The 55,651-nt window shown below is 69.5% G+C and carries 52 protein-coding genes, 2 tRNA genes and 1 riboswitch (2 of these 55 cut by a window edge); of the genes, 43 read left to right on the top strand and 11 right to left on the bottom strand.

Features of this window, described 5'->3' with window-relative positions; translation table 11 throughout:
* The 3 genes from ACG01O_RS20170 to ACG01O_RS20160 form a co-directional block, all read left to right on the top strand.
* Positions 1-254, top strand: the 3' end of a protein-coding gene (locus ACG01O_RS20170; RefSeq protein ID WP_394387204.1) for a phasin family protein. Its footprint begins 298 nt before the window's first position; 254 of the gene's 552 nt are visible here — the last part of the coding sequence; its start codon lies beyond the left edge, outside the window; it ends in the stop codon at positions 252-254.
* A gap of 126 nt (positions 255-380) precedes the next feature.
* On the top strand, positions 381-1,310 hold the full coding sequence (locus tag ACG01O_RS20165; RefSeq protein WP_394387203.1) for a YihY/virulence factor BrkB family protein: 930 nt from the start codon (positions 381-383) through the stop codon (positions 1,308-1,310).
* Complete coding sequence (locus ACG01O_RS20160) at positions 1,307-2,137, top strand: alpha/beta hydrolase (RefSeq protein ID WP_394387202.1); 831 nt, start codon at positions 1,307-1,309, stop codon at positions 2,135-2,137. Before ACG01O_RS20165 ends, ACG01O_RS20160 begins: the two co-directional genes overlap by 4 nt.
* Here ACG01O_RS20160 and ACG01O_RS20155 read toward each other — a convergent pair.
* The 3 genes from ACG01O_RS20155 to ACG01O_RS20145 all read right to left on the bottom strand — a co-directional run bounded on the left by ACG01O_RS20155 (position 2,115) and on the right by ACG01O_RS20145 (position 4,283).
* Entirely contained in the window at positions 2,115-2,750 is a 636-nt protein-coding gene (locus ACG01O_RS20155) for an LON peptidase substrate-binding domain-containing protein (RefSeq protein WP_394387201.1), read from the bottom strand. The two genes, ACG01O_RS20160 and ACG01O_RS20155, sit on opposite strands and share 23 nt — an antisense overlap.
* Before the next feature lie 115 nt (positions 2,751-2,865).
* A complete protein-coding gene (locus ACG01O_RS20150; protein WP_394387200.1) occupies positions 2,866-3,798 on the bottom strand; it encodes a patatin-like phospholipase family protein in 933 nt (310 codons plus the stop codon).
* Between the two features lie 59 nt (positions 3,799-3,857).
* On the bottom strand, positions 3,858-4,283 hold the full coding sequence (locus ACG01O_RS20145) for an Lrp/AsnC family transcriptional regulator (RefSeq protein ID WP_394387199.1): 426 nt from the start codon (positions 4,281-4,283) through the stop codon (positions 3,858-3,860).
* Between the two features lie 126 nt (positions 4,284-4,409).
* Between ACG01O_RS20145 and ACG01O_RS20140 the strand changes: the two genes are divergently transcribed.
* The 17 genes from ACG01O_RS20140 (at position 4,410) to ACG01O_RS20060 (ending at position 19,486) form a co-directional block, all read left to right on the top strand.
* Complete coding sequence (locus ACG01O_RS20140) at positions 4,410-5,447, top strand: ornithine cyclodeaminase (RefSeq protein WP_394387198.1); 1,038 nt, start codon at positions 4,410-4,412, stop codon at positions 5,445-5,447.
* Between the two features lie 306 nt (positions 5,448-5,753).
* Entirely contained in the window at positions 5,754-6,326 is a 573-nt protein-coding gene (locus ACG01O_RS20135; protein ID WP_394387197.1) for an outer membrane beta-barrel protein, read from the top strand.
* A gap of 171 nt (positions 6,327-6,497) precedes the next feature.
* A complete protein-coding gene (locus ACG01O_RS20130; protein ID WP_394387196.1) occupies positions 6,498-7,079 on the top strand; it encodes an outer membrane beta-barrel protein in 582 nt (193 codons plus the stop codon).
* 62 nt (positions 7,080-7,141) lie between these two features.
* Positions 7,142-8,065, top strand: a complete 924-nt coding sequence (gene ybiB / locus ACG01O_RS20125; RefSeq protein ID WP_394387195.1) for a DNA-binding protein YbiB — start codon at positions 7,142-7,144, stop codon at positions 8,063-8,065.
* A gap of 118 nt (positions 8,066-8,183) precedes the next feature.
* Entirely contained in the window at positions 8,184-8,951 is a 768-nt protein-coding gene (locus ACG01O_RS20120; RefSeq protein WP_394387194.1) for a sulfite exporter TauE/SafE family protein, read from the top strand.
* An 11-nt stretch (positions 8,952-8,962) separates the two neighbouring features.
* Positions 8,963-10,678: a nitrite/sulfite reductase gene (locus tag ACG01O_RS20115; RefSeq protein WP_394387193.1), complete on the top strand. Its 1,716-nt coding sequence runs from the start codon at positions 8,963-8,965 to the stop codon at positions 10,676-10,678.
* Positions 10,679-10,763: 85 nt separating this feature from the next.
* Entirely contained in the window at positions 10,764-11,258 is a 495-nt protein-coding gene (locus tag ACG01O_RS20110) for a DUF934 domain-containing protein (RefSeq protein WP_394387192.1), read from the top strand.
* Entirely contained in the window at positions 11,255-12,019 is a 765-nt protein-coding gene (locus tag ACG01O_RS20105) for a phosphoadenylyl-sulfate reductase (protein WP_394387191.1), read from the top strand. Before ACG01O_RS20110 ends, ACG01O_RS20105 begins: the two co-directional genes overlap by 4 nt.
* On the top strand, positions 12,016-12,981 hold the full coding sequence (cysD, locus tag ACG01O_RS20100; RefSeq protein ID WP_394387190.1) for a sulfate adenylyltransferase subunit CysD: 966 nt from the start codon (positions 12,016-12,018) through the stop codon (positions 12,979-12,981). The genes ACG01O_RS20105 and cysD overlap by 4 nt, the downstream gene beginning before the upstream one ends.
* Positions 12,981-14,267 carry a sulfate adenylyltransferase subunit 1 gene (locus ACG01O_RS20095; RefSeq protein ID WP_394387189.1) on the top strand — a complete coding sequence of 429 codons (1,287 nt, stop codon included), beginning with the start codon at positions 12,981-12,983 and terminating at the stop codon, positions 14,265-14,267. Before cysD ends, ACG01O_RS20095 begins: the two co-directional genes overlap by 1 nt.
* Positions 14,267-15,061 carry a uroporphyrinogen-III C-methyltransferase gene (gene cobA, locus ACG01O_RS20090; RefSeq protein ID WP_394387188.1) on the top strand — a complete coding sequence of 265 codons (795 nt, stop codon included), beginning with the start codon at positions 14,267-14,269 and terminating at the stop codon, positions 15,059-15,061. The genes ACG01O_RS20095 and cobA overlap by 1 nt, the downstream gene beginning before the upstream one ends.
* Positions 15,058-15,381 (top strand): ferredoxin FdxA, encoded by a 324-nt coding sequence (fdxA, locus tag ACG01O_RS20085; RefSeq protein WP_394387187.1) that lies wholly within the window; start codon positions 15,058-15,060, stop codon positions 15,379-15,381. The genes cobA and fdxA overlap by 4 nt, the downstream gene beginning before the upstream one ends.
* Positions 15,382-15,396: 15 nt before the next feature.
* Positions 15,397-16,434 (top strand): NAD(P)/FAD-dependent oxidoreductase, encoded by a 1,038-nt coding sequence (locus tag ACG01O_RS20080; protein WP_394387186.1) that lies wholly within the window; start codon positions 15,397-15,399, stop codon positions 16,432-16,434.
* A 97-nt stretch (positions 16,435-16,531) separates the two neighbouring features.
* A riboswitch (TPP riboswitch) is annotated at positions 16,532-16,637 on the top strand.
* 69 nt (positions 16,638-16,706) lie between these two features.
* Positions 16,707-18,827: a TonB-dependent siderophore receptor gene (locus ACG01O_RS20075; protein ID WP_394387185.1), complete on the top strand. Its 2,121-nt coding sequence runs from the start codon at positions 16,707-16,709 to the stop codon at positions 18,825-18,827.
* 36 nt (positions 18,828-18,863) lie between these two features.
* Positions 18,864-18,939: transfer RNA gene (locus ACG01O_RS20070), tRNA-Asn, on the top strand.
* Between the two features lie 67 nt (positions 18,940-19,006).
* Positions 19,007-19,082, top strand: a tRNA-Asn gene (locus tag ACG01O_RS20065).
* A gap of 62 nt (positions 19,083-19,144) precedes the next feature.
* Positions 19,145-19,486 (top strand): zinc ribbon domain-containing protein YjdM, encoded by a 342-nt coding sequence (locus ACG01O_RS20060; protein WP_394387184.1) that lies wholly within the window; start codon positions 19,145-19,147, stop codon positions 19,484-19,486.
* Between the two features lie 144 nt (positions 19,487-19,630).
* Here ACG01O_RS20060 and ACG01O_RS20055 read toward each other — a convergent pair whose 3' ends face one another.
* A complete protein-coding gene (locus tag ACG01O_RS20055) occupies positions 19,631-22,852 on the bottom strand; it encodes a di-heme oxidoredictase family protein (RefSeq protein WP_394387183.1) in 3,222 nt (1,073 codons plus the stop codon).
* A 256-nt stretch (positions 22,853-23,108) separates the two neighbouring features.
* Between ACG01O_RS20055 and ACG01O_RS20050 the strand changes: the two genes are divergently transcribed.
* From ACG01O_RS20050 to ACG01O_RS20035, 4 genes are read left to right on the top strand one after another with little or no spacing between them, the layout of a single operon-like run.
* Positions 23,109-24,317: an MlaE family ABC transporter permease gene (locus ACG01O_RS20050; RefSeq protein WP_394387182.1), complete on the top strand. Its 1,209-nt coding sequence runs from the start codon at positions 23,109-23,111 to the stop codon at positions 24,315-24,317.
* Positions 24,314-25,162, top strand: a complete 849-nt coding sequence (locus tag ACG01O_RS20045) for an ABC transporter ATP-binding protein (protein ID WP_394387181.1) — start codon at positions 24,314-24,316, stop codon at positions 25,160-25,162. Before ACG01O_RS20050 ends, ACG01O_RS20045 begins: the two co-directional genes overlap by 4 nt.
* A 17-nt stretch (positions 25,163-25,179) precedes the next feature.
* The gene (locus tag ACG01O_RS20040) at positions 25,180-26,163 is read left to right on the top strand and encodes an MlaD family protein (protein WP_394387180.1); all 984 of its coding nucleotides are present in this window, start codon (positions 25,180-25,182) and stop codon (positions 26,161-26,163) included.
* Entirely contained in the window at positions 26,160-26,765 is a 606-nt protein-coding gene (locus tag ACG01O_RS20035; protein WP_394387179.1) for an ABC-type transport auxiliary lipoprotein family protein, read from the top strand. The genes ACG01O_RS20040 and ACG01O_RS20035 overlap by 4 nt, the downstream gene beginning before the upstream one ends.
* A gap of 51 nt (positions 26,766-26,816) precedes the next feature.
* On the opposite strand, the gene ACG01O_RS20030 is transcribed toward ACG01O_RS20035, so the two are convergent.
* Positions 26,817-27,902: a dipeptidase gene (locus ACG01O_RS20030; RefSeq protein WP_394387178.1), complete on the bottom strand. Its 1,086-nt coding sequence runs from the start codon at positions 27,900-27,902 to the stop codon at positions 26,817-26,819.
* 134 nt (positions 27,903-28,036) lie between these two features.
* On the opposite strand from ACG01O_RS20030, the gene ACG01O_RS20025 reads away from it, so the two are divergent.
* Genes ACG01O_RS20025 through ACG01O_RS20010 form a run of 4 tightly spaced genes read left to right on the top strand, consistent with a single transcriptional unit; the run spans position 28,037 to position 33,085 of the window.
* On the top strand, positions 28,037-28,999 hold the full coding sequence (locus ACG01O_RS20025) for a sugar kinase (protein WP_394387177.1): 963 nt from the start codon (positions 28,037-28,039) through the stop codon (positions 28,997-28,999).
* Positions 29,000-29,002: 3 nt separating this feature from the next.
* The gene (locus ACG01O_RS20020) at positions 29,003-30,346 is read left to right on the top strand and encodes a pectate lyase family protein (RefSeq protein ID WP_394387176.1); all 1,344 of its coding nucleotides are present in this window, start codon (positions 29,003-29,005) and stop codon (positions 30,344-30,346) included.
* Positions 30,343-31,971 carry a family 43 glycosylhydrolase gene (locus tag ACG01O_RS20015; RefSeq protein ID WP_394387175.1) on the top strand — a complete coding sequence of 543 codons (1,629 nt, stop codon included), beginning with the start codon at positions 30,343-30,345 and terminating at the stop codon, positions 31,969-31,971. Before ACG01O_RS20020 ends, ACG01O_RS20015 begins: the two co-directional genes overlap by 4 nt.
* Before the next feature lie 19 nt (positions 31,972-31,990).
* Positions 31,991-33,085, top strand: a complete 1,095-nt coding sequence (locus tag ACG01O_RS20010; protein WP_394387174.1) for a dienelactone hydrolase family protein — start codon at positions 31,991-31,993, stop codon at positions 33,083-33,085.
* A 33-nt stretch (positions 33,086-33,118) separates the two neighbouring features.
* Here the strand turns inward: ACG01O_RS20010 and ACG01O_RS20005 are convergent, their stop codons facing one another.
* The 4 genes from ACG01O_RS20005 to ACG01O_RS19990 all read right to left on the bottom strand — a co-directional run bounded on the left by ACG01O_RS20005 (position 33,119) and on the right by ACG01O_RS19990 (position 37,830).
* Positions 33,119-33,637, bottom strand: a complete 519-nt coding sequence (locus tag ACG01O_RS20005) for a YgjV family protein (protein WP_394387173.1) — start codon at positions 33,635-33,637, stop codon at positions 33,119-33,121.
* Positions 33,637-34,383 carry a rhamnogalacturonan acetylesterase gene (locus ACG01O_RS20000; protein ID WP_394387172.1) on the bottom strand — a complete coding sequence of 249 codons (747 nt, stop codon included), beginning with the start codon at positions 34,381-34,383 and terminating at the stop codon, positions 33,637-33,639. Before ACG01O_RS20000 ends, ACG01O_RS20005 begins: the two co-directional genes overlap by 1 nt.
* An 18-nt stretch (positions 34,384-34,401) precedes the next feature.
* Entirely contained in the window at positions 34,402-37,344 is a 2,943-nt protein-coding gene (locus tag ACG01O_RS19995) for a TonB-dependent receptor (protein ID WP_394387171.1), read from the bottom strand.
* Between the two features lie 153 nt (positions 37,345-37,497).
* On the bottom strand, positions 37,498-37,830 hold the full coding sequence (locus ACG01O_RS19990; RefSeq protein WP_394387170.1) for a cupin domain-containing protein: 333 nt from the start codon (positions 37,828-37,830) through the stop codon (positions 37,498-37,500).
* Between the two features lie 202 nt (positions 37,831-38,032).
* On the opposite strand from ACG01O_RS19990, the gene kduD reads away from it, so the two are divergent.
* The 13 genes from kduD (at position 38,033) to ACG01O_RS19925 (ending at position 51,253) form a co-directional block, all read left to right on the top strand.
* Positions 38,033-38,794 carry a 2-dehydro-3-deoxy-D-gluconate 5-dehydrogenase KduD gene (kduD, locus tag ACG01O_RS19985; protein ID WP_394387169.1) on the top strand — a complete coding sequence of 254 codons (762 nt, stop codon included), beginning with the start codon at positions 38,033-38,035 and terminating at the stop codon, positions 38,792-38,794.
* Between the two features lie 144 nt (positions 38,795-38,938).
* Positions 38,939-39,823, top strand: a complete 885-nt coding sequence (locus ACG01O_RS19980; protein WP_394387168.1) for a carbohydrate ABC transporter permease — start codon at positions 38,939-38,941, stop codon at positions 39,821-39,823.
* Complete coding sequence (locus tag ACG01O_RS19975) at positions 39,820-40,692, top strand: carbohydrate ABC transporter permease (protein WP_394387167.1); 873 nt, start codon at positions 39,820-39,822, stop codon at positions 40,690-40,692. The genes ACG01O_RS19980 and ACG01O_RS19975 overlap by 4 nt, the downstream gene beginning before the upstream one ends.
* Positions 40,693-40,696: 4 nt before the next feature.
* A complete protein-coding gene (locus ACG01O_RS19970) occupies positions 40,697-41,803 on the top strand; it encodes an ABC transporter ATP-binding protein (protein ID WP_394387166.1) in 1,107 nt (368 codons plus the stop codon).
* The gene (locus ACG01O_RS19965) at positions 41,800-43,086 is read left to right on the top strand and encodes an ABC transporter substrate-binding protein (protein WP_394387165.1); all 1,287 of its coding nucleotides are present in this window, start codon (positions 41,800-41,802) and stop codon (positions 43,084-43,086) included. Before ACG01O_RS19970 ends, ACG01O_RS19965 begins: the two co-directional genes overlap by 4 nt.
* Positions 43,086-44,246 carry an oligogalacturonate lyase family protein gene (locus tag ACG01O_RS19960; RefSeq protein WP_394387164.1) on the top strand — a complete coding sequence of 387 codons (1,161 nt, stop codon included), beginning with the start codon at positions 43,086-43,088 and terminating at the stop codon, positions 44,244-44,246. Before ACG01O_RS19965 ends, ACG01O_RS19960 begins: the two co-directional genes overlap by 1 nt.
* Entirely contained in the window at positions 44,243-45,352 is a 1,110-nt protein-coding gene (locus ACG01O_RS19955) for a pectinesterase family protein (RefSeq protein ID WP_394387163.1), read from the top strand. The genes ACG01O_RS19960 and ACG01O_RS19955 overlap by 4 nt, the downstream gene beginning before the upstream one ends.
* Entirely contained in the window at positions 45,349-46,620 is a 1,272-nt protein-coding gene (locus ACG01O_RS19950) for a pectate lyase family protein (protein WP_394387162.1), read from the top strand. Before ACG01O_RS19955 ends, ACG01O_RS19950 begins: the two co-directional genes overlap by 4 nt.
* Before the next feature lie 60 nt (positions 46,621-46,680).
* A complete protein-coding gene (gene kdgR / locus ACG01O_RS19945) occupies positions 46,681-47,487 on the top strand; it encodes a DNA-binding transcriptional regulator KdgR (protein ID WP_394387161.1) in 807 nt (268 codons plus the stop codon).
* Between the two features lie 120 nt (positions 47,488-47,607).
* Positions 47,608-48,627, top strand: coding sequence for an NADP-dependent oxidoreductase (locus ACG01O_RS19940; RefSeq protein ID WP_394387160.1), 1,020 nt, complete (start codon positions 47,608-47,610; stop codon positions 48,625-48,627).
* Positions 48,627-49,085 carry a GNAT family N-acetyltransferase gene (locus ACG01O_RS19935; protein WP_394387159.1) on the top strand — a complete coding sequence of 153 codons (459 nt, stop codon included), beginning with the start codon at positions 48,627-48,629 and terminating at the stop codon, positions 49,083-49,085. The genes ACG01O_RS19940 and ACG01O_RS19935 overlap by 1 nt, the downstream gene beginning before the upstream one ends.
* Positions 49,082-49,963 carry an SDR family oxidoreductase gene (locus tag ACG01O_RS19930; RefSeq protein ID WP_394387158.1) on the top strand — a complete coding sequence of 294 codons (882 nt, stop codon included), beginning with the start codon at positions 49,082-49,084 and terminating at the stop codon, positions 49,961-49,963. Before ACG01O_RS19935 ends, ACG01O_RS19930 begins: the two co-directional genes overlap by 4 nt.
* A 27-nt stretch (positions 49,964-49,990) precedes the next feature.
* Positions 49,991-51,253, top strand: coding sequence for a TIGR03862 family flavoprotein (locus tag ACG01O_RS19925; protein WP_394387157.1), 1,263 nt, complete (start codon positions 49,991-49,993; stop codon positions 51,251-51,253).
* Positions 51,254-51,277: 24 nt separating this feature from the next.
* Here the strand turns inward: ACG01O_RS19925 and ACG01O_RS19920 are convergent, their stop codons facing one another.
* Positions 51,278-52,450: a hypothetical protein gene (locus ACG01O_RS19920; RefSeq protein ID WP_394387156.1), complete on the bottom strand. Its 1,173-nt coding sequence runs from the start codon at positions 52,448-52,450 to the stop codon at positions 51,278-51,280.
* Complete coding sequence (locus tag ACG01O_RS19915) at positions 52,447-53,334, bottom strand: hypothetical protein (RefSeq protein WP_394387155.1); 888 nt, start codon at positions 53,332-53,334, stop codon at positions 52,447-52,449. Before ACG01O_RS19915 ends, ACG01O_RS19920 begins: the two co-directional genes overlap by 4 nt.
* 172 nt (positions 53,335-53,506) lie before the next feature.
* On the opposite strand from ACG01O_RS19915, the gene ACG01O_RS19910 reads away from it, so the two are divergent.
* Positions 53,507-54,274: a substrate-binding periplasmic protein gene (locus ACG01O_RS19910; RefSeq protein WP_394387154.1), complete on the top strand. Its 768-nt coding sequence runs from the start codon at positions 53,507-53,509 to the stop codon at positions 54,272-54,274.
* A gap of 122 nt (positions 54,275-54,396) precedes the next feature.
* Positions 54,397-55,651, top strand: the 5' portion of a protein-coding gene (locus tag ACG01O_RS19905) for a Tex family protein (protein ID WP_394387153.1). 1,037 nt of this gene lie beyond the right edge of the window; only the first 1,255 of its 2,292 coding nucleotides appear in the window; the start codon lies at positions 54,397-54,399; its stop codon lies off the right edge, out of view.

Here is a 55,651-nt window from a genome sequence, read left to right as displayed (position 1 = left end):
CCGAGTCGCAAATGGCTGACGCTCAGAAGGCCTTCGCCTCGGTGGTGGACAACGCCGCCAAGAACGCACCGGCCGGCACCGAAAACGCCGTCGCCCTGGTGAAGTCGGCCGTGGCCGCCGCCAACAACGCGTTCGAGTCGGTGCAAAAGGCTGCCAAGCAAGCCGTGGAAGTGGCCGAGTCCAACTTCCAAGCCGCCACCACGCAAGCCGTGAAGGCCACGCAAACGGCCAGCCGCGCCAAGCGCGCCGCCTGATCGCCGCGACCCCTCGCTGAAAAGCCCGACGCCCACGCGTCGGGCTTTTTTCTTTTGCCAGATCGGCACTGCAGGCAAGCTGACGTCCTACAGCCGCGGATGCGCACAGCCGCCAGCATGGCGCGCATGCGTTCTTCTCCACTCCGCCCCACCGGCGGCCACGCGGCCGCCTGGCCGGTGTTCCAGATGCTGCGCCTGACGGTGCAGGGATTCATCGACGACCACGCCGCGCGCATGGGTGCCGCTCTGGCGTACTACACGCTGTTCTCGTTGGCGCCGCTGCTGCTCATCGTCGTGTCGGTGGCCGGCCTCGTGTGGGGGCCAGACGCCGTGCGGGGCGAACTGTTTGGCGAGCTGCACAGCCTGCTGGGCAACGCCAGTGCCGCGGCGGTGGAGCAATGGGTGGCCGCGGTGGCCTGGCCTGCCGGCGGCTGGTGGAGCACGGCACTCGGCCTGGGCTTGATGCTGCTGGGCGCCACCACGCTGTTCGCCGAACTTCAGTCGGCGCTGGACGCCATCTGGCGCGTGCCCCACGCGCCGCCGGCCGGTCGCTGGGCGTGGCTGCGCGCGCGGCTGTTGAGCTTCGGGCTCATCCTGGGGCTGAGCTTCCTGCTGCTGGTGTCGCTGGTGCTGGACGCGGCGCTCGGCGCCGTGCAGACCTGGTGGAGTCCGTGGTTCGGCGGCTGGCTGCGGGTGGCCTCATTCGCCAACGTGCTGGTGGGCCAGGCGTTGGTGGTGGCGGTGTTCGCGCTCATCTTCAAGTGGATGCCGCGCGCCCACGTCGCCTGGCGGGATGTGGCGCTGGGCGCGCTCGTCACCACCGGCCTGTTCAACCTGGGGCGCGCGGGCATTGCTGCCTACTTGCAACACAGCGCCGTGACGTCGGGCTTCGGCGCGGCGGCCTCGGTGGTGGTGCTGCTGGTGTGGGTGTACTTCTCTGCGCAAATCCTGCTGCTGGGCGCGGAGTTCACCTGGGCGTACGCCCGCGTGCTGGGCTCCAGGCGGCCGGCGGCTGGGGCACACTCGCGCGTCCTCGCTCCAGCGGAACTGCCATGACCACCACCACCACGGCCGACGACGGCCGCCTGCTGCACCTGCGCCACTGGCCCTTGCCGGGCGAGCGGCGCGGGCAGGTGCTGCTGGTGCACGGCCTGGGCGAACACAGCGGCCGCTACCAAGCGGTGGCCGCCGCGCTGAACGCCGCCGGCTGGCAGGTGCACGGCTGGGACCACCGCGGCCACGGCGCCAGCGACGGCCCGCGCGGCGACATCCCCGAACCCCACGCCCTGCTGCGCGACACCGCCCGGGTGATCGACGCGGTGCGCGAGCCCGGCCGCTTCGTGCTGCTGGGCCACAGCCTGGGCGGGCTGGTGGCGGCCCGCTTCGCCGCCGAGGCGCTGCAAGACCGCCCCGCCGCCTGGAGCCGTCCGCTGGACGCCCTCGTGCTGTCGTCCCCCGCGCTGGACCCCGGCCTGAATGCCGGCCAGAAGCTGGCCCTAGCCCTGGCCAGCCGCTTGGCACCGGGCCTGGCGGTCAGCAACGGGCTCAAGCCGGACTGGATCTGCCGCGACCCGGCCGTGGTGCAGGCTTACGTGAACGACCCGCTGGTGCACGACCGCATCACCGCGCGGCTGACCCGTTTCATCGTGGACGCCGGCGCCGAGGTGCAAGCCGTGGCCGCCCGCTGGCAGTTGCCGACGCTGCTGATGTGGGCCGGCGCCGACCGCTGCGTGGCGCCCGCCGGCAGCCAGGCGCTGGCCGACGCCGCCGCCGCCACGGGGCAACTCACCGCCCGAGCCTGGCCCGGCTTGGCCCACGAAATCTTCAACGAACCCGAACGCGCCCAGGTGCTGGCGGCCCTCACGGCCTGGCTGAACCGCTGAGCGCCTCCAGGCGATCCACCACCAGCTCCAGTCGCAGCAACGGGCTGTCCAGCGCCATCAAACGCTGCCGATCGGCGGTGGGCATGGGCAGCAACTCCGCCCAGCGGTTGGCCAGCCAGCCGGCATCGCCCCAGCGCAGCGGCGGCTGCACCGGCAACTGCTCCGGTGCCACCTGCCGGCTCCAGCCGGCCAGCAGATCGCGCAACTGCTGCGCGGCCTGCCGCAAGTCGTCCGGCACGGGCACCTCGGCATCGTCGGGCAGCCGCTGCATCGCGCCCACCCAGAGCCCATGGCTCAGGCAGCGGCGCGATTGCAGTTGAAACCGCTGGCCGCCCTGGCAGCGAATCTCGATCAATCCGGCCTGAGCCGGCTGGAAGTGGACGATGTGCGCCAACGTGCCCACGTCATGAAACGCCTCGGCCTGAAAACCGGCACCGTCGCGGCGCCGCACTTCGTCGCCCTCGGTCAAGGCCACCACACCAAAGGGCTCGCCGCGCGCGTGGCAGCGCTGCACCAGGTCCAGGTAGCGGGGCTCAAAAATGCGCAGCGGCAGGTGGCCGCCGGGAAAAAGCACCGAGCGCAGCGGAAAGAGCGGGGTTTCGGCGCCGTCCATCACAGCCCGGATGAACCTGCCCGGCTGAGGCGTGGAGCGCGCGGCTCCATGCCGGCAGCATCGCCGCCGCCTCGGGAGCGCGGCCCAGGTTGGCCGGGGGCGAGGGGCTTCACGGTCAGCGCGTTTTCTCGGCGATGCGCTGGCGCAGCAGCGGCACGAGCGCCTGTGCGGCTTCGCGGCCGGCCTGCACGGCCCGGCGGCGGGCGGTGAAGTCGGCGCTGCCCACGCCGTCCAGGCGCGGGCGGATCACCACGTCAGCGTCGCGCAGCTCGAACATGTTGATGCTGCGGCCCATGATGGAGAAGGTCTGCATCAGCATGCGAAAGGCATCGCCCGGCGGGTCTTTCTCAGGCGGCGAGGTGATGTCCACCGCCACCACCAGCTGCGCCCCCATCTCGCGGGCGAAGCGCACCGGCACGGGCGACACCAGGCCGCCGTCCACGTACTCGCGCTGGCCGATCTTGACCGGCTGGAACACCGCCGGCACCGCGCTGGACGCCCGCACCGCCGTGCCGGTGTCGCCGCTGCGGAACAGGATGGACGAGCCGTCGGACAAATCGGTGGCCACGATGCCCAGCGGCAGGCTCATCTGCTCGATGGCCTTGCCGCCGGTCTTGTCACGGATGAACCGCGCCAGCGCTTCGCCACGAATCAGCCCCCGCAAGGGGAAGGACCAATCGGTGATGGCGCCTTCGTCCATGGTTTCCGCCAGTTGCTGCATCTCCTTGCCCGACTTGCCCGAGGCGTACAGCGACGCCACCAGGCTGCCGGCCGAGGTGCCGGCCACCAGGTCCACCTTGATGCCGGCTTCTTCCAGCACCTGGATGACGCCGATGTGGGCGAAGCCCCGCGCGGCACCGCCCCCCAGCGCCAGGCCGATGCGCGGTGGCTTGGGCGCGGGCTTGACGATCGGCGGCTCGGGCGGCGTGGGCACCACCAACGGGGGCTGGGCCGGCGGCTGCGTGGGCACCACCGAGCACGCGGTCAACAGGGCCAGCAAGGCCAACGTGGCCAGCCGCGCGGTGCGGCGAAAGGTCTGTGAAGTCATGGCAATCGTCAGGGAAGGCGGCGCGCACGATACCCGAGCGGCCCAGGCCTGGTGGGGCTTCAGCTCAGCTTGTAGCTCTGCAAATGGATGGAGGTTTCGGTGCTGGCGATGCCCTTGATCAGCCGCACCCGCTCCAGCACCTCGGCGAGCTCGTTCAGGTTGGGGCTGCGGATCTCGGCCAGCAGGTCCCAGCGGCCGTTGGTGTCGAACAGGCCGGTGATGCCGGGCTCGCCCAGCAGGATGGACACCACCTCGCGGGTGCGGTTGCCGTCCACCGTGATGCTCATCCACGCCGTGATTTCATCGGGCACCGAGTCGGGCCGCAGCCGCACCGTGTAGCCGGTGATGACGCCGGCGTCTTCCAGCTTGGCAATGCGGTTGGTGACCGTGCCGCGCGACACCTGCAGCTTGGCCGCCAGTTGCGCCACGCTGGCCCGGGCGTCCACGCGCAGCAGGGCCAGCAGTTGTTGATCCAGAGCGTCCATATGTGCAAAACGTCAATTTCAACTGCCATTTTGCCAATAGATGCTTCATTACGTGGCAGGAATTGCGCTTCTGTTTGGCACGCCGCCTCGGAAGAATGAGCTTCACCGATTCACAGGAGACAGCCCATGACCACCGTTCTGACCCCGCAAGACGTCGCCCACCTCGTGCAGCGCGTGGGATTGCCCGATTTAATGCGGCGCCTCGTGAGCTACCTGGAGGCCGACTACCTGCGTTGGCCCGAGTTCGACAAAACCCCCCGCGTGGCCGCGCATTCGGCCGACGGCGTGATCGAGCTGATGCCCATCGCTGACGCCAGCAGCTACAGCTTCAAGTACGTCAACGGCCACCCCAAAAACCATCGCTTCGGCTTGCCGACGGTCATGGCTTTCGGCGTGCTCGCAGATGTCTCGACCGGCACACCCACGCTGCTGTCCGAGCTGACCCTGACCACCGCCATGCGCACCGCCGCCACCTCCGTCATGGTGGCCAAGCGCCTGACCCGCCCCAACAGCCGCGTGATGGCTTTGATTGGCAACGGCGCGCAAAGCGAGTTCCAGGCCCTGGCCTTCCATCACCTGCTCGGCATTCGCGAACTGCGGCTGTACGACATCGACCCCGCCGCCACCGCCAAGCTGGTGGGCCACCTGCAGGGCACGCCTGGCCTGACGCTGACCGTCTGCGCCAGCACCGCCGAGGCGGTGAAGGGCGCCGACATCGTCACCACCGTCACCGCCGACAAGACCAACGCCACCATCCTGACGCCCGACATGATCGAGCCGGGCATGCACATCAACGGCGTGGGCGGCGACTGCCCCGGCAAGACCGAGCTGCACCCGGGCGTGCTGCAGCAGGCCCGCGTGGTGGTGGAGTACGAACCGCAGTCGCGCATCGAAGGCGATGTGCAACAGATGCCGGCCGACTTCCCCGTCACCGAGTTCTGGCGCGTGCTGGCCGGGCAAGCCGCCGGCCGCGAGACGGACGCGCAGGTCACCGTGTTCGACTCCGTCGGCTTTGCGCTGGAAGACTTCTCGGCCCTGCGCCTGCTGCGCGACGTGAGCCTTCAGCTCGGCCTGGGCGCGCCGCTGAACCTCATTCCGCAGATGGCCGACCCCAAAGACCTGTTCGGCCAGCTGCGCTTGAGCGGCCATCGCCAAGCGGCCTGAATGCGTGGCCTGAACACTTGGCCTGAACACGTGGCCTGACATCACGGCCACGCGCGTTCTTCAAGACCGGCCGCGACGGCCGAGGCCAGCCATCCGCCGCGACGGCGGGTGGCCCGCGCGTAACGTCCGCTGACATCGCTCACACACCCCGGGCGCCGTCCGTCGGGCGTGGGCGTTCCAGTCCTACAGAGCGGCTGCGGGCGCGCATCGACCATGAGCCGTGGCGACAGCGAAGTCGCCCATCGCCAAAGCCGCCCCTGCGGCCGTGGCGCTCCGATGAACGCAGCTTGAAGAAGGCAGTACCCGATGAAGAAAACCGCGATCACCCTGGCCGCCCTGTTCCTGGCCGTCGCCGCCAAGGCCCAAACGTCCAACCTCAGCACCGCAGCCCACAGCTACGGCCTGCTGTCCCTCGGCCAAGGTCACCTCAACACCCGTTGCGACGGCCTGCAGGCCTGCGACCGAAACGGCACCGGCGGCAAAGCCGTCGTGGGCTACGCCTATGGCAACGGCTTCTCGCTGGAGGGGGGCTATTCCCACTTCGGCAACTTCCACGCCTCTGAAGGCGGCGTGGGCTTGTCGGCACGCCCGGAGGCCCTGTCGTTGAGCGGCGCTTTCACGGCCAACCTGACGCCGGAGCTCGGCCTGGTCGGCCGTGCCGGCGTGGCGCGCGTGCGCACCAAGCTGCACGCCGAAGTCGGCACGCTGAGCGGCAGTGACAGCGAGAACAGCACCCAGCCCATCGTCGGCCTGGCCCTGAACTACGCGCTGACGCCCAACGCCCGGGTCGAGCTGGGCGTGGACGCGACCCGTGCGCAGTACCAGGGTGAGCGCAGCAACGTGCGCCTGGTGTCGCTGGGCGCACGCATGGCGTTCTGACGCGCTTCACTGCTCAACACCAGCCATCCGCAGGATGGCTTTTTGCACCCCTAAAGAAAAACCATTCGACCAGCAGAAGCCCACTGCTTGCAACGTTAGCATGCGCCAGCCCATCAAGGGCGCCGTTGGCCGACCACCAGACCGGCCCTTCCAAGTCACAGGAAATCTCTCATGAAGAAGAAAGCTATCGTTCTGGGCGCACTGGTTGCCGCGACCGCCGCTCAGGCCTCCGAGCCCGCCACCAGCCCGTTTTACGTCACAGCCGCTGCGGGCACGACCCGTCTGAACGCCGACTGCGCCGGCACCACGTCCTGTGACAACACCGGCGCCGGCGGCAAGCTGGTCTTCGGCTACAACCTCGGCAACGGCTTCAGCCTGGAAGGCAGCTACATCAACTTTGGCAAGGCGCACGCCAGCACGCCTCCCATCGCCGGCACGCCTGCCGGCACGATCACGTTGAAGCCCTCAGCCCTCGTGGTCGGTGGCGCCTACGCGCTGCCGTTGGGCGGCGACTGGGGCATGGCGGCTCGCCTCGGCGTGGCGCAGGTGAAAACTCGCACCAACTTCTCCTATGGTGTCCAGAACGGGGATGCAGCTGAGAGCGAAACCCGACTGGTGGCCGGCGTCAGCGTCAGCTATGCGCTCAACGGCAACGTCAAGCTCGAATTCGGTGTGGACACCAGCAAAGCCCAAATGCACGGGTTGAAGGGCAACGTGCGCCTCGTGTCGCTGGGCGCCTCCTTCGCGTTCTGATTCGACGCCCGCCCCGACCCAAGGCCGCGTCAAGCGGCCTTTGTCGTTTCTACACTCGCGCTATGAACTACGCCCCGCTGATCAAGGAACTTGGCCGTGGCGCCCGCGGCGCGCGCGACCTGAGCCGCGACCAGGCCGAGCAGCTGTTCGGCCAGATGCTCGACGGCCAGGTGCCCGACATGGAGCTGGGCGCCCTGCTGATTGCGCTGCGCGTGAAGGGGGAGTCGGCCGATGAGGTGGCCGGCTTTCTGGCCGCCCTGCAGGCCCGCACCGCCGCCATGACCGCCCCGGCTGGCCCGCGCACCGTGCTGTTGCCCAGCTTCAACGGCGCGCGCAAGCAGGCCAACCTGATGCCGCTGGTGGCCGGGCTGCTGGCCCGCCGGGGCATTCCGGTGCTGGTGTTCGGCCGGCACGATTTCGACAGCCGCGTCAGCCCCTTCGAGTTGCTGGACGCCTTGGGCTGGACCGCCAGCCGGAGCCTGGCCGCCGCGGAACAGGTGCTGGGCACCGAACGGCCGGCCGTGCTGCCTTTGCAATTGCTCAACCCGGGCTTGAACGCGCTGATGGCCCTGCGGCCCCGGATGGGCGTGCGCAACAGCGCGCACAGCCTGGCCAAGTTGCTCAACCCCTTCCCGACCGACCGCGCCGTGCGCGTGGTGGCTGTGACCCACCCGGAGTACCTGGACAGCATGGGCGCCGCCCTGCCCGGCCTGAGCCAGGGCGGTGGGCGGGCGCTGCTGATGCGCGCCAGCGAGGGCGAGGCCTACGCCCACCTGCGCCGCAAGGCCCACCTGATCGGCTTCCAGGACGGCGAAACCGCCCCCTTGCACCCGGCCGACACCGCCGACCTGGACTGGCCACTCTCCCCGGCCTGCGCCCCCGCCGAGAACGCCGCCCTGGTGCAAGCGCAGCTGAACGGCCAGGAGCCGGTACCGCCGCGCATCCTGGAGCAGGTCGCCGTCCTGCAAAAACTCGCCACAAACTGAGGTTGCTTATTCAGCCTGGGCATATAGGCCGAAAAATTAAATCGTTTTGCGGCGCCGCAACATTCCCTAGAGTCGCGCCCTCGGGTGGCATGGCGCCGCCAATTGGAGTTTTTGGGTGTTGGACAGCATTGCAATCGCGAGCGGCTTGGGTGTCGGCCTGATCGTCGGCATCACCGGCGTGGGCGGCGGGTCGCTGATGACGCCGCTGCTGCTGTCGGTGTTCAAGCTCAACCCGGCGGTGGCCATCGGCACCGACCTGTGGTTTGCCTCGCTCACCAAGATGAGCGGCTCCGTGGCCCACGCCCGGCACGGCCACGTGAACTGGCCCATCGTTCGCCGCATGCTGGCCGGCTCCATCCCGGCCTCCATCGCCACCATCGCCCTGATGCACCAAACCGGCATCACCAAGGGCTGGGCGTCGGCCCTGACGCTCTCATTGGGCATTGCGCTGCTGCTGACCGCGGTGGTGGTGGCTTTCAAAAAGAGCTGGCAGGCCCTGGGCCTGCGGCTGGAGCGCTGGATTCCTGAGAGCCGCAAGCCCGCGCTCACCGTGGCCAGCGGCCTGATCCTGGGCGTGCTGGTGTCGCTGTCGTCCATCGGCGCCGGCGCCATCGGCGCCACGCTCATCCTGTTGATCTACCCCCGGATGCAGGCGCGCGACATCGTCGGCACCGACATCGCCCACGCCGTGCCGCTCACGCTGGTGGCCGGCATCGGCCACGCGAGCCTGGGCAACGTGAACTGGGAACTGCTCGTGTCCCTGCTCATCGGCTCGCTGCCTGGCATCTGGCTGGGCGCCCAATTGACCCGCCGCCTGCCGGACGGCGTGGTGCGCAGCTTGCTGTGCGCCTCGCTGTTGATGGCCGGCTGGAAAGTGATTCACTGAGACCTACTTCGATGTACCAGTACACCGACTTCGACCGCCGCTTCGTCCGCGCCCGCGCAGCGCAATACCGCGACCAGTTGGAACGCCACCTGGCGGGCACGCTGGGCACCGACGAGTTCCGCGCCCTGCGACTGCAAAACGGCTGGTACATCCAGCGCCACGCCCCCATGCTGCGCGTGGCCGTGCCCTACGGCGAGCTAAACAGCCGCCAGCTGCGCCAACTGGCCCGCATTGCCCGCGAGTACGACCGCCAACCCGACGGCCCGTTCGCCGGCCAGGGCGGCTACGGTCACTTCACCACACGCCAGAACCTGCAATACAACTGGATTCCGCTGAAAGACAGCGCCACGGTCATGGACCTGCTGGCCGACGTCGACATGCACGGCATCCAGACCAGCGGCAACTGCATCCGCAACATCACGGCAGACGCGTTCGTGGGCATTGCGCCGGACGAAATCGTCGATGCCCGCCCCTACGCCGAGGTGCTGCGCCAGTGGAGCACGCTGCACCCCGAGTTCGCCCACCTGCCGCGCAAGTTCAAGATCGCCGTCAGCGGCGCCGCCGAGGACCGCGCCGCCATCGGCTGGCATGACATCGGCCTGCAGCTCAAGAAAAACGCGGCCGGCGAGGTCGGCTTCCAGGTGTTCGTGGGCGGCGGCATGGGCCGCACCCCCATCCCGGGCACCGAAATCAACGCCTTCGTGCCCTGGCAGCAGATCCTGGTCTACATCGAGGCCATCGTGCGGGTCTACAACCTCGCCGGCCGCCGCGACAACCTCTACAAGGCCCGCATCAAGATCCTCGTGAAGGCCGAAGGCCAGAAGTTCTTCGACGCGGTGAACGAAGAGTTCGCCCGCATCCTGGCCGACGACCCGGCTGGCCACGAGCAGATCATTCCGCAGGCCGAACTGGACCGCGTGGCCGCCTGCTTCGTCGACCCCGCTGGCGTGAAGCCCGAAGCTCCCGTGCAGTTGGACAGCAGCGACCCGGCCTTCGCGCGCTGGCTGCAACGCAACGTGCACGGCCACCGCGTCAGCGGCTACCGCGCCGTCACGCTGAGCCTCAAGCGCGTGGGCATCGCCCCGGGCGACACCAGCGCTGACGTGATGGACACCGCCGCCGCGCTGGCCGACCAGTTCAGCCACGGCGAGCTGCGCGTGTCGCACCGCCAAAACCTCGTGCTGCCCTGGGTGCGCGAGGCCGACCTGCCCGCGCTGTTCCAGGCCGCCCGCGCCGCCGGCTTCGCCACCGCCAACGCCGGCCTGCTGACCGACCAGATCGCCTGCCCCGGCGGCGACTTCTGCGCGCTGGCCAACGCCCGCTCGCTGCCGCTGGCCGCCCAGATTGCCGAGCGCTACCAAGACGCCGACGAACTGGAAGACCTCGGCGAAATCGACCTGCACATCAGCGGCTGCATCAACTCCTGCGGCCACCACCACAGCGGCCACATCGGCGTGCTGGGCGTCGACAAGGACGGCACCGAGTGGTACCAGCTGACGCTGGGCGGCGGTGACGGCACCCAGCTGGCCGGCGGCACCGTGGCCGGCAAGGTGATCGGCCCGAGCTTTGCGGCTGACGAGATTGCCGACGCGATCGACGCCGTCATTGAGACCTTCAAGCGCGAGCGCCAGGCGGGCGAGCACTTCATCGACGCCGTGAAGCGCCTGGGGCTGGAGCCGTTCAAGACCGCCGCGAATGCTGTTCGCGTTTCGACTGCGAAGGCCTAAGAAAGGAAGCCCCCACGCTCGCTTCGCTCACTGCTCCCCCCCGCGGGGGCGCCAGTGAGTTTGGGGCGGCCCGGCACTCACTGTCATGAAATTCATCAACGCCACCACCTGCCCCTGGAAACACGCCATCGGCGAAGACGGCCCCAAGCCCGATCCCGATCCGGCGCCGAACCGTCTGCTGAGCCTGGAGCAATGGCACGCCGTGCGCGCCCACTGGCCGCAAGACGTGCAAGTCGCACTCGAGTTCCCGAACGACGCCGACATCCACCAGCTCGCCCCCGACATGCACCGCATCGCGCTGATCGTGCTGGACTTCCCGAAGTGGACCGACGGCCGCGCCTACAGCCAGGCCCACCTGCTGCGCATCCGGCACAAGTTCACCGGCGCCATCCGTGCGCGGGGCGAAGTGCTGGTGGACATGATGCAGCTGCTGGCCCGCACCGGCTTCGACGAAGTGGTGCTGCGCGGCGACCAGTCGCAAGCGGCCGCCCAGAAGGCGCTGGACCTGTTCGCGCCGGTGGGCTTCTACCAGGGCGACGTGGCCGAAACCCGCCCGTGGTTCCAGCGGAGCGCCGCGTGAGCGCCGAAGCCAGCGCCCTGCCCTGGGCGAGCGCCCCGGCCGCCGGCAACGCCATCGGCCTGTACGCCCGCTGGACGCCGGCGCTGGACGCCAAGATCGAAGCCGCCGTCCAGGCGCTGCGTGACGCGAGCATCCAGCACGGCGCCGGCCTGCTGCAAAGCAGCAGCCTGGGCGTGGAAGACATGGTCATCACCGACCTGATCGCCCGCCACCGCCTGCCCATCGACATCGCCACGCTGGACACCGGCCGGCTGCACGCCGAAACGCTGGCGCTGATCCCGGCGGTGCAGGCCCGCTACAGCCGCGAGGTGGCCGTGTTCTCGCCCGTGGCCGAAGCCGTGATCACCTTCGTTCAACGCGAGGGTGACGACGCCATGTACAAGAGCCTGGACCTGCGCAAGGCCTGCTGCGGCGTGCGCAAGATGGAGCCGCTGGGCCGCATGCTGGCCGGCCGCTCCGCCTGGATCACCGGCCTGCGCCGCGAACAAAGCGGCGCGCGTGGCGAGGTTGCCGTGGATGAGGACGACGGCAGCGGCACGGGCCGCCGCAAGATCAGCCCGCTGGCCGACTGGACCTGGGCCGAGGTCTGGGCCTATGTTCAAAAATACGAGGTTCCCTACAACCCGCTGCATGACCAGTTCATGCCCTCGATCGGCTGCGCGCCCTGCACGCGCGCCATCGCGGTGGGAGAAGACTTTCGCGCGGGCCGCTGGTGGTGGGAAGACTCCACCAAGGAATGCGGCCTGCACGCCAAATCATGAATGCTGCTGTGAAACCCGAACCCATGATTGCTGACGTCGATCACGCGCACCTGGATGCGCTGGAAGAAGAAGCCATCTTCATCCTGCGCGAGGTGGCGGCGAGCTTCGAGCGCCCCGCCCTGCTGTTCTCCGGCGGCAAGGACTCCTGCGTCGTGCTGCGCCTGGCCGAGAAGGCCTTCAAGATGAAGAACGCCGCGCACCCGAGTGGCTACTCGGGCTCGCTGCCCTTCCCGCTGGTGCACATCGACACCGGGCACAACTTCCCCGAGGTCATCACCTTCCGGGACCAGCGCGTGGCCGACATGGGCGAGCGCCTGGTGGTGGGCCACCTTGAAGACTCCATGGCCCGCGGCACCATCCGCCTGAGCCACCCGCTGGAAAGCCGCAACGGCCACCAGACGGTGACGCTGCTGGAGACCATCGAAGAGCACAAGTTCGACGCGCTCATCGGCGGCGCCCGCCGCGACGAAGAGAAGGCCCGCGCCAAGGAGCGCATCTTCAGCCACCGCGACAGCTTCGGCCAATGGCAGCCCAAGGAGCAGCGGCCCGAGCTGTGGACGTTGTTCAACACCCGCATCCGCCCGGGCGAGCACTTCCGCTGCTTCCCGATCAGCAACTGGACGGAACTCGACGTGTGGCTCTACATCGCCCGCGAGAACATCCCGCTGCCGCCGATGTACTACGCCCATGACCGCCAGGTCATGCGCCGCAAGGGTCTGCTGGTGCCGCTGACCGACGTGACCCCGCCGCTCGAAGGGGAAACCGTAGAGACGGTGCAGGTGCGCTTCCGCACCGTGGGCGACATGACCTGCACCTGCCCGGTGGAGAGCCCCGCCGCCAACGCCACCGAGGTCGTGGCCGAGACGCTGACCGTCACGGTGAGTGAGCGCGGCGCGACGCGCATGGACGACCGCACATCGGAAGCCTCAATGGAAAAACGCAAGAAGGAAGGCTACTTCTGATGAAAGCCCTGAGATTCCTCACCGCCGGCTCCGTCGACGACGGCAAGAGCACGCTGATCGGCCGCCTGCTGTTCGACGGCCAGGCCATCCTGGCCGACCAACTCGACACGCTGGAGCGCCGCGCCGCCGGCCGCCCCATCGACCTGAGCCTGCTGACCGACGGCCTGGAGGCCGAGCGCGAGCAAGGCATCACCATCGACGTGGCCTACCGCTACTTCGCCACCAAAACGCGCAAGTTCATCATTGCCGACGCCCCCGGCCATGAGCAGTACACACGCAACATGGTCACGGCCGCCGCGGGTAGCGACGCCGCCGTCGTGCTGGTGGACATCACCAAGCTGGACCTGACCCAGGACGAAGTCGTGCTGCTGCCGCAGACGCGCCGCCACTCGCTGCTGGCCCAACTGCTGCGCGTGCCCAGCCTCGTGTTCGCGATCAACAAGATCGACGCGCTGGACGACCCGGGCGCAGGCTTCGCCAAGGTCAAGGCCGCACTCGACAAGTTCGCCGCCGCTGCCGGCCTGAACGTGGCCGCCACCGTGCCGGTCAGCGCGCTGCGCGGCGACAACGTGACGCAACCGCTGGACGCGCCCTGGTGGAACGGCGAAAGCCTGTTGCAGGTGCTGGAGCGCCTGCCCACGCTGAGCGAGCGCACCGATGCCCCGCTGAGCCAGCCGGTGCAGTACGTGCAGAAGGACGCCTACCAATCCAACGGCACCGGCGTGCAGCCGCGCGTGCTGTGGGGCCGCATCGCCCACGGCGGCGTGAAGGCGGGCGACACCATCGAGGTGCTGCCGTCGCGGCAAACGGCCGTCGTCGTTGAAGTGCGCCTGGCCGGCGAGACCGTCGCCAGCGCCCAAGCCGGTGACTCGGCCGGCCTGGTGCTGGACCGCCAGCTGGACGTGAGCCGTGGCGACTGGATCGTCACCCCCGGCTCTGCCACCGCCACCAAGACCTTCCCGGCCACGCTGGCCTGGCTGGACACCGAGGCCGCCAAGCCCGGCCGCAAGTACTGGGTGCGCCACGGCAACCGCTGGGTGCAGGCGCGCATCTCGGCGATCGACTCGGTGCTGGACATCCACACCCTGCAGCCGCAGGACGCGCATGAGCTGCCGGTCAACACCATCGGCCGCGTGCAGATGGAAGTGCAGCACGAATTGCCGGTGGAGCCCTTCAAGGACAACCGCGTCGGCGGCGCCTTGATCGTGGTCGACCCCGCCAGCCACCGCACCAGCGGCGCGCTGCTGGTGGACGTGCAACCCGCCACCACCGAAGAAGACTGGTGATGGCACGGGGCAAGGTCATCTTCGTCAGCGCTGGCCCCGGCGCCGCCGACCTGATCACGCTGCGCGGTGCCCGCGCGCTGGGTCAGGCCGACGTCGTGCTCGCCGACGCGCTGGCAGACCCGGCCCTGCAAGACCTCGCCCCCCAAGCCCGCTGGATGGAAGTGGGCAAGCGCGGCTTCGAGCATTCCGCCAAGCAAACCGAGATCAACGCGCTGCTGGTGAAAGCCGCGCAGGAGCATGCCCTCGTCGTGCGCCTGAAGGGCGGCGACGCCAGCGTCTTCGGCCGGCTGGAAGAAGAGTTGATCGCCCTGGCCGACGCCGGCATCGACAGCGAAGTGGTGCCCGGCGTGACCGCGGCGCTGGCGGCTGCGGCCCAGGCCCAGCGCCCGCTCACCCGGCGCGGCCGGGGTCGCTCGGTCAGCCTCACCACGGCCATGACGGAGCTGGGCGAGCTGCGCGCGGCCCGCTCGGCCGACACCGAAGTCTTTTACATGGCCGGCCGCCAACTGGCCGCGCTGGGCCGCCAACTGCTGGCCGCCGGCTGGCCGGGCGACACGCCCACGTTGGTGGTCAGTCGCGCGGGCTGTGCCGACGCCATCACCAGCGAGCACCCGCTGGCCGACCTGGCCGCCGCCGCCCTGCTGCACCGCGGCCGCCCGACCGTCGTCACGGTCGGGACAGGCGCCAGCCTTGTCGGCGGTCAGCATGCGGCCCGGCCGGCGTCCAATAAAATCATCGTTTCGCCTGAAATCTGCCCGACCCAGGCGCCCCTTACTGCCAAGAGCTGCCCATGACCCACGTCGTCACCGAATCCTGCATCCGCTGCAAGTACACCGATTGCGTCGATGTCTGCCCGGTGGACTGCTTCCGCGAAGGCCCGAACTTCCTCACCATCGACCCGGACGAGTGCATCGACTGCGCGGTCTGCATCCCCGAGTGCCCGGTCAATGCCATCGTGCCCGAGGAAGACGTGCCGGGCGACCAGATCCACATGATCAAGCTCAACGCCGAGCTGGCCAAGAAGTGGCCCAGCATCACCAAGCGCAAGCCCGCGCTGCCAGACGCCGAAGAGTGGAAGGACAAGACCGGCAAGCTGGGCGAACTGATCAAGTAAGCCCGCCGCCCAGCTGTGATCGAGACCGACGCCCTCGTCATTGGCGCGGGCCCGGTGGGCCTGTTCCAGGTGTTCGAACTCGGCCTGCTGGGCATTTCGGCCCAGGTCGTCGATGCGCTGCCCCATGTGGGCGGCCAGTGCATCGAGCTCTACGCCGACAAGCCGATCTACGACATCCCCGGCGTGCCCGTGTGCAGCGGGCGCGAACTGGTGGAGCGCTTGCAGCAGCAGGTGCGGCCCTTTGCGCCCACCTTGCACCTCGGCCAAGAGGTGTCGGCCCTGCAGCCACAGCCGGACGGACGCTGGCAGTTGCGCACCAGCACCGGTCAAGCGTTCCTGGCCAAGACGGTGTTCATCGCCGCGGGCGTGGGCGCATTCCAACCCAAGCGGCTGCGCCTGGAGGGGGCTGAGGCCCTGGAGGGCCGCCACATCCACCACCGGCTCGACAGCCTGCCAGCACACGGCCAGCGCGTGCTGGTGCTGGGCGGCGAAGCGCCGGCCGTCACTGCCGCCCTCGAACTGGCTGAAGCCGGCGCGGCCGCCCAGGTGACGCTGCTGCATCGCAAAGATGCGTTCAAAGCGCCGACCGAGTTGCTGGCGCGCCTGCAAGCCCTGCGCGATGCCGGCCGCATCCAGGTGGAAGTGGGACAGCCGCTCGCACTGCGCACCGCGGATGGCGGCCTGCAAGGCCTCGACATCCTCGACGCCGCCGGCCAGACCCGCCCCGTGGCGGCCGATCACCTGCTCGTGCGTCTGGGCCTGAGCCCGCGCCTGGGCGCGCTGGCCGACTGGGGCCTGGCGCTGGAGCGCAAGCTCGTGACGGTGGACACCGCACGCTTCGAGACCTCGCTGCCCGGCGTGTACGCCGTGGGCGACATCAACCACTACCCCGGCAAGCGCAAGCTGCTGGTGAGCGGCTTCCACGAGGCCACGCTGGCCGCATTTGCCGCCGCGGAACGCGTCTTCCCCGGCCAGCCCATTCACTTGCAGTACACGACGACCAGCCCGAAGCTGCACGAGCGGCTGGGCGTGAGCGCGCCGACGGGCGACTGAACCGCCGAGCCCGTCGCATCAGCGGTCCGAATCGCACGGCCCATGTCGCGCACGGTTTGCTTTTAAACTGCACGCCGCTGCTGGCCCTGTGCCGGCAGCTCTTCGCTAGGGGTGTTGCGCCGGCCACGGCTGAGCGCGACTGAGACAGTCCCTTTGAACCTGATTGAGGTAATCCTCGCGCAGGGAAGCAGCCGATCAGCAGGGCTCCATTCGCTTCGTCTCCGGGCCCGTCGCGTTCTCGTTTGCCGACCTGCCATCGCTTTGCATTTCCGATGGCACTCCTGACCCGTTCCCTCCTTGGCGCCGCTGCGGCGCTTTGTGTCGCCCAACTCGCGGCCGCCCAGTCACTGCCCGCCGTCAGCGTCAGCGGCAAGGCCACCGAAGCCGCGCCTGGCTTGGCTGGTTTCTCGGACCCACCCGCTCGCCTGCCGCTGCAAACGCTGAGCCTCAGCACCGACCGCTTGGCGGACCTGGGTGTGACGCAACTGGCGGGCATCACCAAGCTCGACGCCTCAGTGTCCGACAGCTACAACGCCACCGGCTACTGGAGCACGGTGAAGGTGCGCGGCTTCGAGCTGGACAACCGCTTCAACCTGCGCCGTGACGGCCTGCCCATCAGCGGCGAAACCGCGCTGTCGCTGGCCAACAAGGCGGCCGTGGAAGTGCTCAAGGGCGCCACCGGCATGCAGGCCGGCACCAGCGCGCCGGCGGGCCTGGTCAACTTCGTGGTCAAGCGGCCGCTGGCCGATGACGCCACCTCGCTGATGCTCGGCGCCATCCAGGGCGGCACGGTGCAAGCCAGCGTCGACCACTCGCAACGCCTGGGCGCACAACGCGAATTCGGCGTGCGCGTGAACCTGTCGGCGGCCCACCTGTCGCCCCTGCTGCGCGACAGCCGCGGCAACGCCCACACCGCCGCGCTGGCGACCGACTGGCGCCTGAGCCCCGACACGCTGGTGGAGGCCGAGGTGGAGTTCAACCACCAAAGCCAGCCCAGCCAGCAGGCCTTCAGCCTGACCGGCAGCCGCCTGCCGGACGCGCATCAGGTCGACCCGCGCATCAACCTCAACAACCAGCCCTGGAGCCAGCCGGTTGTGTTCGACAACACGCACGCCTCGCTGCGTGTGCAGCACAAGCTCAGCGCTGACTGGCAGGCCCAGGCCACGCTGGGGCTGCAACGCCTGCGCACCGACGACCGCCTGGCCTACGGCTACGGTTGCTCGGCCGCCGACGGCAACTACTACGCCGACCGCTTCTGCCCCGATGGCACCTACGACCTCTACGACTTCCGCAGCGAAGGCGAGCACCGCGACACCACCGCGCTGGACCTCTCGGCGCGAGGCCCGGTGCAACTGGCCGGCCTGCGGCACGACCTCACCGTGGGCGGACTGGCCAGCCAGTTCAAGAGCCGTTTTCGGCGCCAGGCCTACAACTACGCCGGCACCGGCAACATCCAGGGCACGGCCATCACGCCAGCAGCCCCGGACCTGACCGACGAGAACACCAACCGCGACGAACGCAGCCAAGAGCTCTACCTGCGTGACCGCGTGGCCCTGAGCGCCGACACCACCGCCTGGCTGGGCCTGCGCCACACGCAGCTGCACCGCGAAAGCGTGCGCACCGACGGCTCGCGCCGCACCGACTACGGCCAAGGCGTCACCACGCCGTGGCTGGCCTTGAGCCACGCCATCGCCGCCGATTGGCTGGTCTACGCCAGCTGGGGCCAGGGCGCCGAAAGCGAAGTCGCGCCCAACCGCTCCCGCTACCGCAACGCCGGCCAGGCCCTACCCACGCTCAAGAGCCGCCAGACCGAACTCGGCCTGAAGACCGGAACCCAGCGCGTGGAAGGCGCACTCACGGTGTTCGACATCCGCCGGCCGCTGTGGCGCGACGTGGGTGCCTGCGATGTGGCCCAAAGCTGCGAGCGCCGCGCTGACGGTCAGGCGCACCACACGGGCATCGAAGCCAGCGCCGACCTGAAGTGGAGCGGCGGAGGCCTGACCGCGAGCGCGATGCACCTGCGCGCGCGCCGCGAAGGCAGCGCCGATGCGTCCCTCAACGGCCTCACACCGCCCAACGTGCCGCGCAACACCGTGAAGGCTCAGCTCCGCCAGGACCTGCTGCCCGGCCTGCAAGCCCAAGCCGGCTTGACCTACGAAGGCGCGCGCTTCGCCACGCCGGACAACAGCGTGCGCGTGCCGGGCTGGGCCACGCTGGACGCGGGCGTTCGCTACCTGCAGACCATGGGCCAGCAGACCTGGATCTGGCGTGCCGCCGTCGACAACCTGGCCGACCGCCGCGCGTGGCGCGAGGCGCCCTGGCAGTACGAACACAGCTACCTCTACCCCCTCGCGCCGCGCACCGTGCGAGCAAGTGTTGAAGTTCGCTTGTGAAGCTCATAAAAATAGGTCTATAATCATTGGCTCTGTTCCTCGATAGCTCAGTCGGTAGAGCGCCGGACTGTTAATCCGTAGGTCCCTGGTTCGAGCCCAGGTCGGGGAGCCACAGAATCTCGTCGAAAGACGACAAGACGCACGCTGCAACCGCTTGGCGTGCCGACATAGAAGTCAATTCCTCGATAGCTCAGTCGGTAGAGCGCCGGACTGTTAATCCGTAGGTCCCTGGTTCGAGCCCAGGTCGGGGAGCCAAATCAAAAGCCTCGTTGCGCAAGCAGCGGGGCTTTTTTCTTCACCGCACGAAAGCCCACCGCATGAGCACCCTGCCCGCCTGCCCCCAGTGCCAGTCTGCGTACACCTACGAGGACGGCGCCCAGCTGATTTGCCCGGAGTGCGGGCACGAGTGGCAGGCGCAGGCTGCGGAAGCCACGGCTGAGGCCGAGCGCGTGATCAAGGACGCGGTGGGCAACGTGCTGCAAGACGGCGACACGGTCACGGTCATCAAGGACCTGAAGATCAAGGGCTCGTCGCTGGTGGTGAAGGTGGGCACCAAGGTCAAGAACATCCGCCTGACCGATGGCGACCACGACATCGACTGCAAGATCGACGGCATCGGGGCGATGGGGCTGAAGTCGGAGTTCGTGAAGAAGGCCTGAGCGCCCGATCAGCGGTTCACCCCGCACGCGTCGCGATGCGGGCACGCCAAGAAAAAACGCCGGGCATGCCCGGCGTTTGCACATCAGCGCATCAACGTTTCAGCGCATCAACGTATCAGCGCCAGGGGCTGGCTGCCCCGGCGGTCACAGCGACTTGAGGAAGGCCAGCAGCGCCTCGCGGTCGGTCTTGGGCAGGGCTTCAAAGCGCTGACGCGACTTCTCGGCTTCACCGCCGTGCCACATCACCGCTTCGGTGAGCGTGCGGGCGCGGCCGTCATGCAGGTAGCCGACCTTGGCGGCATTGCCCATCACCTTCTCCGTGTACCCAATGCCCCACAGCGGCGAGGTGCGCCACAGGCTGCCCGTGGCCTGACCTTCCACGTAGCCGTCCGCCAGGCCGGCGCCCATGTCGTGCAGCAGCAGGTCGGTGTAGGGCTTGATGGACTGGTTGCGCAGTTCCGCGAACAGGTGGCCCGGGCCGGTCTTGAAGTCGGTGGCGTGGCAGGCTGCGCAGCGCAGGGTCTGGAAGACCTTGGCGCCGGCACTCACCTGGGCCGGGTCGACACGGTGCTCATCCATCGGCGTCACCCCCTTGGGGAAGCCGCTGGCCAGGCTGCGCTGCGCGGGCACGCCCACCAGCGCCAGGTAGCGCGCCACTTGCTGCAGGTCGGCTTCCGAGATGCCCGGCTCCGCCTTGCCGGCCGAGCAAGCCGCCGGCCCGTTGTGGCAGGCGCGGCTGGGGTACACGGGCGAGGTGACGGCCATGTCCTGCAGCAACGCAGCCGCAGTTTGGTGGCGCAGCGAGGCCTTGCCGGCCTTCCAGCCAAAGCGGCCCAAGCGCACCGCACCGGTCTCGGGGTCGAACACGTAGTTGGGGATGCCCTTCACGCCGTCTTCGTCCGGCGTGGTGCGGGCGCGGGCCAGGATGTCCGCCTCGGCGATGGCTTCCAGCAAGCCGGTGCCGATCATGGGCTGCGCGGCGCGCAGCGACACGGCAGCAGGCACCGGGCCGTCAAACGCCAGCGTGGGCTTGCGCAACTCCACCACCGTGCCGTCGGCCAGCTTGGCGGTGCGGGTTTCAAAGCCCGCCACGCGCACGCCGGTGCCCCAGTCCTGCGGCGCACCGGTGGCCGAGAACGCGTTCATCTGCACCGCAGCGCCGTAGCGTGGGTGCGGCACCTGTTGGCCGTTGGCATCCAGCGCCGCGGCACGCACCGACATCGCATCCAGCCGCTGGTTCAGCGCCGTGGGTGCCGGGCTGCGGCCGTTGTTCACGTGGCAGCCGATGCAGGCGGACTGGTTGAATCGCGGCCCCTGCAGACCCACCGCGGCGGTGTAACGGTCGTTGCCGGGCTCGTTGTGGTCGCCCGTGGTGAAGTTGGTGTGCACCAGGCGCCGCCCTTCCACGAAGCGCTGCATGTTCTGCATGCCGATGTGGTTGTGCGGCTGCTGGAACATGTACAGCCCGTTGTCGGAGTAGTTGTAGGAGATGGAGCCCTCGCCGCCCGACAAGGTGGCCGTGGGCAGCGGTGCATTCATCAGGCGCGGCTGCACGCCGTACCAAGGGCGCAGGCCGGTGCCGACGACGTAGGTGACCTCGTTCGTGTAGTACCGGAACGCGCCGCTGTCGCCCACCGCGTCCATGGACGGCCGGTTGGAGAAGAACGAGCCCGTGAACTCGATCGCGTCGCCCAGCTTGAGCGCTCGTGACGGCACGTTGGTGCTGGTGGGCACCATCACGCCGTTGGCGTTGGCGGCGATGTCTTTGTGGCCGGGCATGTTGTCCAGCACGACGCTGCAGCCATCGTTGGCGCCACGAATGCCCGCGTAACCGGCCGCGGGCGTGAGCAGCGCGGTTTGCGGCGGCTTGGGCACCACGGGGCAGGCGGTCACGTCCGTGAAACCGGCGGTGTAGGTGCTGTTGTCCAGCAGCCGGCCGGGCGACATCCAGCCGTAGCCGGTCACGCCCGGGTCGTCAAAGCGGCGGAAGAAGGCGTGGCCACCGCCCCGCTGAGCCTGCTGGTAGTACTGGTTGATGACCAGGGTCGGCTTGGTCACGCCGGCCACCCGGCTGTTGTCGATGAACTCCACGCCCCAGGTGCGGTTCTTGAAGTAGTTGGGCACGAAGTTCAGGTGTGCGCCCGGGCCCTTGTCTTGCGGGTTGCCGGCGGCGTCGACCGTGTCGTTCGGGCCGAAGCCGATTTCGTTCCAGTCTTCCCCCCGCTCACGCGCGTGGCGCGAGCGGCCCACCATGCCAAAGCGGGTGACCAAGGTGCCATCGGGCAGCGTGAACTGCAGCGTTTCCAGCGGCTGGGCGGCGCTCGGCAACGGCTGCAGGCCGGCGCCGTTGGCCGGGAAACGGAAGGCGGAGGTGGCGGCGTCCGCCAGCGTGTTGTCGCTGCCCGGCGTCTTGAACTCCGCCTCGAACAGCGAATAGCCGTACTGCGTGGCCCGTGCCACGCCCTGCAGGCGCAGGTAGCGCGCGTTCATGCCGAGGTTGAAGAACTCCTCGGTGCCGCCGCGGCCGTTGCTGACGTTGCGCAGTTCGGTCCAGGTCTGGCCGTCGTCGGACACCCGCAGCGAGTAGGCCTTGCCGTACGAGTTCTCCCAGGTGAGCTTGAGGTAGCCCACGGCGGTTTTCTTGCCGAAGTCGAACTGGATCCAGGCACCGTCTTCAAACGCGCTGGCCCAGCGCGTGCCGGGCTTGCCGTCGATGGCCATGGCAGCCGAATTGGCGGGGTTCTCCAGCGCCGACGAGGTGGCGGCCACGGGCTGCACCGGCTGCCCGGGTTGCGTGAGCCCGCCCGGCACCGGTTGCGGCGCGGGGGTGGGCGCGGGCGCCGGGGCCACGCCGGTGAAGGCCTGGATCTCGAAGATGGAATAACCGTAGCCCGACGAGCGCTTGAGGCCCTTCATGCGCAGGTAGCGGCCCTGGCCGGACAGCCCCGTCCAGTCTTCGCTGCCGCCCTGGCTGGCGGTCACGGCCTTCAGCGTGCTCCAACTGACGCCGTCGGTCGACACCTGCAGTTCGTACTGCGTGGCGTGGGCGCGTTCCCAGTCGATGTGCACCCGCGTGAAGGCCACGGTCTTGCCGTAGTCCAGCGTCAGCCATTGATCGTCGGTGAAGCCGCTGCTCCAGCGCGTGGTGTCGTTGTGGTCGATGGCCTGGGCCGGGCCCAGATCGGGCCGCTCGGACGCGCTGGCCGTGGCCGCCACCGGCGTGAGGGCCGTCTCGGTGGCCGTGGCCGTGGCAGCCAGCGCCTTGACGAGGGTGGCCCCCTCGCCCGTGGCCGCCGTGGCTGCGGCCGAAGGGCCGGCATCGCCCGTGCCACCGCCGCAGGCGGCCAGCATCAGGCTCAAGGCCATGGGCAGCCCATGGGTGGAAAGGTGGTGTCGTGCCCGTCGTTGCATACGTCCCTCGTCGGCGGTGGCTTGTGATGTCGGATGCGGCCTTGAAAGCGCATTCACCCGCGAAGGCGCGATGCTGCCCAGGCGGGGCGGGGCGGTCTATCGATGTCACCGTTCGGGGGGCAACTCTTGCGCGCCGTTACAAGTTGGGGATGTGGCGCAGGCTGTGCGTCGCACCGCGACCGAACGGCCTTGGCAGCGCTATCGTTGGGCCATGAGCGAACCCGGCGCCCTGCCCCTGTCGCCCCCGCCGTCCACTTTGCCCCCGCCTGTGCCGCCCTGGGCCTCGGCGGCGGGCGACGCCGCCGCTGCGCCGCCGCTCGACACCCCGCCCCTGCTGGACCGCAGCGCGCCACGCGAATGCCGCGTGCTCGGGGACTGGACCGTGCTGTCGCTGCGCGAGCAGTACGGGGCGCTGCAAGCCGCGGTGGCCGACACCACCGCACAAGCCAGCGACACCCTGTGGGACTTGCGCGCCGTCGGCCGGCTGGACACCGCGGGCGCCCTCACCCTGTGGATGGGCTGGGGCCGCAAGCCGCCGCGCCGGCTGCTCTGGCTGCCCGAGCACGTGACGCTGTTCGCCCAGTTCATGCAGCCCGGCGCCCTGCCCCAGCGCCGGCCCCGCCTGGGCCCGGGCTTGGCCCTGGCGGGCGACCGGTTGCGGGGCTTTCTGAGCCACGCGCACGACCTGGTCGCCCTGCTGGGGCAGTTGCTGCTGGACGGCCTGCGCATGGCGCGCCAACCGGGCTTGATCGGCTGGCGGGAAATCTCGGCCAACGTGTTTCGCGCCGGGGCGCAGGCGCTGCCCATCACGGCGCTGGTGGGCTTTCTGGTGGGGCTGACTTTGTCGTACCTGATGTCGCGCCAACTGCGCGCCTACGGGGCCGACATCTTCATCACCAACATCCTGGGCCTGGCCGTGCTGCGCGAGCTGGGGCCGCTGCTGGCGGCCATCATCGTGGCTGGCCGTTCGGGCTCGGCCATGACGGCGCAAATCGGCGTCATGCGGGTCACGCAGGAGCTGGATGCGCTGTCGGTCATGGGCATCTCGCACACCGTGCGGCTGGTGGCGCCCAAGGTGGCCGCGCTGGCGGTGGCGCTGCCGCTGGTGGCGCTGTGGACGAGCGCACTGATGCTGCTGGGCGGCATGGCGGCGGCACACAGCCAGTTGGGGCTGGACCTGGCCACCTTCGCCCACCGCCTGCCCGCCGTGGTGCAACCGGCCAACCTGTGGCTGGGCTGGGCCAAGTCCATGCTGTTCGGCGGGCTGATTGCGCTGCTGGCCTGCCATTTCGGGCTGCGGGTGCGCCCCAACACCGAGAGCCTGGGCCAGAGCGTCACGCAGTCGGTCGTCACGGCCATCACCCTGGTCATCGTGGTGGACGCGGTATTTGCAGTGCTGTTCTCGGAGGTGGGCTTGTGAGCGGTGACACCCCCGTCATCGAGGTGGACAACGTCACCACCGCCTTTCACGGGCACGTGGTGCACCGTCACCTCCATCTCACCGTCATGCCGGGCGAGGTGCTGGCGCTCATCGGCGGCTCGGGGTCGGGCAAGACCACGCTGCTGCGCCTGCTGCTGGGGCTGGAGGTGCCACAGGCCGGCACGGTGAAGATCTTCGGCCACCCGCTGGGCCGCTGCGCGCAGCGCGACCTGGAGCGCGTGCGCTACCGCTGGGGTGTGCTGTTCCAGAACGGCGCGCTGTTCTCGGCGCTCAGCGTGTTCGACAACATCGCCCTGCCGCTGCGCGAGTTGGGCAGCGTGCCGCGCGACCTGATCACGCCACTGGTGATGCTCAAGCTCGCACAGGTGGGGCTGCAGCCGGAAGATGCGCTCAAGCGCCCGGCGGAACTCTCGGGCGGCATGGTCAAGCGCGTGTCGCTGGCCCGTGCGCTCATCCTGGACCCGCCGCTGCTGTTCCTGGACGAACCCACCGCCGGGCTGGACCCCGACAGCAGCAAGCAGTTCGTGAAACTGCTGCGCCGCCTGCGGCAGGAGCTGGGCCTGACCGTGGTGATGGTGACGCACGATGTGGACACCCTCTTCGCCGTGGTGGACCGCGTGGCCGTGCTGGCCGACCAGCACATCCTGGCCTGCGGGCCGCTGGCGGAGGTGGCGCGGCTGCCGCACCCCTTCGTGCGCAACTTCTTTCTGGGCCATGTGGAGCGCTGCGCGGAAGACGACCTGCGGCGCTTTCGCCTCAGCCTGGACGACACCTCCGACGACGGCGGCGTGCCCGCCGTGCTGCGCGAGGAACACTCGCTTTGACGCCTGCCTGAACCTCCATGGAAAACAAAGCCTACGCCTTCGCCGCCGGTCTGTTCCTGTTGCTGCTGGGCCTGGCCCTGGCGGCCAGCGTGGCTTGGTTCCAGGGCGACCGCACCGAGCGCGTGCACTACACCGTGGTGGCCCGCGCCGGCGTGCCGGGGCTGAACCTGAAGGCGCCGGTCAAGCTGCGCGGGGTGGAGGTCGGCCGGGTGGACGGCATCGGCTTCGACGCGGCGGACCCGCGGCAAATCCTCGTGGACATTGCCGTGGACGTGGCCGCCCCGGTCACGCCCACCACCTATGCCCAACTCGGCCTGCAAGGCGTGACGGGGCTGAGCTTTGTGGCGCTGGAAGAAGCCCAGCCGGATGCCCCGCTGCAGCGCGCCGCGGCCGGCACGCGCTTGCCGCTGCGGCCCAGCCTGCTGGACCACCTGGCCCAGGCCGGCCCCGGGCTGGTGGCCGCCTTTGCCGAAACCGCCACGCGGCTGAACGCGCTGCTGAGCGACGAGCACCGCGCGCAGTTCGGCGCCACGCTGTCCGGCCTGCAAGCCGCCGCGCAAGACACCAGCCGCCTCATGACCACGCTGCGCCCGAGCGCCCAGCAACTGCCCACGCTGCTGCGCGACGCCGACGCTGCCGCCCAACGGGCCGACGCCGCCCTGCGGCGCATCGAAGCCATGGCGGCCGAGGGCGAGCAACTGGCCCAGGCGCTGCGCAGCCGCACCGCGGTGCTGGACCGCCTGGACGCCGCCGCGGCCCAGGTGCAGGCCACCAGCCGCCACCTCGAACTGGCCCTGGTGGGCGACAGCCCACCCCGCACCCAGCCGCTGGTGGCCGACCTCAGCGCCGCCAGCCGCGCGCTGGAACAGGCCGCACGCGAACTCACCGCGCAACCGCAAAGCCTGGTGTGGGGCCGCACGCCGCGCCCGGCCGGCCCCGGCGAGCCGGGCTACACAGCGCCCAACGCAACCTCGGCCAGCACGGCAGGAGCCCCTCGATGACCCCCGCACGCCTGCACCGCCTCCCCGCCGCGGCCGCCGCGCTGGCCGCCGCCCTGGTGCTCAGCGCCTGCGCCCTGCCCGCCACCGCGCCGCCACAACGGGCCTACGACCTGGGCCCCGGCCCCGCCGCCACGCCTCGCCCCGACGGCAGCCTGGCCTGGCGGCTGGCGGGTGTGACCGCGCCGCCGTGGCTGTCCAGCGAGGGCATGGCCTACCGTCTCGACACCCCGGCGCCCAGCCGGCTGGACCACTACCGCGACAACCGTTGGCTGGCCCCACCTGCCGCGCTGCTCACGCAGCGGCTGCGCCAGCAGTTGCTGCAGCAACCGGCCTGCCCCGCGCGGCCGCTGCCCTTGCTGGCCCTGCACCTGGACCGTTTCGAGCAGCAGTTCAGCAGCCCCACGCAGAGCCAGGGCGTGGTGGCCCTGCAAGCCACGCTGTGGCCGCAAGGCGCCGACGGCCCAGCCGTGCAACAGCACTGGCAGACGCAGGCCCCCGCCCCCACGCCCGACGCCGCCGGCGGTGTTCAGGCCCTCACCGCAGCCACTGACGCGCTGCTGCCGGCGGTGGCCCACTGGGTGGCCACGCAAAGCTGCCGCTGAGCGAGGACCGGACTTCAGCCCGCCCGGCACCGGCACACACACGCGGGCGGGTCAGTGCCCGCGCTCACCCCTCACCGGCCCCCAGGCCTCGCCCATCACGCGGCGGAAGTTGCCGCCCAGCAGTTTGTCGATGCGCGCCGCCCCATGCCCGCGCGAGGCCAGCAACTCGGCCAAGCGCGTGAACTGCGTGGGGCCGCACAGGTCGGGCAGGAACAGGCACACATCCGGCCCCTCGCCCGGGGCGCCAATGCCCATGGCGCGGCGCAGCTCGGTCTCGGCGGCCAGCTGGGCGCGGTAGGCCGCCATGTCGTCGATGGCCGTAGTGCCGCCGTCGGTGCCCAGGCCCACGTGGTCTTCGCCGCACACCTGCCAGGCATGCTCGATGTGGGCGATCCAATCCGCCGCCAGCGGCTGGCCCGCCTCGCGCAGGTAGGGCATGGCGTAGATGCCCACCACGCCGCCGCGCTCGGCCAGCCGGCGCAGCGTGGCGTCACTCTTGTTGCGGGGGTGGTCGGCCAGCGCCCGGCAGCCGGTGTGGGTGATGGCCAGCGGCCGCTGCGCCAGGGCCAGGGCGTCCAGCCCGGTGCGCTCGCTGCTGTGGCTCAGGTCCACCAGCACGCCGTGCGCCTGCAACTGCTGCACCACCTCGGCACCGAAGGGCGTGAGCCCGGTGTCCTGCGCCACCGTGGCACCGCAGCCCACGGCGTTGCGGCCGTTGTAGGTGAGCTGGATCACCCGCACGCCCAGCCCCGCGAACACGCCAATGCGGCCCAGGTCGGCGCCCAGCATCTCGGTGTTCTGAAAGCCGTAGATCACGCCCACCTGCCCGGCCGCGCACGCGGCGTCCAGGTCCGGCGCGCTCAACACCGGGCGCAACGCCTCGGGGTGGCGGCGCAGGCAGTCGTTCCAGCCGGCGATGTCGGCCACCGTGGCCTCGAACGGTTCGGCCGAGCCGGCCACATGGCCCAGCGTGAGGTTCACCGCCGTCAGCCCGGAAGCGCGGGCATCGGCCAGCGAGCGGGCGTCCACGTTCTGCCCGGTGCTGCTGTAGGCCATGGCCTGGCGGTCGCCAGCGCTGGGCTGAATTTGGAGGTTGGGGTTGTCGAGCACGCCCAAGGCGTTGATCACATGGCGCATGACACAAAGGGGCGGAACGGCGTCGCCGGCATTCTGCGGGCGCCCACCCCTTCACGGCCGGACGGGGTAAACCATGCACCCGAAATTGAACCGGCTGAGCTATCTTTATTGAACCGTTGTTTCATTTTTTGAGCGTGACTTCATCTTCCATGGCCGGCTCCCGGCCCGTGTCCATCGCTGCGCTGGGCGAATGCATGCTGGAGCTGCAAGGCCCTGCCTTCGGCGCCCTGCGCCAGAGCTTCGGCGGCGACACCTTGAACACGGCCGTCTACCTCAGCCGCTGCGGCGGGGCGGACCTGCGTGTGCACTACGCCACCGCGCTCGGGGATGACGCCCTCAGCAGCGGGCTGCTGCAGCGCTGGGAGTCCGAAGGCGTGCGAACCGGTCTGGTGCAGCGCCTGCCCGGGCGCCTGCCGGGGCTGTACCTGATCGAGCTGGACGCGGGTGGCGAGCGGCGCTTTCATTACTGGCGCGGCCAGGCGGCGGCCCGGGCCTACTTCGACACGGCCACCACCGCGCTGGAAGAGCAAGCCGACGCGCTGGACGCGCTGTACCTGTCGGGCATCAGCCTGGCCATCCTGCCGTCAGCGGGCCGAGAGCGGGTGCTGGCGCTGATGGCCCGCATGCGCGCGGCCGGCAAGGTGGTGGCGTTCGACAACAACTACCGGCCCCGGCTGTGGGAGACGGTGGCCGACGCGCGCTATTGGTACGGCCGCGCGTTCAGTGCGGCCAGCGTGGCCCTGATCACGGCGGACGACCACCAGGCGCTTCACGGCCTGCCCGACCTAGACGCGGCCGTCAGCGCGGCGCAGGCCTTGCAGGTGAACGAGATCGCCATCAAACGGGGTGCCCTGCCCACGCTGGTGGGTGGACGCCATGGCGACGGCGTGTGGCACGCCGTGCCCACCGAGCCCGTGCCTCAGGTGGTGGACACCACCGCCGCTGGCGACTCGTTCGCGGCCGGCTACCTCAGCCAGCGCCTGCGGGGCGGCACCTGCGCCGACGCCGCCGCCTTCGGCAACCGCGTGGCCGCCCGCGTGATCCAGCATCCCGGGGCGCTCATCCCCCGCGACGCCATGGCCGACCTGCTGGGCTGAGCCATGTGCCGCCTGCTGCTCACCGGCCTGGCCACCGTGGCGCTGGGCCAGCCGCTGCAGCCCGCCGCGGCAGCGCCGGCTGACACCGCGGCGCTGCACCCCGCCACCTACGTGCACGCCGGCTGGGCCCAAACCACCGGTGGCCAGGGCGGCCCGATCCTGCGGGTCACCACGCTGGCGGCCGACGGCCCCGGCAGCCTCAAGGCCGCGCTGGACACCCCGGGCCCCCGCATGGTGGTGTTCGAGGTGGGCGGCGTGATCGACCTCGGCGGCAAGAACTGGAAGCTGCGCGAGGGCCATGTCACGGTGGCCGGCCAGACAGCGCCCGACCCCGGCATCACGCTCGTCAAAGGCGGCCTGGAGGTGTTCACGACCGACGTGATCCTGCAGCACCTGAGCATCCGGCCGGGCGCCTACGGGCGCCCGAAGCGCAGCGGCCACGACCAAGACGGCCTGTCCACCGGCGATGGCGCGGCGCGCGTGATCGTGGACCACTGCACCTTCTCCTGGGCCACCGACGAAAACCTCTCCGCCAGCGGCCGCCGCTTCGAAGGTGCCACGCCCGACGACTGGCGCGCCCACACCTCGCACGCCATCACCTACAGCCACAACCTCATCTACGAGGGCCTGGGCGAGTCGGTGCACCTCAAGGGCGAGCACAGCAAGGGCAGCCTCATTCACGACAACGTGACGCAGATCCTGCTGCTGGGCAACGTTTACGCGTCCAACCGCGAGCGCAACGCACTGTTCAAGGGCGGCGTGTGGGGTGCGATGGTCAACAACCTCATCTACAACCCTGGCGCCCGGGCGGTGCACTACAACCTGGTGGCGCATGAGTGGGTGGGCCGCCCCCACCAAACCGGCCGCATCACGCTGGCCGGCAACGTCTACCGCGCCGGCCCCGGCACTGAACGCGGCCTGCCTTTGTTCACGCTGGGCGGCGTGGGCGATGTGCAGCTGTTCGAGCAAGACAACCTCGCGCTGGACCGCCAAGGCCAGCCCTTGCCCCTGACCGGCCGGTACACCGCCAGCCCGGCGCAGATCATTCCGGCCCGCGAGCCCTACCTGCCGGCCGGCTTGACCTGGCTGGCCCCGCGCGAGCTGGAGCGGGTGTTGCCCACCTGGGTGGGCGCACGGCCCTGGGCCCGCGACCCGTTGGACTTCAAACAGCTGTCCGACATTGCCGAAGACCGCGGCCAGCTGATCGACGACGAAACCCAGAACAACCCCGACGGGCTGCCCCGCCGAGCCCCCACACGGCGCCGCTTCGTGGAGGCCGACTGGAACCTGGCCGACATGTCGCCCAAGGCCGGCTGGGCGTCGCTGTTCACCCAGGTTTCGCGATGAGCGTGGGCCGGCGCCGGCTGCTGGCCAGGTTCACCCGGTGGGCCCTGCTCGCCGCACCCTCCGCATGGGCTGCGGCCGACTGCAGCGACGCGCCGGGCCAGCCCTACCTGCCGCCTTGCCGCCCCTGGCCGCGCGGCATCGAGCACCAACGCCAGGCCGATCTGGGCGACGGCCGCTACCTCAACCCCGTGCTGGCCGGCGACCGGCCCGACCCCAGCGTGCTGAAGGACGGGGGCGACTACTACCTCACCCACTCCAGCTTCGACGCCGTGCCCGGCCTGCTGATCTGGCACTCGCGCGACCTCATCCACTGGCAACCCCGGGTCCATGCGCTGCACGAAGCCGTGGGCAGCGTGTGGGCGCCGGACCTGTGCCGCCACCGGGGGCGCTACTACCTCTACCTGCCCGTCAAGGCGAGCCCGAACGACATCCTGGTGACCTGGGCCGACCGCATCGACGGCCCCTGGTCACCGCCCCAATCGCTGGGCCTGCCTCGGCACATCGACCCCACGCACGTGGTGGGCGAGGACGGCCAGCGCTGGCTGTACCTGTCGGGCGGCGACCGGGTGCGCCTGAGCGCGGACGGCCTGCGCACGGTCGGCCCCGTCGAGCATGTGTACGACGCCTGGCGCTACCCCGATGACTGGGACGTGGAGAGCTTCTCGCCCGAGGGCCCAAAGATGCTGCGCCACGGCGGCTGGTGGCACATGCTGCTGGCGGTGGGCGGCACAGCCGGCCCGCCCACCGGCCACATGGTCATTGCGGCCCGCAGCCGCAGCCTGGACGGCCCCTGGGAGCAGGCCCCACACAACCCGCTGATGCGCACCCGCTCGCCGCGCGAGCGCTGGTGGTCCCGCGGGCACGGCAGCCTGGTGCAAGGCCCGGCGGGCGACTGGTGGATGCTGTACCACGGCTACGAAAACGGCTTCCACACCCTGGGCCGGCAGATGCTGCTGGCACCGGCGCGCTTCAGCGCCGACGGCTGGTTTCATGTGGACGCAGACGACGGCGAGCCCCTGCCCAAGCCCACGGGCGGCAGCGCCGTGCCGCATGGGCTGGCGCTGTCCGACGACTTCGCCGGCCCCACGTTGCGAGCCCACTGGCAGTTCCTCAGCGGCAGCGGTCAGGCGCCGCGTGCCCGCGTGGCCGACGGGCAACTGCACCTGCGCGCCACCGGCCGCACGGGCCCGGGTGACAGCCCGCCCCTTGGCTTCATCCAGGGCGACCCGGCCTTCGAGATCGAGTTCGATCTGGCGATGGACGACGGCGTGCAGGCCGGCGTCGTCATGTTCTACAGCCCACGCCTGTACGCCGGCATGGGCGCCAACGCCCAGAGCCTGCAGCTGCACCGCTACGGGCAAGACCTACGCGCCGTGCCCAAGCCCGCCGGGCTGAAGGCATCGCCGCTGCGCATGCAGCTGAAGCTGCGCTGCGTGCGCCATGTGCTGACGTTGTTCAGCCGCGCTGATGCGAGCCAACCCTGGGCCAAGTTCCCGGTGCAGATGGACGTGAGCGGCTACCACCACAACACCGCGGGCGGCTTCGCCAGCCTGCGCCCAGCGCTCTACGCCTGCGGCACGGGCGAGGCGCGGTTCGCCCACCTGCGCTACCGCGCGCTGACGTGACCGTGCGCCGGAACGCCCCATGAGCACCCGCCGTCAGGCCTTGTGGAGCTTGGCCAGCCTCACCGGGCTGACCCAGGCCGACCCACTGGACGCCACCCTCGCCCACGCCCAGCAGCGCTGGCAACCCCGCTTGGCCGGATGGGCCGGATGGGCGGGAGACGGCGGCCGGGCCCAGGCGCTTGCCAGCGCCCGCCGCTGGATGCTGCGCCCGGGCGACGACGGCGGCGCGCTGGCCGCCGAGGTGCGCGCCGAACAAGCCCGCGAGGGCCACCAAGCCCAACACCTCAGCCTGCGCGGTGCGCTGGGCGACCGCGTGCCCGCGCTGTACCTGCGGCCGCACGGGCCGGGGCCGCACCCGGCCGTGTTGCTGCTGCACGACCACGGTGCGCGCTTTGACCTGGGCAAGGACAAGCTGATTCGCCCGATGACCCCCAGCGCCGCGGCCGAAGCCTGGGCTGCGCGCTACTTCGACGGCGCCTTCGTGGGCGAGACCCTGGTGAACGCGGGCTTCGCCGTGCTGGCCATCGACGCGCTCGGCTGGGGCGAGCGCAGCCGGCCCGCCTTCGCCAAGGACGACCAGCAGGCCCTGGCCAACCACCTGATGCAGCTGGGGCACAGCTGGGCCGGCGTCATCGCCAGCGATGACCTGCGCGCGCACCGCTGGCTGCGAGAACAGCCGGAGGTCGACCCGACACGCGTGGCGGTGCTGGGCTTCTCGATGGGCGCGCTGCGGGCCTGGCAACTGGCCGCCGTGTGCGACGAGGTGGCCGCCTGCGTGGCCGCCCACTGGATGTGCACCCGCGAGGGCTTGCTGCGGCCCGGCGAGCACACGCTGCAAGGCCAGTCGGCCTTCAGCATGATGCACCCGGGCCTGGCCGCTGAGTTGGACCACCCGGACGTGGCCGCACTCATCGCACCGCGCCCGCTGCTGCTGTTCGGCTCCCCGCAAGACCGCCTGTTCCCGTGGGACGCGGTGCAGCACGCGTGGCAGCAACTGGGCCGCGCGTGGCCTGCGCGCGGTGCGCTGCGCACCGAGGTGTCGGCCGACGGGCACCGCTTCGGACGCGCGGCTCAAGCCCAGGCCACCGCCTGGCTGCAGCAACAGCTGCGTTGAGCTGACGGGCTGTGAGCTGACGGGCTGAGCCGATCAGCCCCCCGGCGCCTTGGAGACCTGTGAGGCCTGATGCAGCCGCCAGCAGGTGCGCGCATTCGTCACCGCCAGCACCAGCTCCAGCAGGCTGCCGCCGATGGAGCCCACGCACAGGTTGTTCACCAGCCACAGCAGTGTGCCCCCCAGCATCAGCAACCGCATGCGCAGGCCCTGCAGGAAGAACAGCGCGAAAGTGCCGATGCAGCTGGCTGCAATCGGCAACAGGCTGAGGGCGCCGTGCATGAACACCCCCCCCAATGCCAGCGACAGCGCCATGAAGCTCAAGCCCACCCGCGGCCCGCGCCACCGCAACGCAGCCAACGAGCGCAGCAGGGACACGCTGGTGCTGGCCACTGCCGTGGGTTGGCCCAGCAGCAGAAAGTGGCCGATGTAGGCGGCGCACTCCCCGGCCATGAAGAGCTTGAAGCGCCGGTCGTTGCTTTGCGCAAAGCAGGCCACACCCAGCGCGAACGCCAGGTAGCCCAGCCACTGGGCGGGCGACGTGAACGCCGCCATCACGGGCGCAGGGTCAGCGCCGTGCGCAGCTCGGGCTTCAGGGCCAGCAGGCCTTGCAGCACCAGGTCAGCAAACCGCTCGGCGCCCCGCGGACCCAGATGGGTGCGGTCAAAACGCGGTGGCGCTTCGGCCAGGGTGTCGGCCTCGTCGGGGCCTAGGGCTTGCACGAGCGCAGCACTCTGGGCGTTCAGGTCCAGCACCGGCACCTGTTCGGCCTCGGCCACGCGCAGCACCACCTCCGCCCAGGGTCGCAGGTCGTTTTGCAGCACGCCGTCTTTGAAGCTGCGGCGGGTCAGCGGCGTGAGCAACACGACCTCGGCACCAGCGGCCCGCACGTCCTGCACATAAGCCAGCAGGTTGGGGCCGTACTCGGTGGCCAAGTCGGTGGAGCGGCCCGGTTTTCCGGGTTGGTCGTTGTGGCCCAGTTGCAGCAGCACGAGGGTGCGTTGCTGCGTGTCGCCCGGGCCGCGCTCGCGCAGCACGGCCAGCACCGTGTTCCACAAACCTTCCTCGCGGTAGCTCTTGGTGGAGCGGCCGCCGCGCGCCAGGTTCAGGCAGGCCACCTGTTGCAAGCGCGCGCACAGCGCATTGCCGTACCCGCTGCGCGGCGCCAGGGTGGAGTCGCCCACCAGCACCACGCGCGGGCCGGCGGGCGGCTGGCCTTGCGCGGCCACGCCGATGGCGGCGGCCACCAGCAGCCCGCCGCTGCACCAGGCCCGGCCACGGCCGCGCAGAAGGGTCCACACGCACACGCGCGGCCTCGGTCAGAACTTGTAGCGACCACCCACGATGAACTCGCGGCCGGTGTAGTTGTTCACCACCACGTTGTTCATGGCGCGGGAGATGAACTGGTCGTTGGGCTGGTTGGTGAGGTTGGTGGCCTCGAAGGTCAGCTCCAGCTGGGGGCTGAACTTGTAGCCCACCGACAGGTCCACGTTGAAGGTCTTGTTCTTGCCCGCCACGTCCTGGTTGTTGCCCGCCGGGATGGTGGTGAGGAAGGCCGCGCGCGCCGAGCTGGAGATGCGACCGCTGAGCGTGCCGTCGTCGTAATAGAACGAGAGGTTCCACGAGCGGGGCGACAGGTTCACCAAGTCCTCACGCACCGTGCCGGCGCCGATGGCGGCGGACAGCACGTAGTCCATCTTGCTCTTGACCTGCGTGTAGTTGGCCAGCACGCCGAAGTTCTTGCCCCAGCCGGGCAGGAAGGTGAAGGGCTGCTGCACGTTGATCTCGAACCCGCTGAGCTTGCCGCCCTGCGTGTTGATGGGCGCGCTGACGGTGAAGATTTCCTCGCCCGTGAAGTTGCTGGGCAACAGCGCCATGGGCAGGCCGGTCTGGTTGTAGGGCACGTTGCGGCCCTGCGTCAGCACGAAGCTGCCGATCTTCTTCTCGAACAGCCCCAGGCCGATGAACGCGTTCTTGGCGTGGTACCACTCGGCGCTGAGGTCGTAGGTGGTGGCGCGGAACGGGTCCAGCGCCGGGTTGCCGCCGGTGTAGCTGAGCGTGCCGGTGGTGGAGAGCGTGCCGCCGGGGTTCAGGCTCTGCAGCGGCGGGCGCGACATGACCTTGGCCGCTGCGGCGCGCAGGATCAGGTCTTTGGTGAGGCCCAGCGAGACGTTGCCCGAGGGCAGCCAGTCTTTGTAGACGCGCTCGGCCGTCACGGCGCTGCCGCCGCCGGTGGCCAGGTAGCCGCTGGCGCTGATGGCCGTCTTCACATAGCGCGTGCCCAGGTTGCCGCGCAGCGGCATGGTGCCCAGGCGGCTCTCGAACTCGGCCATCAGCCAGCTGCCGGTGTCGGTCTCGGTGATGGCGCGGTTGCCACCGCGGGCGTTGCCGTTGGTGATGGAGGTGAGCGTGTAGTCGCCCGGGCCGCCGGCCGGGCCGGTCTTCAGGCAGTTGCAGTAGATGTCGTAGGCCTTGGCGATGGCGTCCAGGTTGGGAATGACCCAGGACGTGACCGAGCCCGCCGGCAGGCTTTGCCCCTTGCCGAAGCCCGACAGCGTGGTGACCAGGCTGCTGGCATCCACACCGGCCGGCAGGGTGTTCATGGTCTCCACCGTGCGGCGGTAGTCGTAGCTGGTGAACTTGAACTGCTTGTAGCTGACGCCGCCCTTGACCGTCAGGAAGTCGGGAATCGCTTCCCAGGCCAGGTCGGCCGTGGCCACGTCTTGCCGGTTGGTCACGCCGTTGGGGCGGATGCGCACCTCGCTGGGCGTGAAGTTGGCAATGCTGGTGGCGCCCACCGGCACGCCGTAGATCTTCAGCCCGCTGGCGTCGCTGGTGTTGAGGTTGCCGTAGCTGATGAGCGGTGCGCGGTCGTTGGCTCGGGCGTCGAACACGTAGCCGTTGACGTTGGGGGCGTCCAGCGTGGTGGTGGTCTGGATGGGGTTGTTGAAGCGCGACTTGGCGCGGCCGCCGCGCACCGTGAGCTTGAGCGTGTCGCTCAGGTCCTGCTCCACGGTCAGCGTGGGCTGCGTGAACTCGGTGCTGAGCTTGTCAAAGCGCGACTCGGAGCGAACGTCCACGCCGTTGAACTTGCCGTACACCATCTGGCCGGCCGCGTTGTACTGGGCTTCCAGCACGCTGGTCTGCTGCTTGCCACCGGCCGACAGCGCGCGGCTGAAGGAAATCGCTTCCAGGAAGTCTTCCTGCCGGGTCGCGTCGAGCTTGGAGTACAGCATGTCGAACGTGATCAACAAGCTGTCGGCCGGGCGCACCTGGATGGAGCTGGTCAGGCCCAGGCGCTCCTGGTCGTGCGTGAGGCGGCCGTAGCGCGGCAGGCGGGGGTGGAAGTTGGTGGCCTTGCTGGCCTCGGTGTAGGCGGCCAGGTTCTCGGGCGTGTTGGGCAGGCGGGCCACACCTTGCGCGGCCGGGCCGCAGGTGGTGGCCGTGGAGCCGGTGGGCAGGTTGGTGGTCACGCCCTGCGGCGGGCACCAGCCGCTGAAGCTGTTGCCGCTGGAGGGGCCGTTGTCCCAACGCACGGTGCTGAAGCCTTCCTCGTACACCTCGCGCTTGGAGTAGGCGCCCGACAGCAGCACGCCGATCTTCTTGTCAGCCAGCGTGTTGGACACGAGGAAGGAGGCCTTGGGCGTGGCCTTGCCGCGGATGTCGTTGTAGGTGCCCTTGACCGACACCGCGGCCACGAAGGTCTTGAGGTCGAACGGTCGCGCGGTTTGCAGGTCCACCGTGGCGCCGAGCGAGCCTTCGTCCACATCGGCCGAGCTGCTCTTGCGCACCGTGAGCGCGTTGAACAGGTCGGCGGCGAAGACGTTGAAGTCAAACGCGCGGGTGCGGTTGGCGCCGCCGGAGCTGTCGGTGCCGCCGGTGGTGGCCAGCGCTTCGATGCCGTTGATGCGGGTGCGGGTGAAGTCACCGCCCAGGCCGCGCACCGTGATGTTGCGGCCCTCGCCCGCGTCGCGGTCGATCACCACGCCCGGCACGCGCTGCAGCGACTCGGCCAGGTTGGTGTCCGGGAACTTGCCCATGTCCTCGGCCTTGATGACGTCGACGATGCCCTTGTCCTGCCGCTTGGCGTTGAGCGCGCTTTCCAGCGACGCGCGGATGCCGGTGACGACGACGGCCCCCAACTGGTTGGTGGGCGCGGCGGCGTCCTGACTCCAGGCGGGCGTGGCGGCCAAGGCCGTCAGCGCGGCGGCAAGCGCCACGGGCTGCAGGACGGGACGGGGGGCGGAACGGAACGTGGGCATGGGTTGTCTCCTGGTGCTGGCCGCCTGGGCGCACGCGGGCGCTGGCAGCTCTCAAAGGGTGCGGGGGGCTCAAGGCCCAGGGGCGCACGCAGGGCACCCGTCGATCGTGAAGCGGGCGTCGCTGCAGTGCGAGCACCCACCGCGCCGGCTCGGCTACAGGTAGTCGTCGCGCCGGGGGGAAAACTGGTCCAGCAAGGTGGCGCCGTCGTCCAGTGCCACCACGCCGTGCGAGGTCAGCCGCGGGGCGATGAAGGCGTCACCCGGGTGCAGCACGCAGGTTTCGCCGCCCACCTGGCACTCGAACCGGCCCGACACGACGTAGGCGATCTGGTCATGCGCGTCGTGCGCATGCACCGTGCCGACCGCACCCCGGTCGAACTGCACAAGCACCGACATCAGCTCGGGGGTGTGCCCCACGATCTTGCGGCGGATGCCGTCGCCGAGTTCGGTCCAGGGGGTGTCTTGGTGGCGGAAATAGTGGCTCATGGCGGCTTGGAGCGGCTGGATTGCGGTGCATGATAGAACCGCAATTCATTTTTCGGAACAGCGGTTCACTAATTAGAAACCATGATTCCGCAGCCTGATCGTGACGCCTAAAGTCGCGCCAAACAGGAATTGGAACCGCGTTTCAATTTCACCCCTCTCCACGACGAGGCCCGCCGCTCGGCCTCCACTTCAGGACAACGCCATGGTGCTTCCTTCCTTCCAACTTGCCGGCAAAACCGCCATCGTCACCGGCTGCAACACCGGTTTGGGCCAGGGCATGGCGCTGGCGCTGGCGCAGGCCGGGGCTGACGTGGTGGGCGTGAACGTGTCCGAGCCCACCGAGACACAAGCCGGCGTGCTCGCCCTGGGTCGCCAGTTTCTGGACCTGCGCGCCAACCTGGGTGACACGGCCTGCATTCCGGACCTGGTGGCCCGCGCCAAGGGGTTGAACGGCGCCGTGCACATCCTCGTGAACAACGCCGGCATCATTCGCCGCGAAGACGCCATCAAGTTCTCGGAAGCCGACTGGGACGACGTGATGGACCTGAACCTGAAGTCGGTGTTCTTCCTGTCGCAAGCGGTGGCCAAGGTCTTCATGGCGCAGGGCAGCGGCGGCAAGATCATCAACATCGCGTCGATGCTGAGCTTCCAGGGCGGCATCCGCGTGCCGTCGTACACCGCCAGCAAGAGTGGCGTGATGGGCATCACCCGGCTGATGGCCAACGAGTGGGCCTCGCACGGCATCAACGTGAACGCCATCGCCCCGGGCTACATGGCCACCAACAACACCGCACAGCTGCGGGCCGACGAAAACCGCAACGCCGCCATCCTGGAGCGCATTCCGGCCGGCCGCTGGGGCAAGCCCGAGGACCTGGCCGGCCCGGTCGTGTTCCTGGCGTCCACCGCGTCGGACTACGTCAACGGCTACACCCTCGCCGTTGACGGCGGCTGGTTGGCTCGGTGATTCGGCCCACCCCCTACGCGCTGACGCGCGCCCCCTCGAGGGGGCAAGCCAGCGACCCGGCGGAGCCGGTTCCGCGGCTTCGCTGGATGGCCCGCCTCGCTGACGCGGCGGGGCTCTGAGAATCACCGACGGAGACACGGTGAGATGTACGAAAACAAGAGATTAGGCTTCCTGTTCGTGCTGCCCTTCGTGCTGGGCGTGCTGCTGTTCAAGCTCTTCCCCTTCGTGATGAGCTTTGCCCTCAGCTTCACGCAGTACGACCTGATCGACCCACCGGAGTGGGTGGGCCTGCGCAACTACGAAGAGATGCTGACCGGCGACCCGCTGTTCCGCAAATCGCTGGGCGTCACCCTCACCTTTGCGCTGCTGGCCGTGCCGCTGCGCGTGGGCTTTGCGCTGGTGGTGGCGCAGGTGCTGAACTTCCGGCTCAAGGGCATCAATGCCTTCCGGGCGGCGTTCTACATCCCGTCCATCCTCGGTGGGTCGATCGCCGTGGCGGTGCTGTGGCGCTTCGTGTTCGCCAAGCACGGGCTCGTCAACATCCTCCTGGGCCAGCTGGGCTTCGAGCCCATCCCGTGGTTGGCTGACGAGCATTACTCGATGTGGACCATCGTGCTGCTCTTCACCTGGCAGTTCGGCTCGGCCTGCGTGATCTTCCTGGCCGCGCTGCAGAACGTGCCGAAGTCGCTCTACGAAGCCGCCGAGATCGATGGCGCCAGCGTCAACCAGCAGTTCTGGAAGATCACCGTGCCGCTGATCACGCCGGTCATCTTCTTCAACCTGATCATGCAGATGGTGCATGCCTTCCAGGAGTTCAACGGCCCCTACCTCATCACCGAGGGCGGCCCGCTGCATTCCACCTACGTGCTGGCGCTGTACATCTACGACCAGAGCTTCCGCTTCTTCAACCTCGGCTACGGCGCAGCGCTGAGCTGGGTGCTGTTCGCCCTCGTCGCCGGGCTGGCCGCGATGTCGTTCTGGAGCAGCAAGTTCTGGGTGTTCTATGCGGGCGAAAAGGACAAGAAATGAGCGCCGCCGCTGAACTGAACGAACGCGCCGTGGGCGACGACGGCAAGACGCCCTGGCTGCGCTATCTGCTGCTGGCGGCCACCGCCATCGTCATGCTCTACCCGTTGCTGTGGCTGGTGGGCGCGTCCTTCAAGAGCAACAGCGAGATCTTCACGTCGGCCGGCTTCTGGCCCAGCAAGTTCTCGCTGGACGCCTACGCCAAGGGCTGGAAGACCAGCACCGAGTACACGTTCGCGACCTACTTCCTGAACAGCTTCCTCATCACCATCCCGCGCATCATCGTCACGGTGATCTCCTGCGTGCTGGTGGCCTACGCCTTCGCGCGCTTCGAGTTCTGGGGCAAGAAGATGCTGTTCAGCATCATGGTCGGCACGATGATGTTGCCGCTCATCGTGCTGCGCCTGCCGCAGTACCTGGTGTTCCGCGAGCTGGGCTGGCTGGACAGCTACCTGCCGCTGATCGTGCCCTCGGCGTTCGCGACCGACACCTTCTTTGTGTTCATGCTCGTGCAGTTCCTGCGCGGCATCCCGCGCGACATGGAGGAGGCCGCGCTGATCGACGGCTGCAACGCGCTGCAGCTGCTCTGGCACATCATCGTGCCGCTGCTCAAGCCGGCCATCATCAGCGTCATCGTCTTCCAGTTCATCTGGACGATGAACGACTTCATGGGCCCGCTCATCTACCTGGCCTCGGTCGAGAAGTACCCCGTGAGCCTGGCGCTGAAGATGAGCATCGGCGCGACCGAGGAGGTCGAGTGGGCCAATGTGATCGCGATCTCCGTCGTCGCCCTGATCCCGTCCGTCGCGGTGTTCTTCGCCGCCCAAAAGCATTTCATCGAAGGCGCCACCAGCAGTGGCGTGAAGGGCTGACCCCATGGCCGCAGTGAGCTTGCGCAAGGTCGAGAAGACCTACCCGAATGGTTTCAAGGCCGTGCACGGCGTCGACCTCGACGTGCGGGACGGCGAGTTCATGGTGTTCGTCGGCCCGTCGGGCTGCGCCAAGTCGACGCTGCTGCGCATGGTGGCCGGGCTGGAGTCCATCACCGGCGGCGAGCTGCACATCGGCGGCCGCGTGGTCAACGACATCGCGCCCAAGGGCCGCGGCATCGCGATGGTGTTCCAGAACTACGCGCTCTACCCGCACATGACGGTCTACGACAACCTCGCCTTCGGCCTGAAGCTGGCCAAGACGGGCAAGGCCGAGCTGGACCAGCGCGTGCGACACGCCGCGCAGCTGCTGGAGATGGAACACCTGCTGGAGCGCTACCCCAAGCAGCTCTCGGGTGGCCAGGCCCAGCGCGTGGCGGTGGGCCGCGCCATCGTCAAGAAGCCCGAGGTCTTCCTGTTCGACGAGCCGCTGTCCAACCTCGACGCCAAGCTGCGCGCCGCGATGCGGGTGCGCCTGACCGAGCTGCACCGCTCGCTGCGCGATGCCGGCCAGCCGGCCACCACCATTTACGTCACGCACGACCAGACCGAAGCCATGACGATGGGCGAGCGCATCTGCGTGCTCAAGGCCGGCGTGATCCAGCAGGTGGACACGCCCACCGCGCTGTACGACCGCCCGGCCAATGCCTTCGTGGCCAGCTTCATCGGATCGCCCGAGATGAACATCGTGCCGGCCCAGCTGCGCGACGGCGCGGTGGAGCTGGGCGGCGTGCGCCTGGCCCTGCCGGCGGGCCGATTCCAGCCCCACGCCGAAGGCCCGGTGCAGTTCGGCCTGCGCCCCGAGCACATCGGCCTCATCGCCAAGCCTGGCAGCGTGCCGGTGCAGGCCACGCTGAAGTTCTGTGAGCACATGGGTGCCGAGGTCTTCACCTATGTCGATGTCGGCGGCGTGGCCCTCAGCGCCCGTGTGCCCGCCGAGGACGGCGCCGCCCTCACCCCCCTGCCGCGCGGCTCGGCCGTGACGCTGCACTTCCACATGGCACACGCCCACCTCTTCGTGGCGGACGACCACGGCGCGAGCTTGCTGAAATGACCTTGAACCGCCGCAGCCTCCTCGTCAGCGGCGCCGCCCTGGCCGCGCCCTGGGTCCATGCCAACTCCAAACCGCTGCGCTTCGCGTGGTGGGGCGGCGCAGGCCGCCACCAGGCCACGCTGGCGGCGCTCAAGGTGTTCGAGCAGCGCCATGGCGTGAAGGTCAAGGCCGAGTACATGGGCTTCTCGGGCTATCTGGAGCGGCTCACCACCCAGATCGCCGGTCGCTCCGAGCCCGACCTCATGCAGATCAACTGGGCGTGGATGGCCATGTTCAGCAAGCGCGGCAACGGCTTCACCGACCTGAACACGCTCAGCAAAGAACTGGCGCTGGACCAATTCACCGACGACGACCTCGCCTACGGCCGCGTGCAGGGCAAGCTCAACGCGCTGCCCTCGTCTTTCAGCGCCCGGGTGTTTCTGTGGAACCAGACCGCCTTCGCGCGCGCCGGCGTGAAGCTGCCTGAAACCTGGGACGAACTCTTCGCCACCGGCCCCGCCTTCCGCGCCAAGCTGGGAGACAGCGCCTACCCGCTGGACGGTGAGCTCTACGACATGATCCTGCTGTCGCAGAGCTACGTGCAGCAAAAGCACGGCACGCCCTTTGTCGACCCCACCCAGGCCCGCGTGGCCATGAGCCCCGCCGCCGCGCTGGACTGGGTGAAAACCTACAAGCGCCTGGTGGACTCGCACGTGGCCACGCCGCTGCCGCTGCGCGCGTCCTTGGGTGGCGCCGAGAAGCCCACCGAGCAGCAACCCGACTGGGTGGCAGGCCGCTGGGCCGGCAACTACACCTGGGACTCCACCATCGGCCTGCGCAGCTCCACGCTGGCGCCGGGCGAGAGGCTCACCCTGGGCGCCTTCCCCACGCTGGACGGCAGCCGCGAGAGCGGTCTCTTCGGCCGCCCCACGGTCATGTACACGGTCGGCCGCAACAGCACCCAACCCGAGCTGGCCGCCCGGCTGATGAACTTCCTGCTGACCGACCCCGAGGCCGCGCGCATCTTGGGCCGCACGCGCGGCCTGCCCAGCGCCAAGAGCGCGCTGGCCGTGCTGCAACAAGCCGGCGGCCTGCCCCCGCTGGAACTGGCCGCGCACGACCAGATCCAGGCCCAGCGCGACGCCGGCCGCCTCATCCGCCCCGCGCCGCTGTTCGAGCACGCGCGCTTCCAGAAATTCATGCGCGAGGTCTTCGAGACCGTCGCCTACAACAAGACCACCGACGGCGAGGCTGCCCGCCGCCTCGTCGAAGAAGGCAACGCCCTGTTGCAGAGGATCCAGTGATGAAAGCCACCGAGCGCAAATTCAACTTCGTCTCGCACGAGGACCCCGACACCGGCGCCCGCGTCACCCGCCTGACGCCGCCCGACGTCACCTGCCACCGCAACTACTTCTATCAAAAGTGCTTCACCAATGACGGCACGAAGTTGATGTTCGGCGGCGAGTTCGGCCCCCAGCCCAGCCCGAACTGGAACCTGCATCTGCTGGACCTGCCCTCGCAGACGGCCCTTCAGCTGACCGATGGCGCCCGTGAGAACACCTTCGGCGCCTTCATGAGCCCGGACGACCGCTTCGTCTACTTCGTGCGCGGTGACCGCCACCTCATCCGCCTGGAGCTCGCCACGCTGAAGGAAGAGGTCGCCTACGTCGTGCCCGACGGCTGGGTGGGCTACGGCACCTGGGTGAGCAACAGCGCCTGCACCAAGATGGTCGGCATCGAGATCGCCGCGGCCGACTGGTTCCCGCTGAACACCTGGCAGAAGTTCAACGACATGTTCCACAAGAAGCCGCTGTGCCGGCTGTTCAGCGTGGACCTGCAAACTGGCCAACGCAGCGTCATCCTGGAGCAGCGCGGCTGGCTGGGCCACCCGCAGTACCGCCCGTTCGACGACCACACCGTGGCCTACTGCCACGAAGGCCCGCACGACCTCATCGATGCCCGCATGTGGTTCATCAACGAAGACGGCACGAACCGCCGCTGCGGCAAGGAACACACCGACGGCGAAAGCTGCACGCACGAGTTCTGGGTGCCCGACGGCAGCGCCATGATTTACGTGAGCTACAACGCCAACGCCCCCGAGCGCTGGATCTACAGCCTGGACCCCGTGACGCTGGAGAACAAGCTGCTCACCGCCATGCCGCCCTGCTCGCACCTGATGAGCAACTTCGACGGCACGCTCATCGTGGGCGACGGCTGCGGCAAGGCCAGCGCCGGTGACAACGAGATGCTGGTGGGTGACCCCTACCTGCACCTGTTCGACCTGAAGGCCGGCATCACACGCCCGATCGCGCGCCACGACAGTGGCTGGGACGTCTACAAGGACAGCCGCCAGGTCACCCACCCCCACCCCAGCTTCACGCCGGACGAAAAGCAGGTGCTGTTCAGCTGCGACAAGGAGCGCGCGAACGGCGTGGAGCCCGCCCTCTACCTGGCGGACTTGTGAAGGCTCGACTCGGGCCGCTCGTCGCGCTGGCGCTCACGCTGGCGGCCAGCGTGAGCCCCGCCCAGACCCGCCCGCAGCTGACGCCCGAACAGGCCGCCGCCCACACCCTGGCCGCCTACCTGGGCGACTGGACGCCCGCGCCGCTGGCCGACCTCGGCGCCACGCCGCCGGACTTCGTGGTGAGGCCCGGCGAGTCCGTTCAGGCCGCAATCGACCGCGTGCCGGCGCCCACCCCAGGCGATACCAAGCGCTGGGTCATCCAAATCCAACCGGGCACGTACCGCGGCCCGGTCTGCATCCAGGGCAAGGCGCCACTGGCCCTCATCGGCTCGCCGCTGGACGCCGCCGCCGTGGTGCTGGTGGACGGCCGCTTTGCTGGGCAACCCAAAGCCGAACACGAACCGGCGCACCCCTGCGTGCCAGAGTTGGGCAAAGCCACCATCGGCACCGGCGGCAGCACCACCGTGCTGGTGCAAAGCGCCGACGTGCAACTCATCGCGCTGACCATTGCCAACGATGCGATGGACGCCGTCCATCTCGGCCAGGCCTACCCCGCCGGTGCTGGTGAAAGCGGTGGCGCCCAGGCCGTGGCGCTGACCCTGGCCGGCGACCGCATCCAGCTGGAGAACGTCCGCCTGCTGGGCCACCAAGACACCCTCTTCGCCCGCCGCGCGGCGCCCGGCCAGCCCGCCCGGCAACTGATTCGCCACAGCCTCATCGCGGGCGACGTGGACTTCATCTTCGGCAACGCCGTGCTGGTCATCGAGCACAGCACCCTCCTGACCCGTGCCCACCGCCGCGCGCCTGGCCATGGCGGCATCGTGCTGGCGCCCAGCACCGCGCCGGAGGTGGGGCAAGGCTTCCTCGTCACGCACAGCCGGTTCCTCGCGGAACCCGGCATCGCGCCCGGCGCCACCGCGCTGGGCCGGGCCTGGGATGCCGGCGTCAAGCCTGGCACCTGGGTGGCGGGCACCAGCCCCAACGGCCTCGCCGTGGTGCGCGACAGCGAGATCGGCGCCCACATCGGCCCCTGGCAGGCCAGCACCTCGCGCCGGCCCTTCAACGCCGCCACCCACCGACTCCACGAATTCAACAACCGCCCATGAGCCTGCACCGCCGCCACGTCCTCGCCGTCGCCGGCCTGTCCGCCTTGAGTGCCTGCGCCACACGGCCGGCCCTTCCGGCGGACCGCCCGGCGCAAGCGCTGTTGGGCTGGGCCAGCGTGGGCCCCACGACGGGCGGGGCCGGGGCGACAGCCGCCCATGTGTTCGACGTGCACGACCGCGCCGGGCTGGACGCGGCACTGCGCGCGGGCGACAAGCCCAAGATCATCCGCGTGCACCGCTTCATCGACCTCTGCCCCGCCGGCATCGAGGCCTTCATGGAGCCGGGCTTCAGCTTCGACGCGTTCGACCGTGCCTACGACCCCGCCACCTGGGGCCGAGACGACCCCACCGGTCCGCTGGAAGACGCCCGCAAGCGCTCCGCCAAGCGGCATGCGGAGGTCGCCCAGGTGCGGCTGCCCTCCAACACCACCCTGGTGGGCGTGGCCCCCGGCGCCGGATTCCATCGCGGCGGCTTCATGCTCGAGCGGGTGAGCAACATCGTCATTCGCCACCTGCGCTTCTCGGACGCCTACGACTACTTCCCCGAATGGCAGCCGCGCGACAACGGCCATGGCGAGTGGAACTCGGCGTACGACAACGTCTCGCTGCGCGGGGCCGAGCGCGTGTGGGTGGACCACTGCCATTTCGACGATGGCCAGCGGCCCGACAAGCTCGAACCCATCCGCCTGGGCCAGCGCGTGCAGCACCACGACGGGCTGCTGGACATCACCAACGGCAGCGACCTCGTCACCGTGTCGTGGTGCCGCTTCCAGGCGCATGACAAGACCATGCTCATCGGCAGCGGCGACGGCAAGACCAGCGACGACGGAAAGCTGCGCGTCACGCTGCACCACAACCACTTCCACGGCTGCAAGGAGCGCACGCCGCGGGTGCGCTTCGGCCGCGTGCACGTGGTGGCCAACCTGTTCAGCGCCGACGCGGCCGACGACTTCGCCTACTCGCTGGGCGTGGGCATGCAGTCGCGCCTGTTCAGCGAACACAACCGCTGGGAGTTGCCCGCCAGCGTCACGCCAGACCGGCTCATCCGCCGGCTCAAGGGCACCGCGTTCCTGGACGAACACAGCCAGCTCAACGGTCGCCCGGTCGAGATCCTCAGCGCCTGGCAGGCCGCCCACCCCGCGGAGTCGCTCTCAGCAGACATCGGCTGGCGCCCCGACGACTTCTACGACGCCGCCGCGCTGCGCCCGCAGCAACCAGGACTCCTCAGCCAGCAGATCCGTGCAGGCGCCGGCCCGCAACTGCGCTGAGGCGGTGCTGAGCGAGAATTCACGCCTCTCTTGAAACAAGCGCCCGAAAGAATCAAAACGATGGATGACGACATTGGCGACTCCAAGCAGCCGGAGTCGGTTGCTGCGGTACTCAAGGTGTTCGCCATCCTCAATGCGCTCGGCGAACGCAACGACATCGGCATCACCGACCTCTCGGTGCGCCTGGCCATGCCCAAGGCCACGGTCTACCGCTTCTTGCAGACCATGAAGAGCCTGGGCTACGTGCGCCAGGAGGCCGACAGCGAGCGCTACGGCCTGGCCATGCGCATGTTCGAGATCGGCGCCAAGGCCCTGCCCTCGCCCGACCTCGTCGACCTGGCCAAGCACCCCATGCAGATGCTGGCCGACGCCACCGGCGAAACCGTGCACCTGGGCAGCCTCATCGACAGCGAAATCATCTACATCCACAAGGTGGACTCGCGTCACATGCTGGGCATGTACTCGCGCGTGGGCCGCCGTGCGCCGCTGCACTGCACCGCCATCGGCAAGGTGCTGATGGCCTGGGAGCACCCCGAGCGCCGCGACGCCATCCTGGACGGCGCCGAGTTCAAGCGCTTTCGCGACAAGACCATCACCGAACGCCCCGCGTTCCTGGCTGAACTGGCACAGGTCAAGGCCCAAGGCTTCGGCGAAGACCGCGAGGAATTCGACGACCACATCCGCTGCCTGGGCGTGCCCATCTTCGACCGCCTCGGCCAGCCCATCGCCGGCCTGAGCGTGTCCTTCCCCACCTTCCGTTTCGACGAGGCCAAGGCGCCCGCGGTGGTGAAGATGCTGCAGAAGGCCAGCCGCGACATCTCCGAGAAGCTGGGCTGCACGCAGTTCCCGCTGCCCATGGCGGACTGAACCCACGCGACTGGAAAAGCACGACCGTGCTTTTCTGTCGCCGATGGGACGCGACGCGTGCGCCGGCCCATGCTTCAATGCCCTCCGCTGGCCGGGACGCCCCCGGCCCTGGAGACCCGCATGAGCACCACGAACCGCCAAATCGTCCTCGCCTCCCGCCCCAAGGGTGAGGTCACGCCCGACAACTTCCGCCTCGTCGAAACGGCCCTCAGCGACCTGGCTGACGGCCAGGTGCGCGTGCGCAACCACTTCCTGAGCCTGGACCCGTACATGCGCGGCCGCATGAACGACAGCAAGAGCTACGCGGCCTCGCAAGCCATCGACGAGGTCATGATCGGCGGCACCGTCGGCGAGGTCGTCGAGTCCAAGAACAGCCATTTCGCGGTCGGCGACAAGGTCGTCGGCATGGGCGGCTGGCAGGAGTACCAAACGGTCGACGCCAGCCAGCGCGGCGTGCTGCAGAAGGTGGACACCACGCACATCCCCCTGTCGGCCTACCTGGGCGCCGTAGGCATGCCCGGTGTGACCGCCTGGTACGGCCTCGTGAAGATCATCAACCCCAAGGCCGGTGAAACGGTGGTGGTGAGCGCCGCCAGCGGCGCGGTCGGCTCGGCCGTGGGTCAGCTGGCCAAGGCCCGTGGCGCCCGCGCGGTGGGCATTGCCGGCGGCGCCGACAAGTGCCGCTACGTCGTCGAGGAACTGGGCTTTGATGCCTGCATCGACTACAAGCAGCACGGCGATGTGAAGTCGCTCTCGGCCGCCCTGAAGGCCGAGTGCCCGAACGGCATCGACGGCTACTTCGAGAACGTCGGCGGCTACATCCTCGACGCCGTGCTGCTGCGTGCCAACGCCTTCAGCCGCATCGCCATGTGCGGCATGATTTCCGGCTACGACGGCCAGCCCATCCCGATGGCTGCGCCGCAGCTCATCCTGGTGAACCGCATGAAGGTCGAGGGCTTCATCGTGTCGGAACACATGGAAGTGTGGCCCGAGGCGCTGAAGGAACTCGGCACCTTGGTCGCCACCGGCAAGCTGAAGTACCGCGAGTCCGTGGCCAACGGCATCGCTGCCGCGCCCGAGGCCTTCATGGGCCTGCTCAAGGGCAAGAACTTCGGCAAGCAGCTGGTGAAGCTGGTCTGATGCACTGGCAGTGCACGCCCTTCGCCGATCTCGGCGTCGAGGCCCTGTACGACCTGCTGGCGCTGCGCTCGGAGGTGTTCGTGGTGGAGCAGCAATGCATCTTCCAGGACATCGACGGGCTCGACCGCCACACCTGGCACCTGCTGGGTCGCCAGAGTGATGGCACGCTTGGCGCCTACGCCCGCTTGATTCCTCCCGGCTTGAAGGGCGCTGACGCCCTGATCGGCCGCGTGGTCACGGCACCCAGTGCACGCGGCAACGGCAGCGGCCGCGCCCTGATGACCGAAGCCCTGGCCGCCTGCGAACGCCTGTGGCCCGGCCACCCCCTCACCCTGCACGCGCAAGCGCACCTGCAGGGCTTCTACGCCAGCTTCGGCTTCACGCCGGTGGGCGACACCTACATGGAAGACGGCATCGCGCACATCGAGATGCGCCTGCCCAAGGAGACACACGCATGAAGAAAACCGCCGTCATCACCGGCGCTGGCTCCGGCTTCGGCCTGGAGGCCGCCCGCCTCGCCGCCCAGCGCGGCATGAATCTCGTGCTGCTGGATGTGCAGGCCGACGCGCTGGAGAAAGCCGCCGCCGAATTCACCAACGTCGAGGTGCTGCACCGCGTCGTGGACGTCGCCAAGGCCGACGCCATGGAGGCCCTGGCGGCCGACGTGCAGCAACGCTTCGGCGCGCCGCACTTCGTGTTCAACAACGCCGGCGTCGGCTCGGGCGGCCTGATCTGGGAAAACGCCACCACCGACTGGGACTGGGTGATGGGCGTGAACGTGATGGGCGTGGTGCACGGCGTGCGCCTGTTCGCCCCCATGATGCTGGCCGCCGCCAAGGCCGACCCGAGCTACGAAGGCCACATCGTCAACACCGCCTCCATGGCCGGGCTGCTGGTGCCGCCGATGTCCGGGGTCTACAACGTCAGCAAGGCGGCCGTGGTGGCCCTGACCGAAACCCTGCACCACGACCTGCGCCTGGTCACGAACCAGGTGCACGCCGCCGTGCTGTGCCCGTTCTATGTGCCCACCGGCATCAGCCAGAGCCACCGCAACCGCCCCAGCGACCTGGCCGGCGCCAAGCCCACGCGCAGCCAGCTGGTGTCCCAAGCCCAGACCGACAAGGCCGTGGCCTCCGGCAAGCTCACCGCCGCCGATGTGGCGGCCATGGTGTTCGACGCCATGGACCAGCACAAGTTCTGGATCTTCAGCCACCCCCAGGCCCTGGCCGGCGTGCAGACCCGCATGGAAGACGCCCTGCTGCAACGCAACCCGACCGACCCCTACGCCGCCCGACCGGACATCGGCGAGGCGTTGAAGGCGAAGTTGCAGGGCTGAGTTCCGCACCGCACGGACAATCGGGGCATGAGTTCCCCGATTTCCCAAGACGCCATCGCCATCATCGGTGGCGGCCCGGCCGGGCTGATGGCTGCGGAGGTGTTGGCCGCCGCAGGCCACCCGGTCACTGTGTTCGATGCCAAGCCCAGCGTGGGCCGCAAGTTCCTGCTGGCCGGCAAGGGCGGCCTGAACTTGACGCACTCCGAGTCGTTCGCGCCGTTCGTCGGCCGTTTCGGCGCGCGTGCGCCGCAGATCGAGCCGCTGCTGCGCGCGTTCGACGCCGACGCCCTGCGCACCTGGGCGGCCGAGCTGGGCGTGCAGACCTTTGTGGGCACCTCCGGCCGCGTGTTTCCCACTGACCTGAAAGCCGCGCCGCTGTTGCGGGCCTGGCTGCACCGGCTGCGCAGCGCAGGCGTGAAGTTCGCCATGCGCCACCGCTGGGCCGGCTGGGCCGATGACGGCGCGCTGCGCTTTGACACGCCGGAGGGCGAGCGTGTCGTCACGCCGCGAGCCACGCTGCTCGCGTTGGGCGGCGCGTCATGGCCGCAGCTGGGGTCGGACGGGGCCTGGGCGCCCTGGCTGGCCGCGCGGGGCGTGGACGTGGCGCCGCTGCAGCCCGCCAACTGCGGCTTCGATGTCGGCCCCACCGCTGCGCACGCGGCGGCACCGGGCTGGAGCGAACGCTTCGCCTCGGAATTTGCCGGCCAGCCGGTCAAGCCGGTGGCGCTGAGCACCGCAGGCTTTGACGGCCGACCGGGGGAGTTCGTGATCACCGCCACGGGCATTGAGGGCTCGCTGGTGTACGCCGCCAGCAGCGCACTGCGCGAGCAGATCGCCCGCGAGGGCCAGGCCACGCTGCACCTGGACCTGCTGCCGCAGTTGACGCCCGAGCGGGTGCAGGCCGAGGTGAGCCACCCGCGCGGCAGCCGCTCGCTGTCATCGCACCTCAAGAGCCGCCTGAAGCTGAGCCCGCTGAAGATGGGCCTGCTGCACGAGTTGCTGACCCGCGAGCAGATGCTGGACAGCCGCACGCTGGCCGCGGCGCTGAAGGCGCTGCCCTTGACGCTGACCGTGCCACGCCCCGTGGCGGAGGCCATCTCGACGGCAGGCGGCGTGCGCTTTGAAGCCCTGAACGACGGGCTCATGCTGAACGCCGTGCCCGGTGTGTTCGTGGCGGGCGAGATGCTGGACTGGGAGGCGCCGACCGGCGGCTACCTGTTGACGGCCAGCATGGCCAGCGGCCGTGCGGCGGCCCGGGGTCTGGCGGCCTGGCTGGGCCGCGCCGCCTGAGGCGGCTGTGGCGTCTGAGGGGATTCAGGGCCCGGCGGTGCGGGCCAACTGGCCTTCCAGCTGGCTCACGTCGCGGCTGAACTCCGCAAGGTAGCGGTTGCGCTCCTCGCTGGTCCATTCCGCGTCGGAAAAGCCCTTGAGCGGGTAGGTGCCGCTGCGGTGCACCACGCCTTCCCGGCGCGCGAGCATGGCGCGGTCGGGAAAGCGGTCTTCCATCAGCAGAAAACCCTGCAGGTCGCGCAGGCGCAGCGGCATGGCGGGGGCGCCGTCGCGCAGCAGTTTGCCGAAGAGGCGCAGCCGGGCCACTTGCGGCCCCGCGCCCAGCTCATCGTTGAAACTGACCAACGCAAACGGCTCGCCCCGGGCGTCGTCCACCCGGGCGCTGACGACGTAGCGGCCCGCCCGCTTGACGTTCAAGCCGACGTTGAAATCCAGCGAGCCGTCCGCCACGCGTTCGGTGATGGCGCCCCACTCGGCGGGCACCAGCGGCTGGTAGACCACATCGAAGTTCACCACGCCCTGTCGGCCGTCCTGGCTGAGCGTGACCTGCAGGCGCAGCGTACCGGCAAAGTCGGCAAACGCCGTGCGCGAGGGTTGGAATTGGGTGCTGTACACCCCGTCGCTGCCGGCGAAGTCCAGCGCCAGCTGCGGCCGGCCGGCGGCTTGGCGCGGGTCCGGCAGGTCGAACGCCACGGCGCGCGTCACCAGCAGCGGCAGGGTCTGGCCGGCATCGTCTTGCGCCGTGACGCTGACCTTCACCACCTCCTCGCCGCTCATGAACACGCGGTCTTGCGTGGTCAGGATGCGCACGCCAGGCACGGCCGCCTTGGTGCCCGGAAATCGCAGCGGCAGGCTCTCGCGGATGGGGGCGAACGGGTGCACCTGGTCCGGGTGCTCGGCGATGGGGCGGGACTCGTGCGGGTAACGCGTTTGCTCGCGGTAGGTGGCCAGCGTGACCTTGGCGCGCTCCAGGCGCTGCAGCAGCGCCTGGCGCTGGCTCAGGCGCTCGCGCAGCGCCGCGTCGGTGAACGGCGAGCCCTGCGGCCGCGAGGCGGCCCCCGATGCTGCCGCCAAGGCCAGGTGCGCTGGGGCTGCCGCGGGCTGCGCGGGCGCGGGGGCTGCCGCGTCTTGCGGCCACACCCACCAAGCCAGCACCCCGGCCAACAGGGCGCCGGCCAGCCCCGCAGCGCGCTTCACTTGGCGTTGTTCACCATGTCTTGGCGCACCAGGCCCACCGTGCCTTGCCAGTTGCCGTTGGTGTAGTGGTTGTAGGCCTCGGCATCGTCACGGAACACCACGCTGTGGTTGCTCCACTTGGCCTTCCCGCCTTCGGCCGGGGCGGTGCCCAGGGTCAGGTCGTTGCAGAACCAGTCGCTGGGGTTGCAGTAGCTGGCGCCGCCCGAGCCGGAAATGCCGCCGGCCGAGTGGTAGGCCACGGCTTCGTCGTCTTGCCCCGGCAGCACGAAGGAGTACAGCGTGCCCTTGGAACCCGCCCACATGTAGAACATCTTGGCGCGGGTGTTGTTGTGGTCGTACAGCGCGCGGGCGGTGCCGGTCTTGAGGTCGCTCACCAGCGGCTCGCTCAAGGCCCAGTCGCCCGCATTGGCCAGCTCGCTGCCGCCGCCGGCGCCGGCCGCCACGTTCACCCACTTGATGTTCCAGCCGGTCTGGGTGCTGCCGTCGCTGTTGGCGCAGCTGCCGTCCGGCCCGGGGGTGGCGTTCTTCTTGTAGCGGGTGCTGCCGCCGTACAGCGACAACGTGTAGCCGATCATCAAGTCACCCGCGCTGTGGGCGGCCACGTAGCACCAATTGGTGCCGGTGCAGTAACAGTCCAGCGCGTTGCGGATGAGGTAGTTCTGGTCGGAGATGTGGTTGTAGCCGTCCCAGTTGACGGCCTTTTTGTTCACACCGGCCGCCGTGCTGGCGGGGCCCCAGTAGGTGAAGTCGGCGTAGTTGCCGGCCACGCCGCCGCCGGTGCGGCCGTTGATCCAGAGCGAATAGTTGGTGGCAAAGGCTGCGCCCACCAGCGCAGCAGCGCCGAGGACGACCAGCGGGAAGCGTCGCGAGAGGAACCTGCGCATCGTGTTGTCTCCGTTGTTGTGGTGTTGTCGGTACTGCGGGGCGGACTGTAGGAAGCTCCACCCCTGCGGCAAACCCGCAGTAACCCGTGGGAATCGTGTTTCTCCCTGACATGTGCGAGCCCGCCGCCGCCCTAGACTGACCTGACTCCCACTCCTGAATTCCTCGCCTCCCATGCGCCGGCGTCAACTGCTGCTGCCCCTCGCTGGCCTGCTGAGCACGCCGGCAGCTTGGCCGCAGGCCCGCACGGTGGTGGTGGGGGCGGAAGACGACTGGTTTCCCTACTCGGCGTTGGTGGACGGCCGGGCCCAAGGCCTGACGGTGGACCTGGTGACGGCCGCCTTCGCGGCGGTAGGCATCACGGCGCGCATGGAGCCGCTGCCCTACGCCCGCTGCATGGCGCAAACCAAGTCGGGCAGCCTGGCGGCCTGCTTCAACACCACGCGCACCGAGCAGATCGAGAAGGACTACCTTTGGACGTCTCGCCCGATGTTCGAGGAGCGGTTCCTCATCTGGGGGCTGGTGGACGACGTCGTCACGCGCCCGGGCGGGCTGATGGTGCGCGACCTGGAGGGCCAGCAGGTGGCCGTGACGCGCGGGTATGAATACGGCACCGAGTTCGACGGCAACCCGCGCATCGTGCGCGTGGTCACCGGGCAGGACGAAAAAAACTTCCGCCTTCTGCTCAAGAGCCGGGCGCGATACACCCTATCGCCCGACGCCAACGCCCGCCTGCTGTTCCAGCGCCACCCCGAGCTGGCCGGCCGGTTCAAGGTGGTCGGGCAACTGGATGCCTTTGGCATCTACACCGCCTTCTCGCGGACGCACCCGCTGGGCACGGCCCTGCGCGCCGCCTTTGACGATGGGCTGCGCATCATCCAGGCCAACGGCACGGCCCGCGCCATCCACGACCGTTGGCGGCAGCGCATCCAGGGCCGCTGAACCCGAGCCGGGCGCCCACAGCGCGTTTGGCAGAATGCGGGCCCCGCGTGTGACTCCGGGCGCCTGTCGCGGCGCCCTTTGTATTTGTGGACCCCATCGTCTCCCAGATTGCCGCCGAACTGATGGTTCGGCCCGCCCAGGTTCAAGCCGCCGTCGACCTCCTGGACGGCGGGGCCACCGTGCCCTTCATCGCCCGTTACCGCAAGGAAGCCACCGACGGCCTGGACGACATCCAGCTGCGTGAACTGGACGCTCGCCTGGCCTACCTGCGCGAACTGGCCGAGCGCCGCGAGGCCGTGCTCAAGAGCATTGCCGAGCAAGGCAAGCTCACGCCCGAGCTGGAAGCCGCCGTGCGCGCCGCACCCACGAAGCAGGAGCTGGAAGACCTCTACCTGCCCTACAAGCCCAAGCGCCGCACCAAGGGCATGATCGCGCGCGAAGCCGGCCTGGAGCCGCTGGCGGACCAGTTGTTCGCCAACCCCGCGCTCGTGCCGATGGACGAGGCCGCCAAGTTCATCAATGCCGAGGGCGGCTTTGCCGACGCCTTCGCCGTGCTGGACGGCGTGCGTGACCTTCTCAGCGAGCGCTGGGCCGAAGACGCCGTGCTGGTGGGCAAGCTGCGCGAATGGCTGTGGGAGGAGGGCCTGTTCCAAAGCAAGCTGATGGACGGCAAGAACGGCGAGCTGCCGGACCACGCCAAGTTCCGCGACTACTTCGACTACGCCGAGCCCATCCGCACCGTGCCCTCGCACCGCGCGCTGGCCGTGTTCCGCGGCCGCACGCTGGAGCTGCTGGACGCCAAGCTGGTGCTGGACGAAGAGCCCGTGGCCGGCAAGCCCGGCCTGGCCGAGGGCCGCATCGCCTCGCACCTCGGCTGGCGCCATGCCAACCGCCCGTCGGACGAACTGATCCGCAAGACCGTGGCCTGGACCTGGAAGGTCAAGCTCTCGCTCAGCTTGGAGCGGGATCTGTTTGCGCGCCTCCGTGAGTCTGCCGAGGCCACCGCCATCAAGGTCTTCGCCGAGAACCTGCGCGACCTGCTGCTGGCCGCACCGGCGGGCAAGCGCGTGGTGATGGGGCTGGACCCGGGCATCCGCACCGGCGTGAAGGTGGCGGTCGTCTCCGACACCGGCCGCGTGCTGGACACCGCCACCGTCTACCCCCACGAGCCCCGCCGCGACTGGGACGGCGCCTTGCACACCCTGGCCAAGCTGTGCGCCACGCACGGTGTGAACCTGATTGCCATCGGCAACGGCACCGCCAGCCGCGAGACCGACAAGCTGGCCGGCGAGCTCATCAAGAAGCTGCAGGCGCTGGACGCGAGCGTGAAGATCGAGCGGGTGGTGGTGAGCGAAGCCGGCGCCTCGGTCTACTCGG

Origin of the sequence: Pelomonas baiyunensis (assembly GCF_043555935.1) — a bacterium.
Classification (GTDB): Bacteria; Pseudomonadota; Gammaproteobacteria; order Burkholderiales; family Burkholderiaceae_C; genus Pelomonas; species Pelomonas baiyunensis.
The sequence above is the reverse complement of the archived record's forward strand: the minus strand, read 5'-3'. Positions and strand labels throughout refer to the sequence as shown.

Coding starts and splice junctions, on each gene's coding strand:
- ACG01O_RS20005 (WP_394387173.1), bottom strand. CDS start 33,637: ATGGCGGCGTTCACGTCGCCCGCCCAGTGGCTGGGCTACCTGGCGTTC.
- ACG01O_RS20130 (WP_394387196.1), top strand. CDS start 6,498: ATGAAGAAGAAAGCTATCGTTCTGGGCGCACTGGTTGCCGCGACCGCC.
- kdgR (WP_394387161.1), top strand. CDS start 46,681: ATGGATGACGACATTGGCGACTCCAAGCAGCCGGAGTCGGTTGCTGCG.
- ACG01O_RS20150 (WP_394387200.1), bottom strand. CDS start 3,798: ATGACTTCACAGACCTTTCGCCGCACCGCGCGGCTGGCCACGTTGGCC.
- ACG01O_RS20020 (WP_394387176.1), top strand. CDS start 29,003: ATGTGCCGCCTGCTGCTCACCGGCCTGGCCACCGTGGCGCTGGGCCAG.
- ACG01O_RS19935 (WP_394387159.1), top strand. CDS start 48,627: ATGCACTGGCAGTGCACGCCCTTCGCCGATCTCGGCGTCGAGGCCCTG.
- ACG01O_RS20155 (WP_394387201.1), bottom strand. CDS start 2,750: ATGGACGGCGCCGAAACCCCGCTCTTTCCGCTGCGCTCGGTGCTTTTT.
- ACG01O_RS20160 (WP_394387202.1), top strand. CDS start 1,307: ATGACCACCACCACCACGGCCGACGACGGCCGCCTGCTGCACCTGCGC.
- ACG01O_RS19980 (WP_394387168.1), top strand. CDS start 38,939: ATGTACGAAAACAAGAGATTAGGCTTCCTGTTCGTGCTGCCCTTCGTG.
- ACG01O_RS19925 (WP_394387157.1), top strand. CDS start 49,991: ATGAGTTCCCCGATTTCCCAAGACGCCATCGCCATCATCGGTGGCGGC.
- ACG01O_RS20035 (WP_394387179.1), top strand. CDS start 26,160: ATGACCCCCGCACGCCTGCACCGCCTCCCCGCCGCGGCCGCCGCGCTG.
- ACG01O_RS20010 (WP_394387174.1), top strand. CDS start 31,991: ATGAGCACCCGCCGTCAGGCCTTGTGGAGCTTGGCCAGCCTCACCGGG.
- ACG01O_RS20015 (WP_394387175.1), top strand. CDS start 30,343: ATGAGCGTGGGCCGGCGCCGGCTGCTGGCCAGGTTCACCCGGTGGGCC.
- ACG01O_RS19970 (WP_394387166.1), top strand. CDS start 40,697: ATGGCCGCAGTGAGCTTGCGCAAGGTCGAGAAGACCTACCCGAATGGT.
- ACG01O_RS19995 (WP_394387171.1), bottom strand. CDS start 37,344: ATGCCCACGTTCCGTTCCGCCCCCCGTCCCGTCCTGCAGCCCGTGGCG.
- ACG01O_RS19930 (WP_394387158.1), top strand. CDS start 49,082: ATGAAGAAAACCGCCGTCATCACCGGCGCTGGCTCCGGCTTCGGCCTG.
- ACG01O_RS20135 (WP_394387197.1), top strand. CDS start 5,754: ATGAAGAAAACCGCGATCACCCTGGCCGCCCTGTTCCTGGCCGTCGCC.
- ACG01O_RS20145 (WP_394387199.1), bottom strand. CDS start 4,283: ATGGACGCTCTGGATCAACAACTGCTGGCCCTGCTGCGCGTGGACGCC.
- ACG01O_RS20110 (WP_394387192.1), top strand. CDS start 10,764: ATGAAATTCATCAACGCCACCACCTGCCCCTGGAAACACGCCATCGGC.
- ACG01O_RS20140 (WP_394387198.1), top strand. CDS start 4,410: ATGACCACCGTTCTGACCCCGCAAGACGTCGCCCACCTCGTGCAGCGC.
- fdxA (WP_394387187.1), top strand. CDS start 15,058: ATGACCCACGTCGTCACCGAATCCTGCATCCGCTGCAAGTACACCGAT.
- ybiB (WP_394387195.1), top strand. CDS start 7,142: ATGAACTACGCCCCGCTGATCAAGGAACTTGGCCGTGGCGCCCGCGGC.
- ACG01O_RS19915 (WP_394387155.1), bottom strand. CDS start 53,334: ATGCGCAGGTTCCTCTCGCGACGCTTCCCGCTGGTCGTCCTCGGCGCT.
- kduD (WP_394387169.1), top strand. CDS start 38,033: ATGGTGCTTCCTTCCTTCCAACTTGCCGGCAAAACCGCCATCGTCACC.
- ACG01O_RS20095 (WP_394387189.1), top strand. CDS start 12,981: ATGAAAGCCCTGAGATTCCTCACCGCCGGCTCCGTCGACGACGGCAAG.
- cobA (WP_394387188.1), top strand. CDS start 14,267: ATGGCACGGGGCAAGGTCATCTTCGTCAGCGCTGGCCCCGGCGCCGCC.
- ACG01O_RS20030 (WP_394387178.1), bottom strand. CDS start 27,902: ATGCGCCATGTGATCAACGCCTTGGGCGTGCTCGACAACCCCAACCTC.
- ACG01O_RS20115 (WP_394387193.1), top strand. CDS start 8,963: ATGTACCAGTACACCGACTTCGACCGCCGCTTCGTCCGCGCCCGCGCA.
- ACG01O_RS19940 (WP_394387160.1), top strand. CDS start 47,608: ATGAGCACCACGAACCGCCAAATCGTCCTCGCCTCCCGCCCCAAGGGT.
- ACG01O_RS20050 (WP_394387182.1), top strand. CDS start 23,109: ATGAGCGAACCCGGCGCCCTGCCCCTGTCGCCCCCGCCGTCCACTTTG.
- cysD (WP_394387190.1), top strand. CDS start 12,016: ATGAATGCTGCTGTGAAACCCGAACCCATGATTGCTGACGTCGATCAC.
- ACG01O_RS20165 (WP_394387203.1), top strand. CDS start 381: ATGCGTTCTTCTCCACTCCGCCCCACCGGCGGCCACGCGGCCGCCTGG.
- ACG01O_RS19975 (WP_394387167.1), top strand. CDS start 39,820: ATGAGCGCCGCCGCTGAACTGAACGAACGCGCCGTGGGCGACGACGGC.
- ACG01O_RS20055 (WP_394387183.1), bottom strand. CDS start 22,852: ATGGCCTTGAGCCTGATGCTGGCCGCCTGCGGCGGTGGCACGGGCGAT.
- ACG01O_RS19965 (WP_394387165.1), top strand. CDS start 41,800: ATGACCTTGAACCGCCGCAGCCTCCTCGTCAGCGGCGCCGCCCTGGCC.
- ACG01O_RS20060 (WP_394387184.1), top strand. CDS start 19,145: ATGAGCACCCTGCCCGCCTGCCCCCAGTGCCAGTCTGCGTACACCTAC.
- ACG01O_RS20075 (WP_394387185.1), top strand. CDS start 16,707: ATGGCACTCCTGACCCGTTCCCTCCTTGGCGCCGCTGCGGCGCTTTGT.
- ACG01O_RS19990 (WP_394387170.1), bottom strand. CDS start 37,830: ATGAGCCACTATTTCCGCCACCAAGACACCCCCTGGACCGAACTCGGC.
- ACG01O_RS19910 (WP_394387154.1), top strand. CDS start 53,507: ATGCGCCGGCGTCAACTGCTGCTGCCCCTCGCTGGCCTGCTGAGCACG.
- ACG01O_RS20040 (WP_394387180.1), top strand. CDS start 25,180: ATGGAAAACAAAGCCTACGCCTTCGCCGCCGGTCTGTTCCTGTTGCTG.
- ACG01O_RS19950 (WP_394387162.1), top strand. CDS start 45,349: ATGAGCCTGCACCGCCGCCACGTCCTCGCCGTCGCCGGCCTGTCCGCC.
- ACG01O_RS19960 (WP_394387164.1), top strand. CDS start 43,086: ATGAAAGCCACCGAGCGCAAATTCAACTTCGTCTCGCACGAGGACCCC.